The sequence below is a fragment of the Curtobacterium sp. 320 genome, assembly GCF_031455235.1.
Classification (GTDB): domain Bacteria; phylum Actinomycetota; class Actinomycetes; order Actinomycetales; family Microbacteriaceae; genus Curtobacterium.
The window spans coordinates 114,368-170,291 of sequence record NZ_JAVDSI010000009.1 but is presented as its reverse complement, the minus strand read 5'-3'; the positions used below and the strand labels follow the sequence as shown (position 1 = coordinate 170,291).

At 72.1% G+C, this 55,924-nt stretch carries 55 protein-coding genes and 1 tRNA gene (1 of these 56 only partly in view); 24 read left to right on the top strand and 32 right to left on the bottom strand.

What is annotated here, in order from left to right:
• The 4 genes from J2X60_RS13520 to J2X60_RS13505 all read right to left on the bottom strand — a co-directional run.
• A protein-coding gene (locus J2X60_RS13520) for a sugar phosphate isomerase/epimerase family protein (protein WP_309888183.1) crosses the window boundary here: on the bottom strand, positions 1-301 show its 5' end (the start). It extends 620 nt beyond the left edge of the window; the window shows 301 of its 921 coding nt (coding positions 1-301); the start codon lies at positions 299-301; its stop codon lies beyond the left edge, outside the window.
• Positions 298-1,509 (bottom strand): DUF993 family protein, encoded by a 1,212-nt coding sequence (locus J2X60_RS13515; protein WP_309888182.1) that lies wholly within the window; start codon positions 1,507-1,509, stop codon positions 298-300. Before J2X60_RS13515 ends, J2X60_RS13520 begins: the two co-directional genes overlap by 4 nt.
• Positions 1,506-2,762 carry a Gfo/Idh/MocA family oxidoreductase gene (locus J2X60_RS13510; RefSeq protein WP_309888213.1) on the bottom strand — a complete coding sequence of 419 codons (1,257 nt, stop codon included), beginning with the start codon at positions 2,760-2,762 and terminating at the stop codon, positions 1,506-1,508. The genes J2X60_RS13515 and J2X60_RS13510 overlap by 4 nt, the downstream gene beginning before the upstream one ends.
• Positions 2,763-3,118: 356 nt before the next feature.
• Positions 3,119-4,159, bottom strand: coding sequence for a LacI family DNA-binding transcriptional regulator (locus tag J2X60_RS13505; protein WP_309888181.1), 1,041 nt, complete (start codon positions 4,157-4,159; stop codon positions 3,119-3,121).
• Between the two features lie 247 nt (positions 4,160-4,406).
• Between J2X60_RS13505 and J2X60_RS13500 the strand changes: the two genes are divergently transcribed.
• The 6 genes from J2X60_RS13500 (at position 4,407) to J2X60_RS13475 (ending at position 11,826) form a co-directional block, all read left to right on the top strand.
• Entirely contained in the window at positions 4,407-5,690 is a 1,284-nt protein-coding gene (locus J2X60_RS13500; RefSeq protein WP_309888180.1) for an extracellular solute-binding protein, read from the top strand.
• 77 nt (positions 5,691-5,767) lie between these two features.
• Entirely contained in the window at positions 5,768-6,742 is a 975-nt protein-coding gene (locus J2X60_RS13495) for a sugar ABC transporter permease (RefSeq protein ID WP_309888179.1), read from the top strand.
• Positions 6,739-7,659 carry a carbohydrate ABC transporter permease gene (locus J2X60_RS13490; RefSeq protein WP_309888178.1) on the top strand — a complete coding sequence of 307 codons (921 nt, stop codon included), beginning with the start codon at positions 6,739-6,741 and terminating at the stop codon, positions 7,657-7,659. Before J2X60_RS13495 ends, J2X60_RS13490 begins: the two co-directional genes overlap by 4 nt.
• Positions 7,659-9,350 carry a hypothetical protein gene (locus J2X60_RS13485; protein WP_309888176.1) on the top strand — a complete coding sequence of 564 codons (1,692 nt, stop codon included), beginning with the start codon at positions 7,659-7,661 and terminating at the stop codon, positions 9,348-9,350. Before J2X60_RS13490 ends, J2X60_RS13485 begins: the two co-directional genes overlap by 1 nt.
• The gene (locus tag J2X60_RS13480) at positions 9,347-11,344 is read left to right on the top strand and encodes a DUF6807 family protein (protein ID WP_309888174.1); all 1,998 of its coding nucleotides are present in this window, start codon (positions 9,347-9,349) and stop codon (positions 11,342-11,344) included. Before J2X60_RS13485 ends, J2X60_RS13480 begins: the two co-directional genes overlap by 4 nt.
• Positions 11,341-11,826 carry a tetratricopeptide repeat protein gene (locus J2X60_RS13475; RefSeq protein WP_309888170.1) on the top strand — a complete coding sequence of 162 codons (486 nt, stop codon included), beginning with the start codon at positions 11,341-11,343 and terminating at the stop codon, positions 11,824-11,826. The genes J2X60_RS13480 and J2X60_RS13475 overlap by 4 nt, the downstream gene beginning before the upstream one ends.
• Positions 11,827-11,839: 13 nt before the next feature.
• On the opposite strand, the gene J2X60_RS13470 is transcribed toward J2X60_RS13475, so the two are convergent.
• Both J2X60_RS13470 and J2X60_RS13465 read right to left on the bottom strand, forming a co-directional pair.
• On the bottom strand, positions 11,840-13,228 hold the full coding sequence (locus J2X60_RS13470) for a GAF domain-containing serine/threonine-protein kinase (RefSeq protein ID WP_309888164.1): 1,389 nt from the start codon (positions 13,226-13,228) through the stop codon (positions 11,840-11,842).
• A 76-nt stretch (positions 13,229-13,304) separates the two neighbouring features.
• Positions 13,305-15,185: a family 43 glycosylhydrolase gene (locus J2X60_RS13465; protein ID WP_309888161.1), complete on the bottom strand. Its 1,881-nt coding sequence runs from the start codon at positions 15,183-15,185 to the stop codon at positions 13,305-13,307.
• Positions 15,186-15,274: 89 nt separating this feature from the next.
• Between J2X60_RS13465 and J2X60_RS13460 the strand changes: the two genes are divergently transcribed.
• Positions 15,275-15,877, top strand: a complete 603-nt coding sequence (locus J2X60_RS13460; RefSeq protein ID WP_309888160.1) for a dihydrofolate reductase family protein — start codon at positions 15,275-15,277, stop codon at positions 15,875-15,877.
• Here J2X60_RS13460 and J2X60_RS13455 read toward each other — a convergent pair whose 3' ends face one another.
• The 3 genes from J2X60_RS13455 to J2X60_RS13445 form a co-directional block, all read right to left on the bottom strand.
• Positions 15,878-16,360: a hypothetical protein gene (locus J2X60_RS13455; protein ID WP_309779129.1), complete on the bottom strand. Its 483-nt coding sequence runs from the start codon at positions 16,358-16,360 to the stop codon at positions 15,878-15,880.
• A gap of 130 nt (positions 16,361-16,490) precedes the next feature.
• On the bottom strand, positions 16,491-17,321 hold the full coding sequence (locus J2X60_RS13450) for an ABC transporter permease (RefSeq protein WP_309888158.1): 831 nt from the start codon (positions 17,319-17,321) through the stop codon (positions 16,491-16,493).
• A complete protein-coding gene (locus J2X60_RS13445; protein ID WP_071303698.1) occupies positions 17,318-18,235 on the bottom strand; it encodes an ABC transporter ATP-binding protein in 918 nt (305 codons plus the stop codon). The genes J2X60_RS13450 and J2X60_RS13445 overlap by 4 nt, the downstream gene beginning before the upstream one ends.
• Positions 18,236-18,390: 155 nt before the next feature.
• Here J2X60_RS13445 and J2X60_RS13440 point away from each other — a divergent pair, with 155 nt between their 5' ends.
• The 3 genes from J2X60_RS13440 to arr are packed head-to-tail and all read left to right on the top strand — an operon-like array spanning position 18,391 to position 20,596.
• Positions 18,391-18,927: a helix-turn-helix domain-containing protein gene (locus J2X60_RS13440; RefSeq protein ID WP_309888156.1), complete on the top strand. Its 537-nt coding sequence runs from the start codon at positions 18,391-18,393 to the stop codon at positions 18,925-18,927.
• Entirely contained in the window at positions 18,924-20,147 is a 1,224-nt protein-coding gene (locus J2X60_RS13435; protein WP_309888154.1) for an MFS transporter, read from the top strand. Before J2X60_RS13440 ends, J2X60_RS13435 begins: the two co-directional genes overlap by 4 nt.
• A gap of 38 nt (positions 20,148-20,185) precedes the next feature.
• Positions 20,186-20,596, top strand: coding sequence for an NAD(+)--rifampin ADP-ribosyltransferase (gene arr, locus J2X60_RS13430; RefSeq protein WP_309779125.1), 411 nt, complete (start codon positions 20,186-20,188; stop codon positions 20,594-20,596).
• A 15-nt stretch (positions 20,597-20,611) separates the two neighbouring features.
• On the opposite strand, the gene J2X60_RS13425 is transcribed toward arr, so the two are convergent.
• Positions 20,612-21,436, bottom strand: a complete 825-nt coding sequence (locus tag J2X60_RS13425) for a helix-turn-helix domain-containing protein (protein ID WP_092383866.1) — start codon at positions 21,434-21,436, stop codon at positions 20,612-20,614.
• A 163-nt stretch (positions 21,437-21,599) separates the two neighbouring features.
• Between J2X60_RS13425 and melA the strand changes: the two genes are divergently transcribed.
• From melA to J2X60_RS13405, 4 genes are all read left to right on the top strand, one after another.
• A complete protein-coding gene (gene melA / locus J2X60_RS13420) occupies positions 21,600-23,024 on the top strand; it encodes an alpha-galactosidase (protein ID WP_309888151.1) in 1,425 nt (474 codons plus the stop codon).
• Positions 23,025-23,151: 127 nt separating this feature from the next.
• Positions 23,152-24,456, top strand: a complete 1,305-nt coding sequence (locus tag J2X60_RS13415) for a sugar ABC transporter substrate-binding protein (protein ID WP_071295460.1) — start codon at positions 23,152-23,154, stop codon at positions 24,454-24,456.
• Positions 24,440-25,399 carry a sugar ABC transporter permease gene (locus J2X60_RS13410; protein WP_309888149.1) on the top strand — a complete coding sequence of 320 codons (960 nt, stop codon included), beginning with the start codon at positions 24,440-24,442 and terminating at the stop codon, positions 25,397-25,399. The genes J2X60_RS13415 and J2X60_RS13410 overlap by 17 nt, the downstream gene beginning before the upstream one ends.
• Positions 25,399-26,277, top strand: coding sequence for a carbohydrate ABC transporter permease (locus J2X60_RS13405; RefSeq protein ID WP_309888147.1), 879 nt, complete (start codon positions 25,399-25,401; stop codon positions 26,275-26,277). Before J2X60_RS13410 ends, J2X60_RS13405 begins: the two co-directional genes overlap by 1 nt.
• 132 nt (positions 26,278-26,409) lie before the next feature.
• On the opposite strand, the gene J2X60_RS13400 is transcribed toward J2X60_RS13405, so the two are convergent.
• On the bottom strand, positions 26,410-27,042 hold the full coding sequence (locus tag J2X60_RS13400) for a helix-turn-helix domain-containing protein (RefSeq protein WP_309888145.1): 633 nt from the start codon (positions 27,040-27,042) through the stop codon (positions 26,410-26,412).
• Between the two features lie 49 nt (positions 27,043-27,091).
• On the opposite strand from J2X60_RS13400, the gene J2X60_RS13395 reads away from it, so the two are divergent.
• Positions 27,092-28,048 (top strand): zinc-binding dehydrogenase, encoded by a 957-nt coding sequence (locus J2X60_RS13395; RefSeq protein ID WP_309888143.1) that lies wholly within the window; start codon positions 27,092-27,094, stop codon positions 28,046-28,048.
• Positions 28,049-28,118: 70 nt separating this feature from the next.
• On the opposite strand, the gene J2X60_RS13390 is transcribed toward J2X60_RS13395, so the two are convergent.
• Both J2X60_RS13390 and J2X60_RS13385 read right to left on the bottom strand, forming a co-directional pair.
• Entirely contained in the window at positions 28,119-28,331 is a 213-nt protein-coding gene (locus J2X60_RS13390) for a cold-shock protein (protein ID WP_070419121.1), read from the bottom strand.
• Positions 28,332-28,345: 14 nt separating this feature from the next.
• A complete protein-coding gene (locus J2X60_RS13385) occupies positions 28,346-29,455 on the bottom strand; it encodes an acyl-CoA desaturase (RefSeq protein WP_309888140.1) in 1,110 nt (369 codons plus the stop codon).
• Between the two features lie 235 nt (positions 29,456-29,690).
• On the opposite strand from J2X60_RS13385, the gene J2X60_RS13380 reads away from it, so the two are divergent.
• The 4 genes from J2X60_RS13380 to J2X60_RS13365 all read left to right on the top strand — a co-directional run bounded on the left by J2X60_RS13380 (position 29,691) and on the right by J2X60_RS13365 (position 33,044).
• Positions 29,691-30,536 (top strand): hypothetical protein, encoded by an 846-nt coding sequence (locus J2X60_RS13380; RefSeq protein ID WP_309888133.1) that lies wholly within the window; start codon positions 29,691-29,693, stop codon positions 30,534-30,536.
• 57 nt (positions 30,537-30,593) lie between these two features.
• Entirely contained in the window at positions 30,594-31,625 is a 1,032-nt protein-coding gene (locus J2X60_RS13375; protein ID WP_309888131.1) for an LLM class flavin-dependent oxidoreductase, read from the top strand.
• A 97-nt stretch (positions 31,626-31,722) separates the two neighbouring features.
• Positions 31,723-32,319, top strand: coding sequence for a hypothetical protein (locus J2X60_RS13370; RefSeq protein WP_309888129.1), 597 nt, complete (start codon positions 31,723-31,725; stop codon positions 32,317-32,319).
• A gap of 71 nt (positions 32,320-32,390) precedes the next feature.
• The gene (locus J2X60_RS13365; protein ID WP_309888127.1) at positions 32,391-33,044 is read left to right on the top strand and encodes a hypothetical protein; all 654 of its coding nucleotides are present in this window, start codon (positions 32,391-32,393) and stop codon (positions 33,042-33,044) included.
• Here the strand turns inward: J2X60_RS13365 and J2X60_RS13360 are convergent.
• Positions 33,026-33,099: transfer RNA gene (locus tag J2X60_RS13360), tRNA-Pro, on the bottom strand. The two genes, J2X60_RS13365 and J2X60_RS13360, sit on opposite strands and share 19 nt — an antisense overlap.
• Before the next feature lie 189 nt (positions 33,100-33,288).
• Between J2X60_RS13360 and J2X60_RS13355 the strand changes: the two genes are divergently transcribed.
• Positions 33,289-34,797 carry a hypothetical protein gene (locus tag J2X60_RS13355; RefSeq protein WP_309888125.1) on the top strand — a complete coding sequence of 503 codons (1,509 nt, stop codon included), beginning with the start codon at positions 33,289-33,291 and terminating at the stop codon, positions 34,795-34,797.
• A 62-nt stretch (positions 34,798-34,859) separates the two neighbouring features.
• A complete protein-coding gene (locus J2X60_RS13350) occupies positions 34,860-36,998 on the top strand; it encodes a RecQ family ATP-dependent DNA helicase (protein WP_309888122.1) in 2,139 nt (712 codons plus the stop codon).
• Positions 36,999-37,006: 8 nt separating this feature from the next.
• Here the strand turns inward: J2X60_RS13350 and J2X60_RS13345 are convergent, their stop codons facing one another.
• The gene (locus J2X60_RS13345) at positions 37,007-37,351 is read right to left on the bottom strand and encodes a hypothetical protein (protein ID WP_309888121.1); all 345 of its coding nucleotides are present in this window, start codon (positions 37,349-37,351) and stop codon (positions 37,007-37,009) included.
• 111 nt (positions 37,352-37,462) lie between these two features.
• On the bottom strand, positions 37,463-38,332 hold the full coding sequence (locus J2X60_RS13340) for an oxidoreductase (protein WP_309888119.1): 870 nt from the start codon (positions 38,330-38,332) through the stop codon (positions 37,463-37,465).
• 102 nt (positions 38,333-38,434) lie between these two features.
• Here J2X60_RS13340 and J2X60_RS13335 point away from each other — a divergent pair, with 102 nt between their 5' ends.
• A complete protein-coding gene (locus J2X60_RS13335; protein WP_309888117.1) occupies positions 38,435-39,355 on the top strand; it encodes a helix-turn-helix transcriptional regulator in 921 nt (306 codons plus the stop codon).
• A 127-nt stretch (positions 39,356-39,482) separates the two neighbouring features.
• Here J2X60_RS13335 and J2X60_RS13330 read toward each other — a convergent pair whose 3' ends face one another.
• The 6 genes from J2X60_RS13330 to J2X60_RS13305 form a co-directional block, all read right to left on the bottom strand.
• Complete coding sequence (locus tag J2X60_RS13330; protein ID WP_309779100.1) at positions 39,483-40,022, bottom strand: hypothetical protein; 540 nt, start codon at positions 40,020-40,022, stop codon at positions 39,483-39,485.
• Between the two features lie 137 nt (positions 40,023-40,159).
• Complete coding sequence (locus J2X60_RS13325; protein WP_309888115.1) at positions 40,160-40,813, bottom strand: hypothetical protein; 654 nt, start codon at positions 40,811-40,813, stop codon at positions 40,160-40,162.
• 20 nt (positions 40,814-40,833) lie between these two features.
• Positions 40,834-42,354, bottom strand: a complete 1,521-nt coding sequence (gene der, locus J2X60_RS13320) for a ribosome biogenesis GTPase Der (RefSeq protein WP_071295441.1) — start codon at positions 42,352-42,354, stop codon at positions 40,834-40,836.
• 68 nt (positions 42,355-42,422) lie between these two features.
• Positions 42,423-43,106 (bottom strand): (d)CMP kinase, encoded by a 684-nt coding sequence (cmk, locus tag J2X60_RS13315; RefSeq protein ID WP_267484435.1) that lies wholly within the window; start codon positions 43,104-43,106, stop codon positions 42,423-42,425.
• 167 nt (positions 43,107-43,273) lie between these two features.
• Positions 43,274-44,398, bottom strand: a complete 1,125-nt coding sequence (locus tag J2X60_RS13310; RefSeq protein ID WP_309888112.1) for a prephenate dehydrogenase — start codon at positions 44,396-44,398, stop codon at positions 43,274-43,276.
• A 19-nt stretch (positions 44,399-44,417) separates the two neighbouring features.
• Positions 44,418-45,173 carry a pseudouridine synthase gene (locus J2X60_RS13305; RefSeq protein WP_309888211.1) on the bottom strand — a complete coding sequence of 252 codons (756 nt, stop codon included), beginning with the start codon at positions 45,171-45,173 and terminating at the stop codon, positions 44,418-44,420.
• 234 nt (positions 45,174-45,407) lie between these two features.
• Between J2X60_RS13305 and J2X60_RS13300 the strand changes: the two genes are divergently transcribed.
• Entirely contained in the window at positions 45,408-46,295 is an 888-nt protein-coding gene (locus tag J2X60_RS13300) for a hypothetical protein (RefSeq protein ID WP_309888110.1), read from the top strand.
• 67 nt (positions 46,296-46,362) lie between these two features.
• Here the strand turns inward: J2X60_RS13300 and scpB are convergent, their stop codons facing one another.
• The 9 genes from scpB to J2X60_RS13255 form a co-directional block, all read right to left on the bottom strand.
• The gene (gene scpB, locus J2X60_RS13295) at positions 46,363-47,052 is read right to left on the bottom strand and encodes an SMC-Scp complex subunit ScpB (protein WP_309888108.1); all 690 of its coding nucleotides are present in this window, start codon (positions 47,050-47,052) and stop codon (positions 46,363-46,365) included.
• Positions 47,042-47,890, bottom strand: a complete 849-nt coding sequence (locus J2X60_RS13290; RefSeq protein ID WP_309888106.1) for a ScpA family protein — start codon at positions 47,888-47,890, stop codon at positions 47,042-47,044. Before J2X60_RS13290 ends, scpB begins: the two co-directional genes overlap by 11 nt.
• A complete protein-coding gene (locus J2X60_RS13285; RefSeq protein WP_070416496.1) occupies positions 47,874-48,752 on the bottom strand; it encodes a ParA family protein in 879 nt (292 codons plus the stop codon). The genes J2X60_RS13290 and J2X60_RS13285 overlap by 17 nt, the downstream gene beginning before the upstream one ends.
• An 89-nt stretch (positions 48,753-48,841) precedes the next feature.
• The gene (locus J2X60_RS13280; protein ID WP_309888104.1) at positions 48,842-49,678 is read right to left on the bottom strand and encodes an SseB family protein; all 837 of its coding nucleotides are present in this window, start codon (positions 49,676-49,678) and stop codon (positions 48,842-48,844) included.
• Between the two features lie 4 nt (positions 49,679-49,682).
• Positions 49,683-50,429 (bottom strand): bifunctional 1-(5-phosphoribosyl)-5-((5-phosphoribosylamino)methylideneamino)imidazole-4-carboxamide isomerase/phosphoribosylanthranilate isomerase PriA, encoded by a 747-nt coding sequence (gene priA, locus J2X60_RS13275; RefSeq protein WP_309888101.1) that lies wholly within the window; start codon positions 50,427-50,429, stop codon positions 49,683-49,685.
• 63 nt (positions 50,430-50,492) lie between these two features.
• A complete protein-coding gene (gene hisH, locus J2X60_RS13270; RefSeq protein WP_309888099.1) occupies positions 50,493-51,134 on the bottom strand; it encodes an imidazole glycerol phosphate synthase subunit HisH in 642 nt (213 codons plus the stop codon).
• A complete protein-coding gene (gene hisB, locus J2X60_RS13265; RefSeq protein ID WP_071301667.1) occupies positions 51,131-51,733 on the bottom strand; it encodes an imidazoleglycerol-phosphate dehydratase HisB in 603 nt (200 codons plus the stop codon). The genes hisH and hisB overlap by 4 nt, the downstream gene beginning before the upstream one ends.
• Positions 51,730-52,854 carry a histidinol-phosphate transaminase gene (locus J2X60_RS13260; RefSeq protein WP_309888097.1) on the bottom strand — a complete coding sequence of 375 codons (1,125 nt, stop codon included), beginning with the start codon at positions 52,852-52,854 and terminating at the stop codon, positions 51,730-51,732. The genes hisB and J2X60_RS13260 overlap by 4 nt, the downstream gene beginning before the upstream one ends.
• Positions 52,855-52,906: 52 nt before the next feature.
• On the bottom strand, positions 52,907-53,272 hold the full coding sequence (locus J2X60_RS13255; protein WP_309888095.1) for a LysM peptidoglycan-binding domain-containing protein: 366 nt from the start codon (positions 53,270-53,272) through the stop codon (positions 52,907-52,909).
• 237 nt (positions 53,273-53,509) lie between these two features.
• On the opposite strand from J2X60_RS13255, the gene lexA reads away from it, so the two are divergent.
• Positions 53,510-54,154, top strand: a complete 645-nt coding sequence (gene lexA / locus J2X60_RS13250; RefSeq protein ID WP_070416502.1) for a transcriptional repressor LexA — start codon at positions 53,510-53,512, stop codon at positions 54,152-54,154.
• 221 nt (positions 54,155-54,375) lie between these two features.
• Here the strand turns inward: lexA and hflX are convergent, their stop codons facing one another.
• Positions 54,376-55,914, bottom strand: coding sequence for a GTPase HflX (hflX, locus tag J2X60_RS13245; protein ID WP_070419127.1), 1,539 nt, complete (start codon positions 55,912-55,914; stop codon positions 54,376-54,378).
• Positions 55,915-55,924: the final 10 nt, after the last annotated feature.

Sequence of the window (55,924 nt, the reverse complement as noted above, 5' to 3'; positions counted from 1 at the left end):
GGTTGTCGTCGAGTGCCCGCTGCCGTTCGGTGCCGGCCGGGAGGGTGAAGAAGCCGCCGCGGCAGTGCGAGGACACCCGGAGGCCGGAGTCGGCGACCATCCGCACGGCCTCGGACAGCCCGACCTCGGCGACGGGCGCCCGCCAGGTGCCGATCGCCTGGACGCCGGCGGCGCGGACGGTGTCGAGGGCGTCCCGGAGCGAGGCGTACTTGATCGTCGCCTGGTTGATCGAGAGCCGTGGATGCGGGTGTGCAGAGCCAGCGGCCGCACCGGTCCGCGAGGCCTGCACCGAAGGGCTCACGCGACCACCCCGGAGAGCGGGCGGTCGGCGGGGGTCGAGCCGCGCCTCCTGGCCGTCACGGGCACACCGGACACGGTGAGCAGGTCGTGCCACCGCGACGCCGCGAGCGACGGGTCCTCGAGCGCGCCGCAGGCGTTCGCGAGCCGGACGGTCTCGGACAGGTGCGGCAGGGAGCGGCCGGCGTGCTGACCGCCGACCATGGCGAAGGCGCCCTGGTGGCCGTTCAGCCAGGCGAGGAAGGCGATGCCGGTCTTGTAGTGCCAGGTCGGGGCGCTGAAGACGTGGCGGGACAGGGCCTCGGTGGGGCCGAGCAGCGCGCGGAAGGCGGTCTCGTCGGGGAGTGCCCGGACGGCGGCGGAGGCGATCGGCGCCACGGCGGCGAACGCGCCGAGCAGGGCGTCGGAGTGCGTCCGATCGGTCCCGGCGATGAGGTCGACGTAGTGGAAGTCGTCGCCGGTGAACATCCGGACGCCGGCGGGCAGTCGGGAGCGGAGGGCGACCTCGGCCCGGGCGTCGAGCAGGCTCATCTTGATGCCGGCGACCTTCGACCCGGCGTCGCCCATGATGTCGAGCACGGTGTCGGGGCCGTGCTGACCGCCGAAGTAGCCGGCGAGGGCGGGGTCGAACGCCTCCCCCAGCCAGTGCAGGACGACGGGGGCGCTCGCCCGCTCGATGACCCTGCGGTAGACGCGGCGGTAGACCGCAGGATCGCTGCCCGCCAGGCGCGCCAGGTGCCGGCTCGCCATGAGCACGACCCCCGCGCCGGCGTCCTCGGCGTGGTGGAGCTGGGCGACGTAGGCGTCGACGACCTGCTGCTCGGTGGCGACCTGGTCCGGGAGGTCGTCGGTGTTCACGCCGACGACGATGCGGCCGCCGACGGACTGCGCCTCGCGGGCGCTGCGGGTGATGAGCTCGCGCGTGGCGGCCGGGTCGAGCCCCATGTTCCGCTGCGCGGTGTCCATCGCGTCCGCGACGCCGAGGCCCCACGACCAGAGGTGGTGCCGGAACGCGAGGGTGGCGTCCCAGTCGAGGTCCGCCGGCGCACCCGGCGTGTTGTCGGCGGCGGTGCGCGGGACGACGTGGGCGGCGGCGTAGACGACGCGCTCGGTGAGCGGGGCGGTCGGCTTCGCGGTGGCCGCGACGGCCGGCTCGCGCAGGTCGGCCCGGCTGGTCGTGCCGTCGGGCGCGAGGAGGGTCAGGGTGGTCATGCGCGTGCTCCGACGGTCTCGGCGTCGTCGGCGCGGTCGGCGCGGTCGGCGCTCTCGGCGCGGTCGGTGCGTTCGGCGTTGTCGGCGCGGTCGGCGCTGTCGCCCTGGAGGCGCGGCTCGGCCCCGGTGGGCAGGGTCAGCTCCGGCAGGTCGATGCGTCGTCCTTCGGCGCTCGAGCGCAGACCGGCCTCCGCGAGCGCCACGCCGCGGGCACCGGACAGGAGGTCGTAGGGATGCGGGCGGCCGGCGACCAGGTCCTGCAGGAAGTCCTCCCACTGCGCGCGGAAGCCGTTGCCGAACACCTCGTTGTCGGGGACCTCGAGCCACTGCGCCCTGTAGTCGCGGTCGTCCCGCAGGTCGGGGTTCCACACCGGCTTCGGAGTCGCCGTCCGGGGCTGGATCCGGCAGCCGAACAGTCCCGCGACGGCGCTGCCGTCGGTGCCGTCGACCTGGAACTCGACGAGCTCGTCACGGTCGACCCGGACCGCCCAACTCGAGTTGATCTGCGCCGTGATGCCGCCGGCGAGGTCGAACACGCCGTAGGCCGCGTCGTCCGCGGTCGCCGCGTACCCGGTCCCCTGCTCGTCGGTTCGCTCGTCGATGTGCGTGACCGCGCGGGCGTACACCGACTCCACGCGGCCGAACAACTGCTCGAGGACGTAGTTCCAGTGCGGGAACATGTCGACGACGATGCCGCCGCCGTCCTCGCGGCGGTAGTTCCAGCTCGGCCGCTGCGCGGTCTGCCAGTCCCCCTCGAACACCCAGTAGCCGAACTCGCCGCGGACGGAGAGGATCCGGCCGAAGAACCCGGAGTCGATGAGCAGGCGGAGCTTCCGGAGGCCGGGCAGGTAGAGCTTGTCGTGCACGACGCCGTTCGGCACGCCGGCGTCGGCGGCGAGGCGGGCGAGGTCGAGTGCCTCGTCGGAGGTCTCCGCCGTGGGCTTCTCGGTGTAGACGGCCTTGCCGGCGGCGATCGCCTTCCGCAGGGCGTCGGCGCGTGCGCTCGTCACGGCGAAGTCGGCGAAGACGTCCCAGCGGGGATCGGCGAGGGCGGCGTCGAGGTCGGTCGTCCAGTGCTCGAGGCCGTGCCGGGCGGCGATCTCCTCGAGCTTCGCGGCGTTCCGGCCGACGAGGATCGGTTCGACCTGCAGCCTCGTGCCGTCCGGGAGCGGGAGCCCGCCGTCGTCGCGGATGGCCAGGATCGACCGCACGAGGTGCTGGCGGTAGCCCATGCGTCCGGTGACGCCGTTCATGATGATGCCGATGGTGCGCGTGGTCAACGCGTGCTCCCTTGCTCGCTGTGGCCCGCTCGCCACCGTGGTGGAAAGCGCTTGCCGGAACCGTACACCACGGCCCGTGCCGACCGCACGCGCGTGTTCGGGTGTGTGCGTTCGGGGCGCGCGGCGCGGGCGGGCGGCGCGGGCGCGCGGGCCCGGGGCGTGGGCGCGCCGTGCCACTTCGTGAGCAGGAATGGTCGAGTCGCGCCACGGCACCCGACCGTTTCTGCTCACGATCCGGGCGACGGGGATGGGCGCGGGCGCGGGGACGGGCGCGGGCGACGAGGGCGAGCGCGGGCCCAGGGCGCCCGGGCTCGGCGCGCCCGGGCCCGCTAGCGCGCCGTGCTCGCGCGCAGCACGACCTCGCCGTCGATGGCGCCGTCCGCCTCGAGCCCGAGGGCCCGCCGCACCGCCCGCTCCCCGATCTCCTCGAGGGGCAACCGCACCGTGCTCAGCGCCGGCACGACGTCGGCGAGCATCCGCACGTCGTCGAACCCCGCGACCCCGACGTCCACCCCCGGGACGAGCCCGCGCTCCCGGATCGCCGCGACCGCCCCCACCGCCATGAGGTCCGTGACCGCGAACACGCACCGCGCCAACGCCCCCGAGCCCGCCGCAGCCCGGTCGAGCAGCGACACCATCGCCCGGTACCCGCCGTCCCGCGTGAACTCCGACGGCACCACGGCGGCGTCGGGCACCCGGATCCCGTGGGCGGCGAGGCCCGCGACGAAGCCCTCGTAGCGCGCGTGCGCGGTGGCGAGCGACGGATCCCCGGCGAGCACCGCGAACGAGTCGTGCCCCTGTTCCACCAGGGCCCCGGCGAGCGACGCAGCACCGCTGAGGTTCCGGATCACGAGTGGTTGCACTCCCGACACGCCTGCCACGGCGCCGTCGAGGTCGGACACGAGCGCCGACACCCCCGCGCCGGCCGCGACGAGCCCGGAGACGGCCGACGCCAGCTCGGCACCACCACCGAGGCGACGGCTCACCGCGAGCACCACAGCCCGCGGCCGGAGCCCCGCGACGACGCCGAGGACGGCCGCCTCGCGAGACGGGTCCCCTCCCGTCGACGTGATCGTGACGACGAGCCCGGCGTCGTCGGCGGCGCGGATGGCCCCGGCGGCGATGGCCGCGAAGTACGGATCGGCGATGTCGCCCACGACGAGCGCGAGCGTCGTGGTGGTCCCGCGGGCGACCGCCTGGGCCTGCACGTTGGCGGTGTACCGGAGCTCCTGGGCCGCAGCGTGGACGCGGTCGACCGACTCCTGCCGGACCTTCCGCACGCTGCCGTTGAGCGCGCGCGACGCGGTCGCGAGCGAGACGCCTGCCCGCGCAGCCACGTCGGCCAGGGTGACCGAGCTCCGTTCGGGCATGTCGCGCCTCCTGTCCGTCGGCTCCGCGCTGTGTGGCGAGGGCTGTCTGTGGCGAGGATAGCGATTTCCCGCTCGCCGGGGCGGCGCCGCGGCAACGGATCGAGCCCTCACGTCACCATGTCCAAACATTCTGCAGGAAAGCGCTTGCCAGAATCATCGGGCGTCGTGTAGACCTTGTGTCCTCGGCCGAGACTCCCCGAACGCTCGCCCGCGGCACAGCCCGTGGTCCCGAACGAAAGCAGTGACGATGAAGTCATCCAAGAGAATGCTCGCGCTGGTCGGCGGCATCGCCGCGCTGGCGCTCCTGAGCGGCTGCGCCTCCGGCAGCGGTTCCGGCGACGGCGGCAAGGTCGACCAGCTGACCTTCTGGCTCTCCACGTCGACGGCACAGGAGAAGGGCTACCAGGACCTCGCGACCGACTACGAGAAGAAGACCGGCGTCACGGTCAAGATCGTGAACCTGCCGTACGACGGGCTGCAGACGAAGCTCCGCGAGTCGGCGCAGGCGAACTCGCTACCCGACGTCGTGCGAGCCGCGGGCATCGACCCGATCTGGACCGGCAAGACCGTTGACCTGGCCTCGATCGTGGACGACGACGCGAACAAGATCGACAAGGACATCATCGCGAAGGACGACGACGGCAAGGTCACCTCGATCCCGTCCGACGTCACCGCGGCGGGCCTGTTCGTGAACAAGTCGCTGTTCGACAAGGCCGGCATCGCCTACCCGACGGACCCCGCGAAGGCCTGGACCTGGGACGAGTTCCTGCAGGCCGCCGACCAGGTGAAGGCGAAGACCGGCGCGAAGTACGACCTGGTGTTCGACTCCTCGCCGTCCCGCCTGCGCGCCTACATGTTCACCAAGGGCACCGACTTCATGCAGCAGGAGAAGGACGGCTCCTTCCCGACCGACGCGAAGACCGTCTCGGCGCTGCAGGACTTCGCCGACATGAACGACGACTCCACGATGCCGAAGTCGGTGTGGACGAGCGGGCAGGACCCGAACGCCCTGTTCAAGAGCGGCCAGGTCGTCGCCTACTTCTCGGGTGTCTGGCAGTCGTCGGACTTCGCGTCGAACATCACCGACTTCGACTGGGCCAGCGCCGCGACCCCGGCCGACCCGACGCACGCCACCGAGATCAACTACGGCGGCAACATCGTCGGCTTCGAGAACTCGGACGCCCGCGGCACCGCGGCGAAGAAGTTCATCGACTACATGTACGAGCCGACGAACTACGCCAAGCTCGTGACGACGAACGGCTTCCTGCCGGTGGAGTCCGGGCTGGACATCAGCTACCCGTTCGAGTCGCAGGCCGCCAAGGACTCCTTCGCGCTCTACCAGAAGGAGATCGACGCGGCGGACCCGATCTCGAGCTCCTACGCCAAGGAGAGCGCGAAGTGGGCGGTCGAGGGCAAGGAACTCGGCACCGACCCCACCACCGCCGAGGTCGGCAAGCTCATCAACGGGCAGCAGTCGGCCAAGAAGACCCTCGAGACGATCACGAAGTACTACGAAGACCACGTCGGATGACGGACCGGGGTCGGGTGCACGCACCCGACCCCGACGTCGTCCCCCGAGCAACACCGCGACGAACGAAGAGGACCATCGTGAGCATCCCCACCGCAGCCGGCGACGTGCAGACCGCCGTGCCCACCCCGGTGCCGCCCCGCCGGCCCGGCGCCGCGAGGACCACCAAGCGCCGCCGCTCCGGCGTCAGCAAGCCCGTCCTCGCCCCGATCCTCTTCGTCAGCGTCAACGCGGTGCTGTTCGTCGTGTTCTTCGTGTGGCCCGCGGTCATCGGCCTCGGCTACTCGTTCACCGACTACAACGGTGTCGTCGCCCCGAAGTTCATCGGGCTCGAGAACTACTTCGAGCTGTTCGCCGACGACACCTTCTACGCGGCACTCCTCCGGACGTTCCTCTACGCGATCGTGGCGGTACCGCTCGGCTTCGTGCTCTCCCTGTCGATGGCGCTCATGCTCACGAGCCCCGCGGCGAAGGGCCGGAGCGTCGCCCGCATCGTCTTCTTCGTGCCGTGGCTCATCTCGCCGATCGTGACCGGCGTCATCTGGCGGTGGATGTTCGGCGAGAACTTCGGGCTCGCGAACTTCGTCATCGAGTCCTTCGGCGGCAAGGCCGTCCCGTGGCAGTCGAACGCGGACCTGTCGCTGCTCGTCGTGGTGTTCGCCACCGCGTGGGCCGGAGCCGCCTTCAACATGCTGCTGTTCGTGGCCGCGATCCGGAACGTGCCGCAGTCCTACTACGAGGCGGCGTCCCTCGACGGCGCCGGCGCCTGGCACCAGTTCCGCTACATCACGCTGCCGAGCATCGCACCGACGTCGTTCATCGTGGTCCTGCTGTCGTCGCTCGGCGCCTTCAAGGAGTTCGCGACGATCCAGGCACTCAACGGCGGCGGTCCCGGCACCGACAACAACCTGCTCGTGCAGTACATCTACACGAACGGGTTCCAGAACGCCCACATCGGCTACGCGAGCGCGGCGTCGATGGTCCTCATGCTCATCCTCATGGCCATCGCGCTCATCCAGCTGGCCGTGAACCGTCGGACGGAGGCCCGCCAATGACCGCCACCCTGCCCAGCGCCTCCGGCGCACCCGCGACCGACGTCACGTCGGGGAACGCCAAGAACAAGAACACGACCAGGACCAAGCGCCTCGACGGCCCGCCCCGCCCCAGGGCCATCGCCGCCACCGCCCTGCTCTGGGTCTTCATCATCGCGTTCGGCTTCCCCGTGCTCTGGTTCGTCCTCAGCGCGTTCAAGCCCGGCGGCGAGCTGTTCTCCTACCCGCTCACCCTGTTCCCGAAGACGTGGTCGGTCAGCGGCTTCACGGAGGCCTGGGCGAGCTACGACTTCGCCCGCTACTTCGGCAACACCGTCATCGTCGCGCTGGTCACCACCGTCCTCACCGTGCTGGCGAGCGCGGCGACGGGGTACGCGCTGGCGAAGTACGACAACAGGTGGCTCAAGGTCTTCTTCGTCTGCATCCTCGCGACGACGATGCTCCCGACCGAGGTCATCCTCGCGCCGACGTTCATCGTGATCCGCGACCTCGGCATGTACGACTCGCTCGCCGGGATCATCGTGCCGTCGGTCATCACCGCGACCGGCATCTTCATGTTCCGGCAGTTCTTCCTCACCGTGCCGGACGACCTCGTCGAGGCCGCCCGCATCGACGGCGCGAGCGAGTTCGGGATCTTCTGGCGGATCATGCTGCCGATCTCCCGCCCGATCATGCTGACGCTCGCGATCTTCTCGTTCCAGTGGCGGTGGAACGACTACATCTGGCCGCTGCTCGTCCTCAACGACCCCCACCAGTTCACGATCCAGATCGCGCTGCAGAGCATCGTCGGCGCGGAGAACGTCAACTGGACGGTCCTGCTCGGCGCCTCGGTGATCTCGATCATCCCGCTCGTCCTCATCTACCTGGTCTTCCAGAAGTACGTGAACGGCGCGGACCTCAACGCGGGCCTCAAGGACTGATGGGCTTCCTCGACCTCGCCGGCACCGCGGCCGACGCCGACGCGGCCCGGCTCCGGCAGGCCACCGACGCTCCGGAGACGCTGCAGCACCGCGAACTCATGGCGCGCGCCCTCACCCTGGTCGGGGCGTGGGTCCGGAACGAGCGGACGGGAGGCGCGGCTCACCCCACCGACGACGACCTGGCCACCGCGCACGGCTGGGTCCGGCACCTCGCCACCAGGCAGTCCCCCGGCGGCACGTTCGTCGGCGGCGACAACGTCCTCTCCCCACCCGACTCCGCGTTCACGGTCAACGACGTGTGCGACGCCCTCGAGCTCCTCGCGCCGTACCGTGCGACCGTGCCGACGGCCGCGGCGCTGGCCGACGACCTCGACGAGATCGTGCACCGCGCGACCCCGGCGTTGCTGACGGGTGGCGTGCACACACCGAACCACCGGTGGGAGATCGCGGCCGCACTCGCCCGCGTCCACCGGCTCCACCCGGACCCGGCCCTCGTCGAGCGGATCGACGAGTGGCTCGCCGAGGGACCGGACATCGACGCCGACGGCCTGTGGTCCGAGCGCAGCCCGAACTACGCCGCGGCGGTCTCGTGCCCGTCCTTCCTCGTGTTGGCGTCGGTGCTGGGTCGACCCGAGCTGCTCGACCCGGTGCGTCGTTCGCTCGACGCGACGCTCGCGCTGCTCCTGCCCGACGACACCGTCGAGACCGTGCAGTCCCGACGGCAGGACCAGTCGCAGCCGTTCGGGATCGGGCCGTTCGCGCCCCTGCTCTGGCACGTCGCGGTGCTCGACGACCGAGCCGACCTGGCCGCCGTCGCCGCCCGGGCAGCGGTCGCCGACACCTGGCAGCCCGGTGCGGTGGCCGCACGGGCAATGACCGACCCGGTGCTCGAGCGCCCGCTGCCGGCGGGCGCACCGCTCCCCCGGGGCACCTCGACGTTCCGGGCGGCACGGCTCGTCCACGTGCGCGAGGCCGACCGCGACGTCGTGCTCTTCGCCGGCTCGGACGTCCCGGCGGCCGGACACGTCCGCTCCGGGCTCGCGAACAGCCCGACGTTCCTGCGGGTCGTCGCCGGCGCCGTCGTCCTCACCGACGTCCGGCTCTCGCGGGAGTTCTTCGGCCTCGGCCCGTTCCGCCCGACGAGGCTCGAGGACCTCGGCGCCGGCCGGTTCCGGCTGACCGAACGCGTGTCGGCCGGCTACCACCAGCCGCTCGCACCGGAGCACCGGCGGGCAGACGGTGACTACGCGCTCGGCGACGAAGGGCGGTTCTCGGCGTCGATGGCGTTCGGCAGCCGGACCGCCGACGAGGTGGCGCTCACGACGACGGTCGACGTCGCACTGACGGCCGACGCGGTCACGCTCGACATCGAGACCGCCGGGGCCGACGTCCCGTGGTCGCTCCAGCTGACGTTCCGCGACGGGGGTACGTTCTCCGGTGTGAGCACCGACGCCGCCACCGCAGAACGCGTCCTCGTCACCGGGACCGCTTCGTACCGCGTCGGCACCGACACCGTGACGTTCGGGCCGGGCAACGGCTCGGGCCCCGCGCAACCGGCGTTCTACGCGCCCGGCCAGGACTACGCGTTCCTCGGCGGGACGGACCGGCCGACGGGCTCGCACGTCCACGTCACCGGACGCGCGCCGGGCCGGACCCGTGTCGTGATCGGCACCCCGTCGGTGGGGTCGTGACCACGGAGCGACCGGCGGCCGGGGATCCGAGCCGCACCGCGCCTCCCGGCATCGTCCTCGTCGGCGCGCGCGGCTACGGCCTGCACCACCGGGCGACCATCGACCGGCTCGTCGGCCTCGGGGCCTGCACGCTGACGGCCGTGGTCGACCCGACCCTCGACGCCGACGAGGACGGCGGGGTGCCCGTCGTCCTCGACGTCGCCGCAGCCCGCGCGATCGGCCCGATCGACGTCGTCGTGGTCGCCGCCCCGATCGCCGCGCACCTCCCCCTCGCCCTCGCCGCCCTCGAGAGCGGCGCCGACGTCCTCCTCGAGAAGCCGCCGGTCACGACCCGCGCGGACCTGGCGACCCTGCTCGACGCTGAAGGACGTAGCGGACGCGTGGTCCAGGTGGGGTTCCAGAGCCTCGGGTCGCACGCGCTGCCCGCACTCCGTGACGGGTCGCTCGTCGGGACCGTCCGGACCGCCGCGGCCGTCGGCACCTGGACGCGCGACCAGGCGTACTGGGACCGCTCCGCCTGGGCCGGCCGCCGCAGGGTGGACGGGGTCGACGTCCTCGACGGCGTCGTCACGAACCCGCTCGCCCACGCCGTGGCGACCGCCCTCGCGCTCGTCGGCTGCCGTCGAGCCGACGAGGTGGCGCGCGTGGAGGTCGAGCTGTACCGGGCGAACGCGATCGAGGGCGACGACACCTCGGCCGTCCGGGTCACGACGACCACCGGACGCGAGGCGACCGCGGCGCTCACCCTGTGCGGGCCGACCGAGGTCCTCCCGAGCGTGCGGGTCCGCGGCACGACCGGGAGCGCGGTCCTCGGGTACACGACCGACGAGGTCACGATCGACGGGGTGACCCACGGCCTCGGACGCACCGACCTACTCGAGAACCTGCTCGCCCACCGGTCCCGCGGCGACGCGCTGCTCGTGCCGCTCGTGTCGACCGGCGCGTTCGTCGAGGTACTCGAAGCCGTGCGGGCGACCGAACCGGTGCAGATCGACCACCCGTGGGTGACGTGGGACGGCGAGGGGCCCACGCGTCGGCCGCTCGTCACGGACGTCGAGGCGGTCGTCGACCGCGCGGCGGACCAGCGCGCGCTGTTCTCCGAGGTCGGCGCGCCCTGGGCGCACGCGGACCGCGACGAGGCGCTGGACGAGCTCGTCGTCGACGGCGTCCCGGTCGCGTCGGTCCTCGACGGCGCGGGGACGATCCCGACGTCGTCGCCCCGCCCGTACCTGCACCCGGTGCGGACCCTCGGCGGCACGGTCGTGAGCGCCCACCACCCGCCGGACCACGACTGGCACTGCGGCGTCGGGTTCGCGATCCCCGACCTCGACGGCGTGAACTGCTGGGGCGGACGGACGTACGTCCACGGCGAGGGCTACGTCTGGCGCGACGACCACGGGAGCGCCACGGTCGTGCACGCCGAGCACCACGGCCCCTCCCTGCGGCAGGAGGTCGTCTGGCGCGGTCCCGACAGCCACGTCGCCCTGCACGAGGACCGGGCCCTCGCCTGGCGGGCGGTCGACACCGGGTGGGAACTCACGTGGTCGTCGTCGTTCCGTGTGCCCGGGGACGCGGTCGTCCGGCTCGGCGGCCCGGGCAGCAACGGTCGGGTCGGGGCCGGGTACGGCGGCTTCACCTGGCGCTTCCCGCCGTGCGCCGACATCGCGGTCCGGACGGCGACGGCCAGCGGCGAGGACGCGGTGCACGGGTCGGTCGCGCCGTGGGTCGAGTGGTCGGCCGTGTTCGAGGGCGTCGGCGCCACGATCCGGTTCGAGGCCCTCGACCACGATGACCCGTGGTTCGTCCGCGCCGCCGAGTACCCCGCGATCGGCTCGGCGCTCGCCTGGCGCACCCCGACGCTCGTGCACCCGGGGGTGCCCCTCGTCCGGTCGTTCCGAGTTACGGTGTCGGACGGCCGGGTCCGACACGGCCCGGTCGAGCGCGGCCCGGTCGAGCACGGCCCGGGCCGGTCCGCCAATACGCTGGTGGGATGAGCACCGAGGACTGGGAAGCCCGAGTCGCCGCACTCTGGGCCGACGACACCATCGACGACCAGGAGCGCATCGACCGCATGCGGGTCCTCGCCGACGCCGCACCCCACCCGGCGCTGGGCGCGTTCGAGCTCGGCGGGGCGAACGACTCCGGCGGCCACGAAGCCGAGGCCGACGTCCACTACACGGCCGCGACGGCAGCCGGGCTCGACACCGTGGACCCGGCGAGGGCGGCGCGGATGATCGTCCAGCACGCCTCGACGCTCCGCAACCTCGGCCGGGTCGACGAGGCGATCACGATGCTCCGCGACGCCCCCGAGCACCCGGCGACCGGCGCAGCGCCGAAGGTGTTCCTCGCACTCGCGCTGCACAGTGCCGGTCGCCACGACGAGGCGCTCCGGGTCGCGATCGAGGCGGTGGAGCCGACGCTCCCCCGGTACCACCGGTCGGTCCGGGCCTACGCAGCAGCCCTCACCGAATCCTGACCGCGACCACCTGTCAGGGTGCCAGCGGCAGCGCGTCGCTCGTCGTGCGGAGCGACTCCTGACGGATCTCGAGCTGGGTGACGGCGAGCGCGGCGAGGTCGTGCAGGTTCGCGAGGTCCGCCCCGGTCGTCTGGCGCGGCTTCGTGTCGAGCACCGCGAGCGTGCCGATCGGGGTGCCGTCGTGCTTCACCAGCGGGACGCTGACGTAGAACCGGATGCCCAGCGGGCCGGTGACGAGCGGGCTGTGCTGCATCTCGGGGTGCGTCTGGCCGTCCGGGATCACGACGGGCACCGGCACCGGGGCGAACCCGTTGCGGAAGTTGATGTGGCGCGCCGCGTCGTCGACACCGGGGGCGATGTACGACTGCGACCAGGCACGGTCCTCGTCGAGCACCTCGACCAGGGCGATCGGGGCGTCGAACAGTCGCGCGGCCATCGCCGTCGTCCGCTGCAGCGCCTGTTCGGGCAGGCTGTCGAGCGTCGCCGGGCGGGCCCGGTCGGCGTCGCCGGTCGTCTGGGCCGCGGACGTCGTCTCGACGACGTGGTCGGCGGCGGTGGTCTCCGCGATGACGACGTCGCGGAGCATGGTCACGAGATCGGCACCGGCCGGGCGCGCTGCCGGGTCCTGCGCGGTCATCGCCCGGAGCAGGACCTTCCAGTGCTCGGGCAGCGGCTCGGGCAGCACCGGGTCGCGGGACAACCGCGCGACGGCGGACTCGACGAGCGACCCCGGGAACTCCCGACGGCGGGTGAAGCACTGCAGCAGCACGAGCCCGAGCGAGTAGACGTCGCTCGGCGGACCGACCTCGCCGCCCCGCGCCTGCTCGGGGCTGAGGTAGGCGGCGGTCCCGGTGGTCACGCCGTCGGCCGTCAGCCGCTCGACACCGGCGGCGAGCGCGATGCCGAAGTCGGTCAACCGGGCGCGTGCACGGTCGGAGTCGTTGCCGTAGTCGACGAGCAGGATGTTCGACGGCTTGATGTCGCGGTGCACGACGCCGTGGCTGTGGATGTAGTGCAGCGCCTCGGCCATGTCGTAGCCGATCTCGGCGATGTGGCGGGAGGCGAGCGGGCCGACGGAGAGCCGGTCCTCGAGGTCCTGCCCGGCGACCAGCGCCATCACGAGGTACCGCTGGCGGGTGCCGTCGTGGCCGGTGACGACGCCGGTGTCGAGCAGGCTCACGAGGTTGTGGTGCTCGAGGGACGCCAGGACGCCGAGCTCGGCCTCCTGCCGGGCGACGTCGACGGTGCCGGCGTGGAACACCTTCACGGCGACGGGCCGGTGGAGGCTCTCGTCGACCCCGCGGTACACGACGGACATGCCGCCCTGACCGATGGCGTGTTCGAGCCGGTACCGCCCGTCGAGCAGTGGGGCCGTGGACGCGGTGTCCTCGGTCGGACTCATCTGACCCTCGTTCTCGGTTCCGGCAGGCAACGATGCATCTTCGCATCCCGGCGGGGATCGTGTTCGCTCGGCGCGCTCAGCGGCCCGTCGCCACCGTGCTCACCCGCAGGTCGTCGAAGGTGCTCGTGAAGCCCGCACCGCCGAGCGAGATCAGCCCGATCCGCGGCTCGGCCCCGAGGTCCGCCGTCCACGTCCCGCCGCGCACGAAGTGCCGTCCGTCGACGCTGGTGTACGCGGTGTAGCGGTGCTCCCCTGCCACGAACCGGTGCACGATCCGCAGCGTGGTGGTGTCCCCGACCGGCCCGACGACCATGTTCCCGTAGGTCGGGGCGCCGGCCGGTTGCCCGGAGACCTGCTTGCCGAACTCCGTCTGCCGGGTGTCGAAGATCGAGTTCGAGGTCAGGCGGACGTAGTCGCTGTCGCTCCCGTACACGATGAGCCCGCCCTGCACGTAGTTCACGCCGTCGCCGGTCGCCGGGGTGTCGACCGCGACGGTGGTCTCGGCCACCCAGTCTCCCCGAGGCGCCGGTTCGGACAGGACCGAGGCGAGCGGTGTCTGCGGCGGGTGGATGTCGGCGTCCTGCGTCCGCCACCGGAAGGCGCCCCCGGCGACCGTCCACGTGGAGGCATCGGGCTCACGGGTCCAGCGGAGCGCCGGCGGCAGGGTCCTCCCGTCGAAGTCGGTGGACAGCGCACGGATCGTCCGACCGGGCACGTCGACCGGTGCGGCGGTGGCGCGGTACGTCGGCCGTTGACCGGGCTGCGCCACCGGCCCCGGTTGCACGCCGTCCGAGGGGCCGGCTCCGCCGCGGACCACGGGCCAGCCGTGCACCCAGTCGAGCGGGTCGATGAGCACGGGCCGCTTCGTGTAGGTGCCCTGGCCCGCGTAGTACGGGTCGTCCCGGTCGACGGCGTGGTAGACGATCCAGTCCTGTCCGGCGAGGTCGGTGACGACCGTGTTGTGCCCGGTGCCGACCCAGCGGTTGCCGTTCTGGGCGAGCAGGGGCGTGCCACCCACCCGGGTGCTCGTGATCCGCACACCGTCCTGGTCGGTGAACGGGCCGAGCGGGCTGCGCGACCGGGCGACGAACACGCCGTACCCGGTCAGGGCGCCGTTGCAGCAGTTCGTGGCGGACCCCATGAAGTACCACCAGCCGTCGTGCCGCATCAGGTAGGTGCCCTCGTAGCGGTTGTCGATCGCGATCTGCCGCTCGGTCGAAGGGATCGACTGCAGGCCGTCGGTGCTCAGCCGGCGGACGTTCACCCCGCCGAAGTAGCTGCCGAAGTACAGGTACGTGCTGCCGTGGTCGGTGATGACCTCGGGGTCGAACTCCCACCGCTGCCCGGTGCCGTTCGGTGCCGCCTGCGGTGCCACGACGGGTCCGCCGGAGTCCGTCCACGGTCCGGTCGGGCTCGGGCTCGTCGCGACGCCCACGGCCGACCCGCCGCCGGTCGGTGCCGTGCCGCTGGGGGTGTCCGACGCCGCGTAGTAGAGGTACCAGGTGCCCGGGCGCCCGTGCGTCCCGGCGCGGTACACGACGTCCGGCGCCCAGATGCCGTTCGCGTCGCCCACCCAGGCAGGCTTCGTGGGGAAGGCGTCGTCGACGTACGTCCAGTGCGTCAGGTCGGTGGACCGGTACGTCGGGACGCCGTGCTGCACGAGCGACCCGTCCGGGTTCTGCTCCGTCGCCGTGAGGGCGTCGGTCGTGCAGTAGAGGTACCAGTTCCGGTCGCGTCCCACCCCGCGCACGACGGTCGGGTCGGCGCAGCTCGCCGCGGTCTGGCCGTCCGGCAGTGCGAGTGTCATCGGGTTGTGGTGGGTCGGCGCGGCACCGCCCCGTGCGGACGTGGTCTCCGCGGCGACGGCGGGCGCACTGCCGGCACCGACCTGGAGGAACGTGGTCGCGAGCCCCGCGACCGTCGCGATCGCGAGGACTGCTCTGAGTGACCGGCGCACGGTGGACCTGCTCTCGTCGTCGAGGAGCGTGCGGACGAGCGCGAGCGTACGCTCACGCCCACCGGCCCGTCCGACGAAGGAGTCGCGAGATGCCCGCACGGTTCGTGTACTGGATCAACGCCTCGCTCGACGGCTTCGTCGAGACCGAGGCCGGTGAGCACAGCGGCGTCGAGGGACCGGAGTGGATCCGGATCGACGAGACCGTGCACCGCGAGTTCAACCGCCGCGCCCGGGCGATGACGCTGTCCGTCGAGGGCCGCATCGTCCACGACATGATGGACCCGTTCTGGCCCGACGCCCGCACCGACGAGTCCATGCCCGCGTACATGCGCGAGTACGGCGAGATCTGGACCGAGCAGCCGAAGGTGCTGGTCTCCCGGTCGCGGACGGCGGCGGACCACAACACGCGGATCATCGGCCGCGACGAGGACGCGATCGACGAGCTCGCCCGCATCCGCGCCGAGTCCGAGGGCGACATCGGCGTCGGCGGTCCGAGCATCGCGACGCAGCTGCTCGACGCCGGACTCCTCGACGAGCTGATGGTCTTCACGCACCCGGCCGTCCTCGGGCGTGGGCGTCCGCTGTTCGACCCGCCGCCGTCGGGTGCGCGACCGCCGTTGGTCCTCGACCTGCTCGAGCAGCAGCGGTGGGACAACGGGGTGACGCTGCACCGGTACGACCTCGGGCGCTGATCAGCCGGCGGACGGTGCCGTCCCGACGATGACCAGCCGCCACGCGCTCGACCGGTCGCTGTCGAAGCCGTTGAACGCGACGGAGTCGACGTCCGTGCTCGCGAGCCGTGTCAGACGGATCGGGTTCGGGCTGTCCCGGCAGGCCACGGGGTCGACGGTGAAGTCGCCGGATCCGCCCCGGGACTCGATGCGGACGATCCCGCGCATGTGCCCGTTGCCGAAGCACGAGAACTCGAGGTGGTCGATCGCCTTCGCGGCCGGGAACCGCAGCGTGACGCCGGTCCCGACCTCGGACGGGTCCTCGTCGCCGGGCTGGATGTCCGCGGTCAGCACGCCGAGGACGTCCGGGTCGGTCTCCGTAACCGCCTCCTGTGCGCTCCGCCAGTCGGCGAGCGCCTCCTCGTCGACCGTCGGCGTCGCCGTGCAGCCGGCCAGCAGGAGCAGGACGGCGAGCGGCGGGACGAGGAGGTGGGGGCGGTGCACGGTGCGAGCCTACGGAACTGGAGGCGCGGCGCCAGCTGGCACCGTCCCTCCAGGCACGGCCGGCGCCCCGCTGGCGCGGCGCGCCGGTACCGGCTGGCGGGGCCCACCTCCAGTCCGGGGGATGGTGGCGTCAGACGTCGCGTCGGCGTGCGACCACGAGTGCGAGTGCGCCCACCACGGCCACCTCGGCCGCGAGCACGCCGAAGCCGCCCCAGCCGTTCAGGACGATGCCCTCCTGCGGCGCGGCGTCGCCGGCCGAGTAGGTGAACAGCTGCATCCCGGCCTGGTCGGGCAGGAACTTCGTGACGTCGAGGAGCCACTGGGCCTGCAGCACGCTCGCGATGAGCGACAGCACGATCGGGACGACGAGCAGGAGCCCGAGGGTGATCGCGATCCCGCCGGCGCTCGACCGGACGAGGAGTCCGATGCCGTACGCGAGCAGGGCGAGGAGCGTGACGTACACCGAGGCGCCGAGCAGCGGCATGAACACCGACGGGTCGGCGAGGTCGGCGTGCACGCCCTTGCCCGCCTGCAGGGCGGCCGAGGCGAACACCCCGATCCAGATCGACACCGCGCTGACGACGAAGGTGGTGACTGCGAGGACCGAAGCCTTCGCGAGGATCACACCCGTCCGACGGGGGTCGGCGGTGAAGGTCGAGCGGACCTGACCGGTGCCGTACTCCCCCGTGATGATGAGCACGCCGAGCACCGCGACGACGAGTGCCGTCAGGGAGACACTGGCGCTGTTGATCGTCACGAGGGTGCCGTTCGCGGAGTCCTGGGCGACGGGCGTGCCGACGTCGAGGGCGTTGCCGATGAGCACGGCCATCGCGATCGTGACCACGACGAGGATCGCCAGGCACCAGATCGTGGAGCGGATGCTGCGGAGCTTGATCCACTCGCTGCGGACGAGCCGGCCGAATCCGAGCCCGATCGTGGGCGGCAGGGTCGTGGCGGTCATCGGGTGCCCTCCGATCGGTACTCGACGTCGTCGCGGGTGAGCGCCATGTAGGCCTCTTCCAGGCTGGCGCCCACGGGCGTGAGCTCGTGCAGCGGGACGCCGACCTGGGCGGCGATGTTCCCGACCGTGGTGGCGTCCGGGCCGACCACCATGAAGGTGCCGTCCTCGCGCGGGGTCACGGACGCGTTCGGGCCGATCGCCTGGAACAGCTGGTCGGGAGCCGGCGTCCGGACGACGACGCGGCTGCCGCCGGTGCCGCCGCCCGCGGCGACGAACTCCTGGATGGGGGCGTCGGCGAGGACCCGGCCGCGGCCGAGGACGACGACGCGGTCGGCCGTCTGCGCCATCTCGCTCATGAGGTGGCTGGACAGGAACACGGTGCGCCCGTCGGCGGCCATGCGGCGGGCGAGCTGCCGCACCCAGAGCACGCCGTCCGGGTCGAGGCCGTTGACCGGTTCGTCGAGGATGAGGGTCTTCGGGTCGCCGAGCAGTGCCGCGGCGATGCCGAGTCGCTGCCCCATGCCGAGCGAGAACCCGCCGACGCGCTTCTTCGCGACGGAGTCGAGGCCGGTCATGTCGATGACCTCGTGCACGCGGGACTTCGGGATCCCGTGGGTCGCCGCGAGCGAGAGGAGGTGGTTGTAGGCGCTGCGGCCCTGGTGGACGGCCTTGGCCTCGAGCAGCGCCCCGACCTGCCGGAGCGGGTCGCGGAAGGACGTGTACGGCTGCCCGTTCACGGTCGCCCGCCCGGCCGTGGGGCGGTCGAGCCCCATGATCATGCGCATCGTGGTGGACTTCCCGGCGCCGTTCGGCCCGAGGAAGCCGGTCACGCTGCCCGGCCGCACGACGAACGAGACGTCGTCGACGGCGGTCTTCGGACCGTACTGTTTGGTGAGGTGCTCGACTTCGATCACGGCGGCCACGCTACGGGGACCTGGGAGTCGGCCGCGTCCACCCTGAGGGGGAGATGGGGTGGACCGCTCGGGGGACGCCGTCGCGAGCTCGACTCGGCGCCCGACCCCCAAAGAGCCGTTTGACGGTCGCGCCGGGTCCGACCACGATGGCCTGCGTGTCCACCATCGAGAGCCTCCGGGCGACCGCGCACCCCGTCCGTCTGCGACTGCTGTCGCTCGTCACGGGTGCGGCGATGAGCGCTGCCGAGGCCGGGCGCGAGCTCGGCGTCTCCCAGGCCGCGGCGAGCTACCACCTGCGGGTGCTCGAACGCGCCGGGCTCGTGCGGGTCGTCGAGACTGTCCGGCTCCGGGGCGGCGATGCGAAGCGATACCGGCACGAGTCGTCGGCTCGGCGGTTCCGGCTCGACGACGGCGACGAGGGTGCCGCTCCGGAGGTCGTCCCCGCGGACGACCAGCGTGTCTACGTCGAGGCCCTGGTCCAGGAGCTCCTCCGGCGCACCGACGACCGCACGACCGGTCCGTCGACCTCGACCGACGCCGAGCTCTGGGTCGGACCGGAGACGTGGCGCCGCGTGGTGCAGCACGTCGGCGACGCGGCGGCGCTCCTGCACGCCGCTGCGCGACCGCCACGGACCCCGGGGACGCTGCCGGTCTCGATGACCGTCTCGATGTTCCCGCTGCGGCGACCGTGAGGGCTCCCTGGAACGCCGGTCCGCTCCGCCACGCCCCGTTCCGCTGGCTCGTCACCGCCCGCACGGTGAGCATCGTCGGGAACGCGGTCGCACCCATCGCCCTCGCGTTCGCGGTCCTCGACCTGACCGGCTCCCCCGTCGACCTCGGTCTCGTGGTGGCGGCGCGATCGGTGGCGAACGTCGCCGTCCTGCTCTTCGGTGGCGTGCTGGCCGATCGGCTGCCCCGTGACGTGCTGCTCGTGGTCACGTCGCTCGCGGCCGCGGCCACCCAGGCGACGATCGCCGCGCTCGTCCTGACCGGCAGCGCCACCGTCCCGCTGCTCGTCCTGTTGAGCATCCTGAACGGCGCGGTCGCCGCGGTGAGCCTGCCGACGACCGCGGCGATGGTGCCCGAGACCGTCCCGGCGACGGAACTCCGTCCCGCCAACGCGGTGATCCGGCTCGCGCTGAACGGCGGCACCATCGTCGGGGCGTCGGCGGGTGCGGCGGTCGTCGCCGTCGTCGGTGCCGGCTGGGGGCTGGCGATCGACGCGGCGGGGTTCGCGCTCGCCGCGCTGCTCTTCACGCGGATCCGGCTGCCGAGACGCGTGCGGGACGTCGACGCCGAGCCGACGTCCGTGCTCGCCGACCTCCGGGACGGCTGGGCGGAGTTCACCCGGCGCCGGTGGGTCTGGACGGTGGTGGCGCAGTTCACCGTCCTGAACGCCGCCTTCGTCGGTGCGACGACCGTGCTCGGCCCCGTGGTGGCCGACGGGTCCTTCGGTCGGGCCGCCTGGGGGCTCGTGGTGTCCGCGCAGACCGTCGGGCTCGCGCTCGGTGCGGTCGTGGCGCTGCGGTGGCGCCCCCGGCGAGCGCTCGGCATCGGCGTCGCGACGATGGCGGTGACCGCGCTGCCCGCAGCCGCGCTCGGACTCGTCCCGACGCTCCCCGTGCTCCTCGTCACGTTCCTGCTCGGCGGCACGGCCCTCGAACTGTTCTCCATCGCCTGGGACCACGCGCTGCAGACGAACGTGCCGCGGGAGCTGCTCTCGCGGGTGTACTCGTACGACATGGTCGGGTCGTTCGTCGCCGTGCCGCTCGGCGAGGCGCTCGTCGGACCCCTCGCGGGGGTGGTCGGCACCCCGGCGACCCTCGTCGGGTGCGCGGTCGTCATCGTGTTGGCCACCGCCGTCGCCGCGTCGACCCGGAGCGTCCGGCGCGTCGAGGTCACCGCTACCTGACGTGCCGCCGCAGCCTGCGGCGGGGCTACCCTGACGCCGTGAGCGACGCACTGGACGACGGGCCGTTCTTCCACGGGACCAAGGCGGACCTGCACGTCGGCGACCTGCTGACCGCCGGGTTCCGCTCGAACTACCGGCCCGAGGTCGTGATGAACCACGTGTACTTCACCGCGCTCCGGGACGGCGCCGGGCTCGCGGCCGAGCTCGCGGCGGGCGACGGACTCCCCCGCGTGTACGAGGTCGAGCCGACCGGCGCGTTCGAGGACGACCCGAACGTGACGGACAAGAAGTTCCCGGGCAACCCGACGCGCTCATACCGCAGCACGGCGCCGCTCCGGATCACCGGCGAGGTGACGGACTGGCCGCGGTTGACGCCGGAGGCGCTGCAGGCGTGGCGCGATCGGTTGGCGGCGCTGCGCGCGGACGAGCGGGGCGAGATCATCAACTGACCCGCATGCCCGGGGTCAGCGCGACCGCGCCCGGTACTCCCCCGGCGGGCCGCCGCACGCCCGGGCGAAGTGCGCGTAGAAGCTCGACTGCGACCCGAACCCCGCTGCGTGCGCGATCTCCGACGTCGTCATCGAGGTCGTCGCGAGCAACCGCTGCGCCTCGGCCACCCGGCACCGGGTGAGGTACTCGAGGATGGTCGTCCCGACGTCCTGCCGGAACACCGACATCGCGTAGTGCGGGTGCAGGTGCGCCGCCGCGGCCACGTCGGCCACCTCGATCGGCTCACGGAACCGGTCGACCACGAACCGCACCATGTCGATCACCCGGTGCATGGCGTCCGCGGTGCCGTGCCCGCCGCCCGGGCGGAGGTCGACGGCGTCCCGGTGGTGCCGCAGCAGCCGTCGGACGAGCGCCTGGGCCTCGAGGTTCGCGATGGTCTCAGCGCCCTCGTCCGCGAAGTCCCGCTGCCACGAGCCGAGCATCGACTCGACGTCACGACCGGCGGCCTCGGTCGGCACGACGACCGGCCGGTTGAGCAGCATCGCGCCGAGGTCGTGGTCGGGCAGCCCCCACGCGAGCACCTCGCCGAGCGGGATGTGCACCCATCGGAACTCCCCGGTCCCCGTCCCGTCGCCGACGAGCTGGTGCGGGGTCCAGCCCCAGAAGAGCGCGATCTCGCCGGCGTGCACGCTGACCGGGGCACCGCCGAAGCGGTAGTCGAGGTGCCCGTCGAGCACGAGGTTGATCTCGAGGTCGTCGTGCCGGTGGGACGACGGCATGAGCGGCGCCGGGCCACGGTGGCTCCAGTACGCCGCTTCCATCGTCTCCACGTCGAGCACACCGCGAGCCTACGACAGCGACCCGCGGGCCCGACAGCGACCTCCTTGCCCGACAGCGACCCCCGGGCCCGACAGCGACCCGAGCGGGCCCATCCGAGGATCCTGGAACCCCGCCGTCCGAAGCCGGAGGCCCGCACCCGCCCCCGCTTCCTACCGTCGTTGCATGACCAAGATCACCATCATCGGCGCCGGCGGCTTCGTCTTCCCGTTCCGCCTCATCGGCGACCTCGTCTCCTTCCCCGCGCTGCAGGGCGCGACGCTGCACCTCATGGACCTCGACGCGGGCAGGGTCGCCCGCACCGCGAGCGCTGCCCGCGAGCTCGTCGCCCACCACGGCCTCGGCACCGAGGTCCTCGAGACCACCGACCGCCGCGAGGCCCTCGCCGGCGCGGACGTCGTCATCATCACGTTCCAGGTCGGCGGCGTGGAGTCGTACAAGTGGGACGTGGAGATCCCCCGGAAGTACGGCATCGACCAGGCCGTCGGCGACACCGTGGGACCCGGCGGCGTGTTCCGCTTCCTGCGCTCCGTGCGCGCCTACGAGGACATCGCCCGCGACGCGCTCGAGCTCTGCCCGGACGCCCAGTTCATCAACTACGCGAACCCGATGGCGATGGCCACGGCGTTCCTCAACGCGAAGGGCCTGCGCACGGTCGGCCTCTGCCACAGCGTGCAGGGCACCACGCGCATGCTCGCCCGGACCCTGGACGTGCCGTACGACGAGGTCGAGTACGTCAGCGCCGGCATCAACCACCAGGCCTGGATCCTCGAGTTCAAGCGGCGGAACGGCGAGGACCTGTACCCGCGCCTCCGCGAGGTGATGACCGCGAAACACCGGCGCGGCGTCGCGGCGGCCGACCTGCACGACGACGACGGCGACCACAGCGAGGCGGCTGCGGCGGCGAGCAACTACGAGGGCGGCAACGAGCAGGTCCGCACGCAGCTGATGCGGTCGTTCGGGTACTTCGAGACCGAGTCGAGCCACCACGCGAGCGAGTACGTGCCGTACTTCCGCAAGGACCCGGAGACGGTGCTCGAGTACATCCCGGAGCGCTGGGACTACTACGAGATCTGCCTCGCCCACGACGAGCAGGGCGACGTCGACCAGCAGCTCGAGAAGCTCAAGGCGGACCTGTCCCCGTCGGTCGAGTACGGCGCGAGCATCGTCAACGCGATCGTCACCGGCGTCCCCGCGGTGGTCTACGGCAACGTCCCGAACCGCACCGGCGTGATCGCCAACCTGCCGTCGGACGCCTGCGTCGAGGTCGCCTGCCTGGCCGACGGCAACGGCGTCACCCCGATCTCGTTCGGCGAACTCCCCCCGCAGCTCGCGGCGATCAACCGGACGAACACGAACGTGCAGACGCTGGCCGTCCGCGCGGCGCTGACCGGCAGCGTCGAGCACGTCCACCACGCGGTCGCGCTCGACCCCCTCACCGCGGCGCACCTCACGCTCGACCGGATCGCCGAGATGACCGACGAGCTGCTGCACGCGCACGCCGCGCTGCTCCCGGAGTCGCTGCGTCCGGCGACCGCGGCTCCGGCCGAGCAGGGTGCCGTCCAGGAGGCGCGACCCGCCCTCGTCTGACCGCCCCGTCCGCCGACGGGGCCGGGTCCACCGCGCGACCCGGCCCCGTCACGGACGCACCCGGACCCCGGGACGTGCACCGCGCCTCCTGGACCACCACGGCACCACGACCTCGAAGGAGAGGACCATGCCGACCCGACCACCCACCCAGCTGGCCCGACGCGGGTTCCTCGCGCTGGCCGGCATCTCGATGGCCGGCGCACTCGCCGCCTGCGCCGGCCAGGGCACCGCTGCCCACGGCGGCACGAAGCACATCCGCCTGTCGACCTGGAACATCCCGACCGACATCACGAGCTACCAGCAGATCGCCGACGAGTTCGTCGCGGCGCACCCCGGCACCAGCGTCGCCGTCGAGGTCACCACGGGCCAGTTCCACCAGTGGTTCATCACCCGGCTCGCCGCGGACCTCGCGCCCGACGTCATCCGGATCACCCCGCAGCAGATCGGCCGGTACGCGGCGAACGGCAGCCTCGTCGACATCTCCGGCTCGATCCCGAAGGACTACCAGCAGGACTACAGCACGCCGTTCTGGGCGATCGGTGCCCGGGACGACGGTGTGTACGGCGTCTTCCAGCACACCGACAACTTCATCACCTACTACAACCGCGAGGTCATGGACCGGATCGGGGTCACTCCGCCGGAGAGCCTCGCGGACGCGTGGACGTGGGACGAGTTCCTCGACGTCGCGAAGGAGGTCAAGCAGGTCACCGGCAAGTACGCGTTCGGGTACGGCTGGTCCGCGCCGGAGACCGCATACCGGTGGCTGCCGTTCGTCTACCAGAACGGGGGCGCGTTCCTCGGCGAGGACGGTGCCACCCCGTCGATGGACACCCCCGAGGCGATCGACGCCCTGGCGTTCGGACGCAAGTGGTACGCCGACGGCCTCGCCACCACCGGCAACCTGTCGAAGAGCGGCGGCGGGGACGTCTCCCGCAACCTGTTCCTGACGGGGCAGATCGGCATGATGCTCAACAACCCGGAGTCCATCGTGCAGCTCGACACCGACATGCGGGACAACTGGGGCACGGCGCCGATGATCCGCAACGTGGGTGAGGCGAGCGACCTCGGCGGCAACGCCCTCGCCGTCACGAAGTCGAGCAAGCACCCCGAGCTCGCGGCCGAACTCGTCGCGATGATCACCTCGCGGCCGAAGATGCAGCAGTTCTGCCACGACGGCAACTGGCTGCCCGCCCGCGAGTCCCTCGACGCGGCGGACATCGGGTACGCCGCGAACTCGGACACCATGCAGCGGTTCATCGACCAGGGGTCGACCATCCCGCTGTCGATGGTGAAGGCCGAGAGCGGGCAGTACTTCTCGTCGCTCAACGCGGTGTTCGCCGACTACCTCGACCTGTGCCTGCTCGGGCAGCTCAGCCCGAAGGAGGCCTCGAGCCAGATGATGGAGGCGATGCGCAGTGTCACTGCGAACTGAGACCGCGCCGGTCCGGACCACGGCGTCGACCGCACCGCCCACCGGTGGGCTCCCCGCCGGCGGTGCCGCACGACGACGCCAGGGCCGGTTCGTCCCCTGGGTGTTCGTCGGCCCCGCGGCGCTGCTGTTCCTCGGCTTCTCGCTCATCCCGATCGTGACCGCGATCGCCCTGAGCTTCCAGGACTCGAGCACCTCGCTCGGTGACGGCACCTGGGTCGGCGGGAAGAACTTCGTCGACATGGGCTCTGACCCGTTGATCGGGACGGCGCTGCGGAACACGCTCGTCTTCACGATCGGGACCGTCCCGACCGCGATGGCGATCGGCCTCGCCCTGGCGGTGGCGCTGAACCGACCGCTGCCCGGGCGTTCGGTGTTCCGTGCGCTCTTCTTCGTGCCGATGGTCGCCGCCGGCGTCGTGGTCGGGGTCATCATGTCGTGGATCTTCAACGGTGACTACGGCGTCGTGAACAACCTGCTCGAGGCGCTCGGTCTCGGCCGCGTGCCCTGGCTGACCGCGCCCGGCTGGGCGATGGCGTCCCTGGTGATCGTCGTCGTGTGGACCCGGATCGGGTTCTGCATGGTGATCTACCTCGGCGCGCTGCAGTCCGTGCCCGCCGAGCTCAAGGAGGCAGCCGCGATCGACGGTGCCTCGCGGTGGGTGCGGTTCCGGACGATCACGTGGCCGCTCCTGCGACCGACGACGTCGATCCTGCTCATCCTCAACGTGGTGTTCTCGCTGCAGGCGTTCGACGTCATCTACGTGATGACCGGCGGCGGCCCCGGCTTCTCCACCACGGTGCTCATCCAGTACGTGTTCCGGTCCGCGTTCATCGACGCGCGGATGGGGTACGCCGCGGCGCTCGGGCTGGTGCTCGTCGCGATCCTGCTCGTGTTCACGCTGCTCCGGCAGCGGGCCAACAAGAAGGCAGAGGAGGCCATCTGATGGCACTGTCCGTTGCGGGGTCGACCCGCGCCTCCCGTCCGACCGCCGCGCGGCGGAAGCCGCGCCCGGGCCGCTGGGTGCTCGTCGCCGGACTCACCGCGCTGGCGATCCTGATGGTCTTCCCGCTGTACTGGATGGTCGTCTCCGCGCTCACCCCTGGCGGCCAGTCGCAGAGCGGCACGTTCTCGCTCTTCCCGACCCGGCCGACCTTCGAGAACTACACGCAGGTGTTCAGCACGCAGCCGGTCTGGCGGTGGCTCGGGAACTCCGCGCTCATCACCAGTGTCGGCACCGCGCTGAGCGTCGTCGTCTCGCTGATGGCCGGGTACGCCCTGGCGAAGTTCCGGTTCGTCGGGCGGGGGCTGCTCTACTCGGCGTTCCTCGTCACGATCATGATCCCGATCCAGGTCACCCTCGTGCCGAGCTTCCTCGTCGTCGCGAAGATCGGGCTCGTCGACTCCCCCTGGGCGGTCATCCTGCCGACGGTGTTCGACGTGGTCGGGATCTTCATCGCCCGGCAGTTCATGCTCGGGGTGCCGGACGCCCTGATGGAGGCCGCGCGGCTCGACGGCGCCGGCGAGTTCCAGGCCTTCTTCCGGGTCGTGCTGCCGACCTGCGGTCCCCTCGTCGGAGTGCTCGTGATCCTCGGGTTCATGACCCGGTGGAACGACTTCCTCTGGCCGCTCGTCGTGCTGCAGGGGAACGAGAACCTCACGGTGCCGGTCGCGCTCTCGACGCTGACGAACAACCCGGCGTTCAGTTCGCCGTGGGGTGCCGTGATGGCGATCGCCACGGTGACGGTGCTGCCGCTGCTCGTGGTGTTCCTGGCGTTCCAGCGGCAGTTCGTGCAGGGCATCGCCTCGACGGGGATCAAGTAGGCCGCGGCGCGCGGGCGTACCTGGTCGGAACGGGCGTACCTGGTCGATTCTTTCGACCAGGTACGCCCGTTTCGACATGCCAGCGCACCCGTAGCGGGAACGAACGACGGGGAGGTCCGGACGGCAGCACGGTCACACCGCGGTGCGGAGCACGGCCCCCACGACGCGAGCGGGCTCGGGCAGCCGCTCGTTCGTGGCCGACGCCCGGAAGGAGTCGAGTGCGAGCGCGGCGAACCGCCGCGCGGCACCGAGTCGCTCGGCCGGGTCGTCCCCGCCCAGCCCCCGCGCCGCGAGCAGCACGAGGAGCAGGTCGTCGACGACGAAGTCCGACCGCAACCGCCCCGCGGCCTTGGCTCGCAACGCCAGGCCCGCCATCGCGTGCAGGAGCTCGGCGCGGTGCCGGGCGAGCCGGTCGGACACCTGGCCCGCCGCGACGAGCGCATCGACGAAGCCCTGGTTGCGGGCGTTCAACTCGACGGTCCGCTTGACGACGGAACGCAGGCCCAGCCAGGGGTCCGAGAGCGCTGCACCCTCGAGGACGATGCTCCGGCAGAGTTCGAGCTCGTCCTCGAACGCGGCGTCGACGAGGTCCTGCCGGGTCGGGAACCGCCGGTAGAGCGTCGCCGGCCCGACCCCCGCGTGCCGGGCGACGTCGCGCATCGTCACGTCGAGGCCGCGCGCGCCGAACAGCTCGCGAGCGGCCTGCAGCACGCGGTCACGGTTCTCGCGGGCGTCGGATCGGAGGTGAGACGTCTCGTCGGTCATCGCTCCCACTTTAGCCAAGTGGACGCGGGCGTCCGTTAGCGTCGCGAGCATGCACGCAGTCACCATCGAGTCCTTCGGTCCGCCGGACGGCCTCGTCCCCACCGAGCTCCCCGAACCGGTCGCCGCGCCCGGCCAGGTCATCGTCGACGTCGAGGCGATCGGCGTCGGCGGCGTGGACGCCGTCATCCGGCGCGGGACCATCGCGCGCGCCGGCCTCGAGCCCGGGTACGTCCCGGGCAGCGAGGTCGCCGGGCGCGTCGTCGCCGTCGGGGACGAGCGGGACGCAGACTGGCTCGGCCGCCGGGTCTGGGCGTTCACGGGCGTCGGTGGCGCGTACGCCGAACGGGTCGTCGCCGGGACCGGGGACCTCACACCGCTCGAGGACGGGTTCGACGCCGTGGACGCCGTCGCCCTGGGCTCGGCCGCCCCGGTCGCCCGGTTCGCGCTGGCGACCGCGCACCTCGCCCCGGGCGAACGGGTGCTGGTACGCGGAGCCGCCGGCAGCATCGGGATCGCCGCCGTCGAGCTCGCCGCACAGGCCGGTGCCGCGGCGGTCGCGGTGACGACGGGTTCGGCCGAGCGAGGCGACCGGCTGCGCGGGTTCGGCGCCACCCACGTGCTCGACCGGCAGGGCGCGGGCGACGGGCCGGAGTCCTACGACGTGGTCATCGACGTCGTGGGCGGCCCTGCGATGCCCGCGTTCATCGACCGCCTGGCGCCGAACGGACGACTCGTCCTCGTCGGCGCCGTGGCCGGCATGCCGCCGGCGGACTTCGGTGCGCACCTGCTCCGCGGCTTCCAGCAGTCGCGGTCGGTCGCGACCTTCAGTCTCGACTCCGTGCCGCGCGACGCCCTGGCGTCGGCGCGGACGGAGCTGTTCCGCGCGGCCGCCGCGGGGACCCTGTCCCCGGTCGTCGACGCGGTGCTGCCGCTCGCAGACGCTGCGGAAGCGCACCGCCGCATGGACGACGGCGAGGTCTTCGGACGGATCGTCCTGACGCCCTGATCCCCGTCATGGAAGGACGGGAGGCGCGGTGCCAGCTGGCACCGCGCCTCCCGTCCGTCACCTGGTGACGTCAGCCGCGGATCACGGAGATCTCGTCGGCCTGCGGACCCTTCTTGCCGGGGCCGACCACGTAGCGGACGTGGTCGGTGTCCTCGAGCGAGCGCAGGCCCGTCGACGCGACGATGCTGGAGAAGTGGGCGAACAGGTCGTCCGACCCGTCGTCCGGGGTGATGAAGCCGAACCCCTTGTTGTTGTCGAACCACTTGACGGTTCCGGTGGGCATCAGAGCCACCCCTCTCAGTGGATGCGCAGTTGCGCGACCATCGGGCAGGCGAACGGGTCACGAGCGGCGAGCCCGACCCGGTTGAGGTACCGGACGACGATGCCGTACGAGCGCAGCAGGGTGGTCTCGGTGTAGGGCACGTCGAGCGTGTCGCAGTGGTCGCGGACGAGCAGGCGGGCCTGCTTCAGCGCCGGACGCGGCATCGACGGGAACAGGTGGTGCTCCACCTGGTAGTTCAGGCCGCCCATGAGGAACGAGACCCACCAGCCACCGCGGATGTTGCGGGAGGTGCGGACCTGGCGCGAGAAGAAGTCGACCTTGGCGTCGTGCGCGATGGTCGGCATGCCCTTGTGGTTCGGGGCGAACGAGGCGCCCATCATCACGCCGAAGACGGCGAGCTGGACCCCGAGGAACGCGCAGGCCATGCCGAACGGCAGGAACCAGAACACGATGGTCAGGTAGATGCCGAAGCGGGCGACGAGCAGGCCGGCCTCGAGCCAGCGGTGCTTCACGTCGGCCTTCGTGCCGTTGCCCGTGACGATGCTCATCACGGCGTAGCGGTGCAGGTTCAGGCCCTCGAGCGTGAGGAGGGGGAAGAACAGCCAGCCCTGGAAGCGCATGAACGTCGTCATGAGCGGGCCCTTCACCGACGCGGCGTCCTCCGGCAGGAAGCGGATGCCGTCCGGCGCGATGTCCGGGTCCTTGCCGACGGTGTTCGGGTTGCCGTGGTGGCGGGTGTGCTTGTTCATCCACCACGAGTAGCTGAGGCCGACCATGAACGTGCCGAGCCAGCGGCCGGCGTGGTCGTTCCACTTCTGCGAGGCGAAGACCTGGCGGTGCGCGGCCTCGTGCGAGAGGAACGCGAACTGCGTGAAGAGGACGCCGAGGGCTCCGGCGACGATGAGCTGGAACCACGAGTCGCCGAGGAACGCGAACGCGACCCAGGCGAGGGCGAGGGAGCCGATGAGGGTTCCGAACAGGGACCAGTAGAAACCGGTGCGGCGGCGCAGGAGGCCGTCGTCCTTCACCTGCGCCAGCAGCGCGGAGTAGGTCGAGGTGCCCTTGCGGGGACCTGTTGCGGGACGGGTGCGGGTGTAACCCGGTGCGAGCGGAGTGGTGGTCATGAGGACCGACCTTCCGTTACGGATCGGTCCTTCAACCAATGCGAGTGAGTTCACGCGTTTGCGCTTGGCGCGACACTAGGGGCAGAACATGCGTGTTCGCCTGGGAGTCCGGTTTGCGTCGGTGGGAGTGCGCGGTGTCCCGGGTGCGTCGGGGGCTGAGCCAGCTCTCACGGTCCACGCCGGACAGCACTGCACCTGCGCCGTAGCGTTCGTCGCACCCGACGAGGAGGCGCCGATGCCCGTCAAGTCCACACGTTCCCGACGCGTCGCTCTGTCGATGGTCGTCCTCATGGGCCTCGCCGTCCCGTTCGGCGCACTCGCTGCCCCCGTCGCGGCGACTGCGGCCGACGACCCCGCCGGGCTCCAGATCGACGCCGTCGACACCACCCAGGTGGCGTTCCACGACACGGCGAAGTGGGCCTTCACGGTGCAGGACGTCGGGACCGCGGCCACGGCGGGGCCGGTCCGGCTCCGCTTCGCCTACGACACCGGTACCAACCCACCGGACAAGGCGTCGTTGCGCGCCTTCGACCACGTCGCCGTCTCGAGCTCCTCCGGCCGCTGCACGGTCGACACCGTCACCCGTGTGACGACCTGCACCCTGCCCGCGCTCCGCCCCGGCGCTTCCGTGACGATGACGACCACGGCGCGGCAGGTATGGGACACCCGGACCACACGCTTGACGGGCTGGGAGTTCCAGGCCGTGCGCGGCACGTCCGATCCCGAAGTGCCGTACGACAGTCGGATCAGCGGCACCACGATCGTCCCGACCCACGGCGCGTTCGACGGCGCTGCGGGCACCACGGGTGGCGTCACGGTGTCGGGCTGGGCGGTCGACGTCGAGCGCGCCGCCGACCCGATGGACGTCGCCGTGGACGTCGACGGCACCCAGGCGGCGCTGCTGACCACGACGAGGCCGCGCGCCGACGTCGACCGCGCGCTGCACGTGACCGGCGACCACGGCTTCCGAGGGGTCGTCCGGGCGGCGTCGGGGGCACACCGGGTGTGCGTCACCGCGGCCGACCCCTACTGGGGCACGAGCGGCATCGACCTCGGGTGCCGGACCGTCCGCGTCCCCTGACCCACCCGACACGACCGCCGACGCCCCTCGCACCGGTTCGTCTGCGACGATCGACGCATGCCCCTCGACGGACGTCCCCTCGAACGCCTCGGCTTCCTCACCATCGGGTCGTTCGACCCGGCACGGCCCCGACTCGGTCACGAGGAGACGCTCCGGGTCATCGAGCGCGCCGAGGCCCTGGGCTTCGACAGCGCGTGGCTGCGGCACCGACACCTGCAGCACGGCATCTCCTCCCCCGTCGCGGTGATGGCCGCAGCCTCACAGCGGACCTCCCGGATCGCGCTCGGGACGGCCGTCACGCCGATCGGCGCCGAGAACCCGTTCCGACTGGCAGAGGACCTGGCGACGGTCGACGTGCTCCTCGGCGGTCGGCTCAACCCCGGCTTCTCGTCGGGCACGCCCATGAACTACGACCTCTACCGGGAGGCGCTGTACCCGGACACCGCCGAGCAGGAGGACTTCAGCGAGGCCCGCCTCCTGCGCTTCCGCAACCTCGTCCGCGGCGACCCGGTCGTCGAGGTCGCCGAGCAGCGCGGCATCGAGGAGTTCGCCACGACCGTCCAGCCGCAGAGCCCCGGCCTCGCCGACCGGCTCTGGTACGGCACGGGGAGCACGAGGTCCGCCGTGTGGGCGGCGCAGAACGGGTTCCACCTGCTCACCTCGAGCGTGACGCGGAGCGAGATCGGCACGGACTTCGCGACGAACCAGCGCGCCCAGATCGATGCGTACCTCGAGGCGCACCCGTCCCCTGGGACCGCCCGCGTCTCGCAGGGCCTCGTCGTGATCCCCACCGACACCGCGACACCCTCGCAGGTGGCTCGGTACCGCTCGTACGTCGAGGGTCGGTCTGGCCGTGTCGGGGTGCCGATGGGGCCCGGGAAGCTGCTCTTCGCCGCCGACCTGGTCGGGACGTCGGCCGAGATCGCTGATCGGCTGCGCGCGGACGCCGGGTATCAGGTGTCCACCGAGGTCGCGTTCGCGCTGCCGTTCTCGTTCGAGGCGGAGGACTACGCGCAGATCATCACGGACATGGCCGAGCGGCTCGGGCCGGAGCTCGGGTGGGCGCCGGGGGCGGGTGGCGGTCGCTGACCCCGTCGTTCGCGGTCGACCCCTTGCTTTGGTCACATCCGGGGTCCGTCCGGCGCGGCGAACCGGTACCGTGTCGGTCCCCCGCCATTCTTTCGTCGTGGGGAACAACATCCGACCGTGGGTCCAGAACCGGGGGCTCGGTCGCCTGCTCGCGCAGGAGACGACCGTGTCCGACATCATCCAGCTCTTGAGTGACCGGGATCCGTCACCGTGGGAGGGCGTCGTCGGGTTCATCCCGGACGAGGTCACGCGCGAGGCATCGAACGCGAACCGGGCGGACCTGCTGCTCACCGCGGGCGGGCGGACAGCGGTCATCGAGGTGAAGCTCGGACACATCATGAGTGCCGAACAGCAGGGGAAGTACGAGGCGTTGCAACCCCGCCCCGACCTGTACCTCGCCGCCCTCGACGCTGACCGGCACCGAGTGGGCGCCGACGCGCCCAGCTGGACCTTCATCAGCCTCGCCGACCTGCTCGCGCGGTGGTCGGGGACCGAGGACCCGCTCGCCCGAGCGCTCGCGGTCGAGACGGCGGCGACCGTCAGCACCTGGGACCGATCGATCTCCGGCGTGTTCGCGCCGCGGGGCGCAGCCGACCGGTCGCCAGTCTCGACCAGAAGTTCCTCGCGCGCGTCGCCACGCGACGTATCGCCGAGGATCTTCGCTCGCGAGGTCGGTTGGCGGGCGGCGGGGTGACCGCCGGCGGTGGGATCCCGCTCGTCGTAGGGTGGACACCGATCCGTGGCGAAGGGAAGGACCGGACCTTCATGGCTGAAGTCCGGTGGTGGGAGACCAAGTCCGGTGGAGAACTCCGGTTCGGCGTGGACTTCGACCCGCGGCCCGGCAAGCGAGAGGACGAGGAGTTACGCCGTGCGGCGTACGACCTCGCCACGAGCATGGCCGACTCGCTCGACGCTGCGAGCCTCCGAGCGCACTTCGAGGCCGATCGCCCGGACCTGGCATCGCTCCTGAGCCGCACCCGATCCAGCCGTCCGGAGCCGCGCGGCGAGTGGGAGCCGGTGATCGTGCACGGCTTCGTCGACGTCCAGTTGGAGAACGGGAAGTGGCAACGGGACAACCGGAACCGCACGCGGCCGGCCTTCTACGGGGACGGGACGCTCCGGTTCCAGGCAATCGCGGAGATCGACTTCGCCGAGGCGTCTGCGGCCGACCTCATTGATCTGCTCGACGGCACGCTCAGCTACCTCGCTGCTCGGCAGCCGGCAGAGGCTTCGGTCGCAGCGGCCGGGCAAGGGGAGGCCGGCCCGCGGCGCGCAGCTCGGGCACGTCGCGCTCGTCCTGACGGTCGCCCGGTCCGATGGCCAGCTCCCAGATCGCGGGCCTGGCACGCCCGCCAACGCAGAAGCCCCGACGGAACCAGCGTTCCGTCGGGGCTTTCCGGTCGGGCTGACAGGATTTGAACCTGCGACCCCTTGACCCCCAGTCAAGTGCGCTACCAAGCTGCGCCACAGCCCGCGAGCCCCGAGGGACCCACGTCGCCCGCGTCCGACCGGAGCGCGGAGCAACCCGACCAGCATAGCGGACGCCAGCCCCCTCCCGCGCCACGCGGTGTCGTCCCGCGCGAGTCGCTCCAGCGCGTTGCGGCTCCACACGACACCCGTCGGATTCCCAGGGTCCCCGCCGCCCGGCTCGTAGGGTGGCCCGATGCGTTCCGGTCCCACCTCCCGTGTCCTCCTCGCACTCGCAGCAGCCGGCCTGTTGCTCGGAGCCGCCGGGTGCACGGGCTCGCAGGAAGGCCCGACCCGGGCGACCCTGGCGAAGGCGACCGGGAAGACCGTCTCGGTCGCGGCCCAGTCCGACGCCGTCGAGCGGTCCGTCCGCACGAGCCGCGCGCTGTTCGCGTCCGCTCCCGGAGCCGTCGTCGCGCCCGCCGACGACGCCGACGCCGTGCGGTCCGCGGCGAGCGCCGCCGAGGCGGCCCACGTCCCGGTCCTCCTCACCGGGAAGGACGAGGCGACGGCACGGGACGAGTCGACGGCGAAGGACGGGTCGCCGGCGGCGCACGAACTCGAGCGCCTCGGCGCCCGCTGGTACCAGGCCGAGGGCGACGTCGCGATCGACACAGACGTCCCCGAGCAGGACGCGCCGGACGGCGGGGACGCGCCGGAGCCGAGCCGCGCCTCCAGGCAGGCCACCGTCGTCGTGGCGGACGCGACCGCCGACGCCGCATCCGTGGCGACCGCGAAGGCGGCAGGTGCCCGCGTCGTGACGATGCCGGACGGTGTGACGGACCCCGCGGCCGCGCCGGACGTCGTGACCGCACTGCACGAGCGGAGCGACCACCCGACGGTGCTGGTGGGGGCGGCGTTCGCCGACCTGCCGGACCCGGAGTGGACCGTCCGCGCCGCAGAGAACGGGTGGCAGCTGCCCGACGGCGGTCAGCGGCCGTTCGATGGCCACCGGTACGTGGCGCTCTACGGCGCGCCGGGGGCGCCCGCGCTCGGCGTCCTCGGCGAGCAGGACCCGACGGCGACGGTGCAGCGCGCGAAGTCCGTCGCGGCGTCGTACAAGGGGCTCGGCGACGTGCCGATCACACCCGCGATGGAGGTCATCGCGACCGTCGCCGCCGGGGACGCCGGCGCGGACGGGGACTACTCGACCGAGCTGCCCGTGTCGACCCTCGAGCCCTACGTCGATGCCGCGCACGACGCCGGGATGCCCGTGATCCTCGACCTCCAGCCGGGGCGCGCGGACTTCCTGTCGCAGGCGAAGCGGTACGAGTCGCTGCTGTCGAAGCCGGGCGTGTGGCTGGCGCTCGACCCCGAGTGGCGGCTCGGGCACGACCAGGTCCCGCTCGAGCAGATCGGGAGTGTGAAGGCCTCCGAGGTGAACGAGGTGTCCTCGTGGCTCGCGGACCTGGTCCGCTCGAAGGGGCTCCCCCCGAAGGCGTTCGTGCTCCACCAGTTCCGGCTGTCGATGATCCAGGACCGCGCGTCGCTCGAGCAGCACCCCGAGCTCGACATGCTCGTGCACGTCGACGGGCAGGGGTCGCAGCCGGACAAGCAGGCGACGTGGAAGGCGCTGCACGTCGGGGCGCCCGAGGGCATCCATTGGGGATGGAAGAACTTCTACGACGAGGACCAGCCGATGCTGACGCCGCAGCAGACCATGGCGGACGTGGCGCCGACACCGTCGCTGATCACGTACCAGTAGCGTTTTCCACAGACTGGAGGCGCGGGTCGGGTTTCGTCGGTCGGTGCTGACAGCATGGGGTCATGTCTGTTGCCCCACCACCTGCTCCGCCGTCCCCCGCGATCGCTGCGGAGGCGCAGGAGGCGCTGCACGCCCTGACCGGGCGGCCCGACGCGGTGTTCCACCCCGGGCAGCTCGAGGCGATCTCGGCGCTGGTCGAGCACCGGCAGCGCGCCCTCGTGGTGCAGCGCACCGGGTGGGGGAAGTCCGCCGTGTACTTCCTCGCGACCCTGCTGCTCCGGCGACGCGGGGGCGGCCCGACCGTGCTCGTGTCGCCGCTGCTCGCACTCATGCGCGACCAGGTCGCCGCGGCTGCCCGGGCCGGGGTGCGTGCGGTGTCGATCAACTCGGCGAACGCGCACGAGTGGGGCGAGACGCAGGCGGCGCTCGCCCGCGACGAGGTGGACGTCCTGCTCGTCTCCCCCGAGCGGCTCAACAACCCGAGGTTCCGCGACGAACAGCTGCCGACGCTCATCGCCCGCATGGGCATGCTCGTCGTCGACGAGGCGCACTGCATCTCCGACTGGGGGCACGACTTCCGGCCGGACTACCGCCGGCTGGCCGAGCTCATCCGGTCGCTCCCCCACGGCGTGCCCGTGCTCGCCACCACCGCGACGGCGAACGAGCGCGTGGTCGAGGACGTCGCCGAGCAGCTGACCGCCGGCCCCGACGACCCCGTGTTCACCATCCGCGGGTCCCTCGCGCGGGCCTCGCTGCGGCTCGGCGTGCTGTCGCTCCCCGACGCTCGACAGCGGCTCGGCTGGTTGCTCGCGCACCTCGGCGACCTGCCGGGCAGCGGCATCATCTACACGCTCACCGTCTCGGCAGCCGAGGACATCGCCCGGCTCCTGCGCGACAACGGGTACGCGGTCCGCGCGTACACCGGGCGCACCGACACCGACGAGCGCGAGCAGCTCGAGCAGCAGCTCAAGGGCAACGAGCTGAAGGCCCTCGTCGCGACGAGTGCGCTCGGGATGGGGTTCGACAAGCCGGACCTGGGCTTCGTCGTCCACGTCGGGGCGCCGTCCTCCCCCGTGGCGTACTACCAGCAGATCGGTCGCGCCGGTCGCGCCACCGACAACGCCGACGTGCTCCTGCTGCCCGGGCGCGAAGACCAAGAGATCTGGCAGTACTTCGCGAGCGCCTCGATGCCGACCGAGTCCCGGGCGTCCGCGGTGCTGCACGCGCTGTCCCGTGGCTCCGCGATGTCGACCGTCGCCCTCGAGGGACTGGTCGACATCAAGCGCTCCACCCTCGAACTCCTGCTCAAGGTGCTCGACGTCGACGGCGCCGTCCAGCGCGTCGCCGGCGGGTGGGTCGCCACCGGGCAGCCGTGGGAGTACGACGCGCCCCGCTACGAGCGGGTCGCCGCAGCCCGCGCTGCCGAGGCCGCCTCGATGCTCGACTACGAGTCCACGTCGCAGTGCCGCATGCAGCTCCTGCAGCAGGACCTCGACGACCCGTCGGCCGAACCGTGCGGTCGCTGCGACAACTGCACCGACGCCTGGTACCCGACGTCGGTGTCGTCGTCGGACGCCTCGGGTGCCGCCGCGGCGCTCGACAAGGTCGGGGTCGAGATCGCCCCGCGCGCCCAGTGGCCGTCGGGCATGTCGTCGCTCGGCGTCCCCGTGCGCGGCAAGATCGGCGCCGACGAGCTCGTCCAGCCCGGACGCGCCGTCGCCCGGCTCACCGACCTCGGGTGGGGTGGGCCGCTCCGTGCCCTCTTCGCACCGGGGGTTCCCGATGCCCCGATCTCGCGGGAGCTCGTCGACGGGTGCGTCCGTGCGCTCAAGGACTGGCCGTGGGAGACCCGTCCGACCGGGGTCGTCGCGATGTCGTCGCGGTCACGGCCCGAACTCGTCGGGTCGCTCGCGCAGGCACTGTCCTCGATCGGGCGGTTGCAGTTCCTGGGCACCCTCGGTCGGAACGGTGGGACGCCGCGCGGCGACGGTGCGACGAACAGCGCCTACCGGTTGTCGGGGGTGTGGGACACGTTCGTGGTCGATCCTGCGCTCGGGGCCGCCCTGCAGTCGCACGAGGGGCCGGTGCTGCTCGTGGACGACCTCGTCGACAGCCGGTGGACGATGACCGTCGCGGGGCGGGAGCTGCGGCGCGCGGGGGCGTCGGCCGTGCTCCCGTTCGCGTTGGCCACGGTCGCCTGACCCCGGCGTCAGCCGTCCGGGTTGCTCAGGCCGTCGGCAACCCACTGCAGGAAGACGACGACGGCCGCGTCGACCAGGAGCGTCCCGCCGGCCACGAACAACCCGGCCGCTGCGACGACGACCGCCGCCGGACGCGGCCCGGGCACCCGGAACAGGGCCACCACCGTGGCGAGGAGCGCGGCGAGCGAGACGATCCCCGTCACCACCCACCGCGGTGGGAACCCCTCGGTGAACACGCGCGCCAGGCCGACCGCGTGTGCGACGCCGGCGATCAGTGCGGCGGCCCCTGGCGCGGCGAGCCACCAGCTGCTCGCGCCGACGGTGGTGCGGTCACCGGACGACCGTGCGGACATGTCGGACTCCCCCCGGACGCCGCGTCGGGCGCCGCCCCGGCGGTCATCGTCGCACACTGGAGGCGCGGTGCGGGCCGGCACCGCGCCTCCCAGTCCGCCCCGGCCCGCGGCTCAGGCGCCGATCGCGTCCAGCTCGGCGAGCGCGTCGGACGGCAGGGCGAAGCCTGCCGAGGCGACGTTGTCGCGCAGGTGCGCGACGGACGAGGTCCCGGGGATGAGGAGCATGTTCGGCGAGCGCTGGAGCAGCCACGACAGCGCCACGGTCAGGCGTGACACTCCGAGCCGCTCCGCGACGGCGTCGAGCGCACCGGACTGCAGCGGCGAGAAGCCGCCGAGCGGGAAGTACGGCACGTAGGCGATGCCCTGCGCTGCCGTGCTGTCGACCATCGCGTCGTCCTCGCGGCGGGCGACGTTGTAGAAGTTCTGCACGCAGACGACGGGGGCGATCGACTGCGCCTCGGCGAGTTGCTCGGCGTTCACGGTCGACAGCCCGAGGTGCTTGATGAGTCCCTGCTGCCGGAGTTCGGCGAGCGCTTCGAACTGCGGCGCGAGGCTGCCCGGCTCCGGGGCGTCGAACCCGCCGACGCGGAGGTTCACCACGTCGAGCTGCTCGAGCCCGAGGTTGCGCAGGTTGTCGTGCACCTGCTCGACGAGCTCGTGCGGCTCGCGGGCGTGCGGCCAGCCGCCGTCTGCGTCACGCCGGGCACCGACCTTCGTCACGATGTGCAGGCCGTCGGCGTAGGGCTGGAGGGCCTCGCGGATGACCTCGTTCGTGACCTGCGGGCCGTAGAAGTCGGCCGTGTCGATGTGGGTGATCCCGAGGTCGACGACGGTGCGGAGGACGCGGATCGCTTCGTCGCGGTCGGTGGGCGGCCCGAAGACGCCGGGGCCCGCGAGCTGCATGGCGCCGTACCCGACGCGGGTGAGGTCGAGGTCGTCGGCGAGGCGGAAGGAGCCGCCGGGGAGGGTGGTGTCGGTCATGTCCACCACGATGCTCCTGGTCCTCCGAGACGGACAGGACCCCCTCGCCCCTGGGACCGCGGGGACCAGGATCGGATCGCGGTCGGTCCGTAGCATCGAGGGATGAGCGACAACACCCTCGGCGAGTACCTCCGGGCGAGACGGGCACTCGTCCGCCCGGAGGACGCCGGGCTGCGGGTCACCGGTGTGCGGCGAACGCCGGGGCTGCGCCGCGAGGAAGTGGCGACGCTCGCCGGGATCAGCGCGGACTACTACCTGCGTCTCGAACAGGGCCGCGATCGGAACCCCTCGGCACAGGTGCTCGACGCGATCGCGCGGGTGCTCGGACTCGATGCCACGGCGACCGCGTACCTGCGGGGTCTCGCCAGCGCGTCCGGATCGGGTGCGGCTGCGCCCGACCGTGCCAGGGGATCCCGGGGAGGCCGCGGTGACAGGGTCCCGACCGGCACGCTGCAGTTGCTCGAGGTCGTCGGGTTGCCCGCCTTCGTCGAGAACCGCGCGTTCGACGTCCTCGCCGCGAACCCGCTCGCGTCTGCACTGGCCCCGGGGATGCGCGCGGGCGAGAACCGGCTGCGCACGATGTTCCTCAGCAGCACCGAGCGGGAGCGCTACCCGGACTGGGAGCAGCAGATGGGCGGCATGGTCGCCGCGTTCCGGTCCTCCATCGGGACCGATGTGGTCGACCCGTCGATCACGTCGCTCGTCGGGGAGCTGTCGCTCGGCAGCGAGGACTTCCGTCGGTTGTGGGCGCGACACGACGTCCGACCGCTCGCCGGGGGCACCGTGCGGATGTGGCACCCGGAGGTGGGCGAACTCGAGCTCCGGCGGGAGAAGCTCGGCATCGGCGGGACGGACGGGCAGCTGCTGGTGCTGCACCACGCCGAGCCTGGGTCGCCCTCGGCGGCGGCGCTGGCGCTGCTCGGGAGCCTGGCCGCGGGGGCTGCGGGCGGAGCGGCGGGCGGCGCGGGCGGGGCGGCGGGCCGACTCGGAACGACATCGTCGACGTCGTACGACCTCGACTGAGTCGTTCTCCCGCGCGTGCAACGGTGCGCGTCCGCAACGAGCGACATCACCGGTGTCGAACGACGTCGACGATGTCGCATCGGCTCGGCACCACCCAGCGCCAATACCGCGCGCCGCCACCGCCCCCTCAGCCCGCCGCAGGCCCCGAGCGCCGCGCCGGCTTCGGGAACGCGGCCCGCATGTGGTCGGTCGTCAGCACGTCCCCGATGCCGATCATCAGCAGCGAGAACACGATCTGCTCGATCACCATCCAGAACGGGTAGAGCCCCGGGATCGCCGCGATCACGAGCGTCACGACCGGGAAGATCCGGCTGAACAACCGCAGCCGCTGGTACGCCCAGTAGTACCCGAGCTGCGCCCGCCACGCGAACACGTAGAGCGTCAGCGTGATGAGCAAGACGACGGTCGCACGGAACCACACCGCCCAGGGGACCGTCTGCCCGGCGTTCGTCAGGAGGATCGCCACGACGATCGCCGTCAGGCCGACGACGGTCTCGGCGACGAGCAGCCACCGGATCCACCGGAAGGAGCGGACGGTCTCGGGGTGGTCGAGCATGTCCTCGCGGATGACGTAGTCCGCCTGGCGGCCGCCGGCCAGTCGATCGAGGTGCAGACGGCACCACAGGCGGTCGGCGAGGGCACCGAGCCCGGCGTTCTGCTGCGTCACCCTCCCATGGTGCCGTATCCGGCGGCGCGATCCGGCACCGCACCACCCTGCCGTGTCCCGCGGCACGAACCGGCACCGCGCCACCCTGCCGTGTCCCGCGGCGCGAACCGGCACCGCGCCTCCAGACCGGCGACGCCTCAGTCGGTCGGTAGAAGCGCAGCTCCCCCCAGGACCGCACCGGAGTCGGGGTCCAGCAGGACGAGCGAGCGCACCGGGTCCGGGATCCCGCGGGGCGCTTCGAGGTCGAAGGTGATCGTCCCGACGTCGGACGGGATCGTGCCGAGGTCGTCGTCGTCCTCGTGCCCCGTCCAGAGCCCGGGCCGCGCGCCGACGACCGTGCCCTCGGAGAGCATCACCCGGACCCCTGGCAGCTCCGTGTCGGAGGACGCCACCCGGAGGTCCGTGATCCTGACGAGCAGGTGCTCCCCGGCGCGTGCGATCCGGACGTGTCCCGAGGCGGACCGGTCGTGTCCCGAGGCGATCCCGTCGATCGGAGCGATCGGGACGAGGTCGCCGGCCACCGGCGGGACGCGCCGCCACCACGCGTCGATGGGCGATCCGTCGGCATGGTCATCCGTGGCGGGCTCGGGGACCGGGGCGCCGAGCGTGTTAGACGGGGACACGAGCGTGCCGCCCTGCAGACCCTGTTCGGCGAGCGAGGTCGTCGTCGCGACCGGCTCCGCAGCGTCGATGCCACGCTCGGTCTGGATGGCGCGCCAAGCGACCAGGACCGCGACGAGGGCGAGCAGAGCGACCGCTGCGAACAGCCATCGTCGACTCGCCCTCGTCATGTCGGATCCCCTGATCGACCTCAGCGCTTGCGGCGCTCGCGCACCCGCATGTTGACGTTGATCGGCGTACCCGAGAAGCCCCAGACCTCGCGCAGTCGACGCGTGATGAAGCGTCGGTACTGCGGGTCGAGGAAGCCCGTCGTGAACAGCACGAACGTCGGCGGCTGGCTCGACGCCTGGGTCCCGAACAGGATGCGGGGCTGCTTGCCACCGCGGACCGGGTGCGGGTGCTCCTGCACGAGCTCGGCGATGAAGGCGTTGACCTTGCCCGTCGGGATGCGGGTGTCCCACGAGTCGAGCGCGGTCTCGAGGGCCGGCACGAGCTTCTCGAGGTGGCGACCGGTGCGTGCGGAGATGTTGACGCGCGGTGCCCATGCCACGTGCGCGAGGTCCTGCTCGATCTCGCGCTCGAGGTAGCGGCGGCGGTCGTCGTCGAGCAGGTCCCACTTGTTGTAGGCCAGCACCAGCGCGCGACCGGACTCGAGGACGAGGTCGATGATGCGGAGGTCCTGCACGGAGATCGGCTCGGTGACGTCGAGGACGACCACGGCGACCTCGGCCTTCTCGAGCGCTGCCGTCGTGCGGAGCGAGGCGTAGAAGTCGGCCCCCTGCTGCAGGTGCACGCGCTTGCGGATGCCGGCGGTGTCGACGAAGCGCCAGACACGGCCGCCGAGCTCGATCTGCTCGTCCACCGGGTCGCGGGTCGTCCCCGACAGCTCGTTGACGACGACGCGCTCTTCGCCGGCGGCCTTGTTCAGGAGCGAGCTCTTGCCGACGTTCGGACGGCCGAGGATCGCGACGCGACGGGGTCCGCCGACCTCCTGCTTGGCGACGGCAGAGGTGTCGGGGAGCGTCTTGATGATGAGGTCGAGGAGGTCGGCGACGCCACGACCGTGCAGCGCCGACACCGGGTACGGCTGCCCCAGACCGAGGTTCCAGAGCTCGTAGGCGTCGAGGTCGCGCCGGTCGTCGTCCGACTTGTTCGCGACGACGATGACCGGACGGTCGGTGCCGCGGAGCATCTTCACGACGTGCTCGTCGGTGGCGGTGATGCCGACCGTGACGTCCACGACGAAGAGCACCGCGTCGGCGAGGTCGATCGCGACCTCGGCCTGGGCGGCGACGGAGGCGTTGATGCCCTTGGCGTCGGGCTCCCACCCGCCGGTGTCGACGAGGGTGAAGCGCTTGTCGTTCCACTCCGCCTTGTAGGCGACGCGGTCACGCGTGACACCGGGGGTGTCCTGCACGACGGCTTCGCGGCGACCGAGGATGCGGTTGACCAGCTGCGACTTGCCGACGTTCGGTCGCCCGACGATCGCGAGCACCGGGTAGGCCGGCAGGTAGGTGATGCCGTCCTCGCCGAGCTGCCCGGCTTCGAGCAGGGCGACGTCCTCTTCGTCGAGCTCGTAGTCCTCGAGCCCGGCGCGGAGCGCGTTCGCCCGCTGCTCGGCCTCGGCTTCGTCGAGCCCGGCGATCCGCTCGCCGAGGGCGTCGTCGTACTCGGGGAAGTCGTCGTGTTCTGGGTTGTCCAGCTGCGCCATGTGGGTGTCCTTGCCGGCGACCCTTCGGCCGCGTGTTGTCAGTGCGTGGCCGCGCGTGGCCCTGGTGGTCAGTGCCCGGTCGCGCGGGCCAGGTCGACGACCGCTTGCACGGTCTGGTCGAAGTCGAGGTCGGTGGAGTCGAGCGTCGTGACGCCGTCGGCGGCGTTCATGAAGTCGACGACCTTCGCGTCCGCCGCGTCGCGACGAGCGAGTGCGGCGGAGGTCTCGGCGGCCGACTGGGTGGTGACCTCAGCCGAGCGCCGAGCCATTCTAACGGACTCGTCGGCCGTGAGGAGGATCCGGACTTCGGCGTCGGGCGCGACGACCGTGGTGATGTCACGCCCCTCGGTGATGATGCCCCGGCCCTCGGCCTTGCGCATCACGTTCCGGAAGAGCTGCACGAGCCGCTGCCGGACCTCGGGCAGCTTCGCGATGTGGGCGACCGCGGCGGTGACCTCGGGCGTGCGGATCGCGTCGGTGACGTCGGTGCCGTTCACCTGGACGAAGTAGGCGTCCGGGTCGGTGCCGATCTCGTAGTCGAAGGTGTCCCAGCTCGCCAGGACCGCGGCGGCGTCGTCGAGGTCGACCTGCTGCTGCAGGGCGTGCCAGGCGAGCGCACGGTAGGCGGCACCGGTGTCCTGGTAGCCGAAGCCGAGCGCGCGCGCCGCGGCACGGGACACGCTCGACTTGCCGCTGCCCGCGGGACCGTCGACCGCGATCACGAACTTCGCGACGAAGGCGCCGTCCGGCAGTCCGGCCGGCAGGGGGTCGCGCGTCGAGCCGGGCTCGCCGCCACCCTGCCCGTCGAGACCGCCACCCGCACCGCCGGCGCCGCCGATCGGGCCGGGCTGGTCGCCGGGCGTGGGCAGCCCGGTGTCGGGTCCGTCGGGTCCACCGGTCACGCCGGAGTCGTCGTTGTTCAGGCCCATGCTGCTGCGATCCTCCATCCGCGACCCTCGAGTTCGTCGACGAGTCGCTGTTCCTGCTCGGGCACGACCGACACCTCGACGATGCCGATCTGCGCGCCCGGTGAGTGCTCGAGGCGCATGTCCTCGAGGTTGATGCCGATCTCCCCGATGAACGTGAGGAGCGCGGCGATCTGGCCCGGGGTGTCGTCGACGAGGACGACCACCTGGGCGAAGCGCTTGGTGGTGCCGTGCTTGCCCGGCAGCCGTTCGACGCCGCGGTTGCCCGCAGCGATGGTCTCGGCGAGGGCGCGGGGCGAACCGGGCGCGGTCGGGTCGTCGAGTGCGGCGAGCACCCGGTCGAGGTCGTCGCGGAGGTCCGCGAGCACCGGCCGGATGCGCGACGCGTTCGCACCGATGATCTGCACCCAGAGCCCCGGGTCGCTCGCGGCGATGCGGGTCACGTCACGAATGCCGCCGCCCGCGAGGCCGAGCGAGCCGTCGGGGGCGTCCCGCAGCCGTGAGGCCATCAACGTGGACACCAGCTGCGGCGCGTGCGAGACGTAGGCCACCGCGAGGTCGTGCGACTCCGGTTCCATCGGGACCACGGTCGCGCCGACGTCGAGCGCCAGGTCTTCCACCACGGCGGCACGCTGGTACGTGATGTCGTCGTGCCCGGCGATCACCCACGGCTGTCCGAGGAAGAGATCGGCGCGCGCGGCGGTCGGCCCGCTGCGTTCGCGGCCCGCCATGGGGTGCGAGCCGATGTAGCGCGAGATGTCGGCGCCGGCTGCCCGGAGCGAGGCGAGCGGCCCCGACTTCACGCTCGCCACGTCGGTCACCACGGCATCGGGGAACGCCGCGAGCTCACGCTCGACGACCGCCGCCACGACGTCCGGGGGAACCGCCACGACCACGAGTTCCGGACGGTCACCGGGAGCCGGTCGACGCCCGGCGCCGTAGTCGACGGCGAGCGCCAGGGCTGCGGGCGAGACGTCGTCGAGGACGACCTCGACACCCTTCTCACGCAGCGCCAGGCCGATGGACGCGCCGAGCAGGCCCGCGCCGACGATCCGCACGGGTCCCCGGAGCCGCCGGTCGATGGCCGGTTCGGCGAGCGGGGTGGTGGCGTCGGTCACCCCGCAAGCCTACCGATCGTCAGTCCGAGGACTCTTCGCCGTCCGAGGCCTGGGGAGAACCCTTCGCCTCACGGGCGATGCGGAGGAGCGAACCGAGCTCGACCGTCGACAGCTCCCGGGTCTTGCCGATCGGCAGGGACCCGAGGTGCAGCGGCCCGAACGACCGCCGGACCAGTTCGAGGACGGGGTGGTCGACCTCGTCGAGCATGCGGCGCACGATCCGGTTGCGACCGGAGTGCAGCGTGACCTCGACGAGCGACTCCCCGCGCGAGGACTCGAGCAGGCGGACCTTGTCGGCCGCGATCGGACCGTCCTCGAGCTCCACACCGTCGAGCAGCCGCTGCACCGTCGCGGGGTTCACGTTGCCGCGCACCTTCGCGATGTACGTCTTCGTCACCCCGAACGACGGGTGCGCCAGGACGTGCGCGAGGTCCCCGTCGTTCGTCAGCACGAGCAGCCCGGACGTCTCGGTGTCGAGCCGCCCGACGTTGAACAGGCGCTCCTCGTACCGGTCGACGTACTCGGAGAGGTCACGACGTCCACGCTCGTCCTGCAGGCTGGAGACCATGCCGGTCGGCTTGTTGAGCAGCACGTAGCGGCGCGAGCTGTCGATCTGCACCGGGACGCCGTCCACCGCGATCTGGTCGGTCTCGGGATCGACACGCCGGCCGAGCGCGTCGACGACCTCGCCGTTGACCGTCACGCGGCCCTCGACGATCAGGTTCTCCGCGACGCGGCGAGATGCCACGCCCGCAGCGGCGATCACCTTCTGCAGGCGCTCCCCCTCTGCCTGGAGGCGCGGCGCGGCCCCGGCGGTCGCCGTCCCGTCCGCCGCGTCCCAGTCCGGGATGATCGGGCGCTCGGGCGTGCCCTCGAGCGGCTGGCCCTGCTGGTCGCGGGCACCCTCGGGCTGCGGGGTGGTGCGGCGGTCGGTGCCGCGCGGGCCGGTGTTCCGGGGCCGGTCGCCGTTGCGCGCCGTGGTGGTGCCGCCGACGTAGCGTCGGCCGTTGTGCCACACCGTGCTCGGTCGGCCGTCGGGGGCGCGGCGGTCCTCGCGGGCCGGGTCGCGGCGGCGGTCGTCGTCGCGTCGGGGAGCGTCACGACGGTCGTCACGCCGATCGTCACGGCCGCGGTACCCACCGGACGCGGGGCGCTCGTCACGACCCTGGTACCCGCCGCGGTCGTCGTCACGGCGGTTGAACCCGCCGCGGTCGCTGCCGCGGCGGTCGTCCTCGCGGCCGACGAACCGACCCCGGTCTCCCCCGCGGTCGTCGCGACCCCGGTACCCGCCGCCGGACGCGGGACGCTCGTCACGGCCGCGGTACCCGCCGCGGTCGTCGTCACGGCGCGGGGCATCACGGCGGTCGTCACGACCCCGGTACCCACCACCGGACGCGGGACGCTCGTCACGCCCGCGGTAGCCTCCACGATCGTCGTCACGGCGCGGGGCATCCCGGCGGTCGTCACGACCCCGGTACCCACCACCGGACGCCGGACGGTCGTCGCGGCCGCGGTACCCGCCGCGGTCATCGTCACGGCGCGGAGCATCACGGCGGTCGTCACGACCCCGGTACCCACCACCGGACGCCGGACGCTCGTCACGGCCGCGGTACCCGCCGCCGCTCGACGGACGGTCGTCACGACCGCGGTACCCGCCGCCGCTCGACGGACGGTCGTCACGGCCGCGGTAGCCCCCACGGTCGTCGTCACGCCGGCCGGACCCCGCACGGTCGTCACGACCCCGGTACCCACCACCGGAGGACGGACGCTCGTCACGGCCCCGGTACCCACCGGAAGCAGGACGCTCGTCACGCCCGCGGTAGCCTCCGCGCTCGTCGCGACCAGCGCTCTCGGACCGGCCACCCGCACGGCCGGAGCCTGCGGTGCGGTCGCGTGACGCGCCTCCAGGACGACCCGCGCCGTCCCGGCCCGCGCCACCCCGTGGGCCGCCTCGTCGTTCTTCCTCATACGCGGCCATCGGGGATCCCTTCGTTCTGCTCGAAGCCGCCGGCACCGTCGTCCAGGAGGGGCGAGATGAGCGGCAGCTCGTCGAGCGAGTTGATGCCGAGCTGCTGCAGGAGCAGGTCGGACGTGACGTAGTTGATGGCGCCGGTCTCGGCGTCGGTGAACGACTCCTCGATGAGGCCGCGCGCGACGAGCGTGCGGACGACGCCGTCGACGTTGACGGCGCGGATCGAGGCGATCTGCGACCGGGTGATCGGCTGCTTGTACGCGACGACCGCGAGGGTCTCGAGCGCCGCCTGCGACAGGCGGGAGGGGCGTTCGGCCTCGACGAACTGCTCGACGACGTCGTCGAGGTCCTGCCGGACGTAGAAGCGCCAGCCGCCGCCGACCTCGCGGAGTTCGAACCCGCGGCGGATCGTGCCGTCGACCCCGTCGAAGTCCGCCACGAGACGCTCGATGGCCTGCCGGACCACGGGGACGGGAGCCCCCACGGCCGCGCCGAGGGACACGAGCGACTGGGGTTCGTCGGCGATCATCAGGATCGCCTCGAGCTGCCGGTCGACGGGGATCTCCGGCCGGGCGGCATGCTCGTGCGCCTCGTGGATCTCGCGCTCGATCGCGCGGGCGTCGGCCATCTCGTCGGCGCCGCCGGGTTCGGCACTGGACGTGTCGTGCACGTCATCCGTCATAGTCGGCTCCCAGGTTGGCGAGGCTCTCGTCGGACCAGTCGTCGGCGGTCCAGCGCAGCGTCAGCTCCCCGAGCGGTTCGAACTGTTCGAACGAGATGGATGCGTTCCGGTACAGCTCCAGGATCGCGAGGAAGCGAGCCACCACGATACCCGTCTCCGAGACACCGGCGACCAGTTCACGGAACGAGACGTCCTCGTCGGCACGCGTGCGGAGGATCGAGACGACGATCGCGGCCTGCTCCCGGATGCTGACGAGCGGGGCGTGCAGGTGGTCGAGTCCGACCGTCGGGAGCTCCCGGGGCGCGAACGCCAGGGTCGCCAGCGCGGCGAAGTCCTGCACCGACAGGGTCCAGACGAGCTCGGGGGTCCGGGCGCGGAACCGCTCCTCGAGCCGGACGCTCCGCACGTGGCGTCGGGACTCGGTCAGCCAGCGGGAGCCGAACCAGTCGGCGGCCTGCTTGAACGCCCGGTACTGCAGCAGTCGGGCGAACAGGAGGTCGCGGGCCTCGAGCAGGGCGACGTCCTCGGCGTCGACGAGCTCGCCCTGCGGCAGGAGTCCGGCGATCTTGAGGTCGAGCAGCGTGGCGGCGACGACGAGGAACTCGCTGGCCTCGTCGAGTTCGTCCTGGGACTCGGCCTGGCGCACGTACTCGATGAACTCGCCCGTCACAGCGCCGAGCGAGACCTCGGTGATGTCGAGCTCGTGCTTCGTGATGAGCGAGAGGAGCAGGTCGAACGGGCCGTCGAAGTTGCGGAGCCGGACTCGGAAGCCGGCCGCAGTCTGCGTGCCGGCGGGGGTCGGATGCCCGGCCGGTCCGGGGTCAGGCGACGGCGCCACGCTCGACGAGCTCCCTGGCGAGCTGCCGGTACGCGTGTGCGGCCGCGTGGTCCGGCGCGGTCTGCGTGATCGGGCGCGCCGAGACCGTGGCGTCCGGGAACTTCACGGTCCGGCCGATGACGGTGTCGAGCACGCGGTCGTCGAAGGTGTCCACGACACGCTCCATGACCTCGCGCGAGTGCAGCGTGCGCGAGTCGTACATCGTCGCGAGGATCCCGTCGAGCTGCAGCGCCGGGTTGAGGCGGTCGCGCACCTTGTCGATCGTCTCGATGAGCAGCGCCACTCCACGCAGGGCGAAGAACTCGCACTCGAGCGGGATGAGGACGCCGTGCGCCGCCGTCAGGGCGTTCACGGTCAGCAGCCCGAGCGACGGCTGGCAGTCGACGAGGATCACGTCGTAGTCGTTCGCGACCTTCCGGAGCACGCTCGCGAGGATCTGCTCGCGCGCGACCTCGTTCACGAGGTGCACCTCGGCCGCGGAGAGGTCGATGTTCGCCGGGATCACGTCGAGGTAGGGCGTGTTCGTCGGCTGGATGACCTGGTTCGGGTCCTTGATCGACCCCATCAGCAGGTCGTAGACGGTGGGGATGTCGTGGGTCCGCACGCCGAGGCCGGCCGACAGTGCGCCCTGCGGGTCGAAGTCCACCGCGAGGACCTTGCGCCCGTACTCCGCCAGCGCCGCGCCGAGGTTGATCGACGTCGTGGTCTTGCCGACGCCGCCCTTCTGGTTGCACAGCGCGATGATGCGAGCGGGACCGTGGCCGTCGAGCTCCTCGGGCACCGCGAACTGCCGGACGGGCCGTCCGGTCGGACCGTAGGTGGTCTCGCCGGTTCCGGGGGTGGTCGTCGGGTTCGTGCTCACCCCGTCATCGTACCGGCGACCGGCCGCCGGGCCGGGCCGCACCGCCGGGCCGGGCCGCACCGCCGCAGGTCGGGGCCAGGAGGCGCGACTCACGCTGGGCGCAGCGCCACCCGCATGCTGTCCACGCGTTCCGCGATGACGGCGTCCGCCGTCCAGCGCTGCTGGAGGCGCCCCACGAGCTCCTGCACCTGCGTCTGGTCGAGTCCGGGGTGGAGCGCCAGCCCCACCGTCAGTTCCGCACCGGCGAACCGTCCGAGCGGGTCCCCCGGGGCCAGCTCGACCCGCGCCACCGCACGCTCCCCCACGACGGAGTCGGCGAAGGCCCGCGCCACTTCCGGGTCCTCGAAGCAGGGCGTCCACGGCAGGTCCTGCCCGATCGCCCACACCGCGGGGCGACGGAGCACGAACTCGGTCGGCGCCGTCGGGTCGAGGACCACGAGCTGGGTCTCCTCGCTCGCCGCAGCCATGGCCACCCGCCGCGAGTCCGCCGGCACCGGTCGGGCGTCCGCGTCCCAGGATCGCATCGCCTCGACCGAGGTGAAGGCCGGCATGACGCTGCGACCGTCCGGGCCGGCGACCGTCACGATGGAGAGCTCCTGCGTCTTGTCGACGAGCTTGCCGGTCTCGGTGTGCCCGATGTCTCCGGCCTCGGCGATGAGCGGGATGAGCAGCCGGGCGGTGCGGAGCGCGTCGACGACCACCCGCTGCGACCCCCCGTCCGGCAGCGCCGTGATCGCGGCGACGACGGCCGGGTCGGCCAGACCGTCGTCGTCGTCGAACGTCGTGTCGTGCTGGTCGAACGTGCGCCCGGCCCAGGCGAAGCCCGCGGAGTCCGCCGCCCCACCGGGGGTGTGCGCGTCGTCCGGGTGCCCGTCGCCCGCGGGCCCGTCGGGTCCGGTGCCGCGACCGTTCGAGATGCCCGCCACGCGCCTACTCCGAGGCGATGTCGAGCGCGGCCGGGAGCGTGAACGCCCCCGAGTAGAGCGCCTTGCCGATGATCGCGCCCTCGAGCCCGTGCGGCACGAGCTCGCGCAGTGCACGGAGGTCGTCGAGCGTCGAGATCCCGCCGGAGGCCACGACGGGCTGGTCGGTGCGGTCGCAGACCTCGCGGAGGAGGTCGACGTTGGGGCCCTGCAGGGTGCCGTCCTTCGTCACGTCGGTCACGACGTACCGGGCGCAGCCGGCTTCCTCGAGGCGGTCGAGGACCTCCCACAGGTCGCCGGCGTCCTCCGTCCAACCCCGGCTGGCGAGCGTCGTGCCGCGCACGTCGAGCCCGACGGCGATCTGCTCGCCGTACGTCCGGATCACGCGGGCCGCCCACTCCGGGTCCTCGAGCGCGGCGGTGCCGAGGTTCACGCGTGCGGCACCGGTCGCGAGGGCTGCCTCGAGCGAGGCGTCGTCGCGGATGCCGCCCGAGAGCTCGACGGCGACGCCCTCGACCTCGCGGATGGCGTGCGCGATGACCTTCCGGTTGTCGCCGCGGCCGAACGCTGCGTCGAGGTCGACGAGGTGGATCCACTCGGCACCCTGGTCACGCCACGTCCGGGCTGCCGACACCGGGTCGCCGTAGGAGGTCTCGCTGCCGGCCTCGCCCTGGGTGAGGCGCACCGCCTGGCCGTCGACGACGTCCACGGCGGGCAGCAGGACGAGGGGCGGGGTGGTGGAGAGCTCGGTCATGGTCCTGTCTTCGTTGCGGGGGTCGTCGGGCGCGTCGTCGTTCGCGACGTGTCGCCGCGGGTCTCAGAGCGACTGCACCCAGTTGCGGAGCAGTCGGATGCCCGGCTCGCCGGACTTCTCGGGGTGGAACTGGGTGGCGGTGAGCGGACCGTTCTCGACCGCGGCGACGAACCGCTGCCCGTGCTCGGCCCAGGTCAGGCGCGGCGCGCGGAACGGCCCGTACGCCTCGAGCGGGAAGTCGGTCACGCCGTACGAGTGCACGAAGTAGAAGCGCTCGTCGTGCAGGCCCTCGAACAACACCGAGTCCGCAGGAGCGTCGACCGTGTTCCACCCCATGTGGGGCAGGACGTCGGCCTGGATCTGCTCGACCGTGCCCGGCCACTGCCCGAGCCCCTCGACGTCGGCACCGCGCTCGATGCCGCGCGAGAAGAGCACCTGCATGCCGACGCAGATCCCGAGGACCGGACGGCCGCCGGCGAGACGGTGGTCGACGATCTCGCCGCCCCGGACGCCCTCGAGCTGCTCGACCACGGCTCCGAAGGCCCCGACGCCGGGGACCAGCAGTCCGTCGGCCCGGAGCGCCACCTGCTTGTCCGACGTCAGGGTGACGTCGGCGCCGGCGCGTTCGAGGGCCTTGGCGGCGGAGTGGACGTTGCCCGACCCGTAGTCGAGGACGACGACGTTCGGCTTCGCCCCGGCGGTCACAGCGTGCCCTTGGTGGACGGGATGCCGTCCACGCGGGGGTCGAGTTCGACCGCCGTGCGCATCGCCCGGGCGAACGCCTTGAACTCGGCTTCGGCGATGTGGTGCGGGTCGCGGCCCTCGAGCACGCGGACGTGCACCGTGATGCCGGCGTTGAAGGTGATCGCCTCGAACACGTGGCGGACCATCGAGCCGGTGAAGTGGCCGCCGATCCGGTGGAACTCGAAGCCCGCGGGCTCGCCGGAGTGCACGAGGAACGGTCGGCCGGAGACGTCGACCACGGCCTGGGCGAGCGCTTCGTCGAGCGGCACGAGGGCGTCCCCGTACCGACCGATGCCGGCACGGTCACCGAGGGCCTGCTTGAGCGCCTGGCCGAGCACGATGCCGGTGTCCTCGACGGTGTGGTGGACGTCGATGTGGGTGTCGCCGGTCGACCGAACGCGGAGGTCGATGAGCGAGTGCTTGCTGAACGCCGTCAGCATGTGGTCGAAGAACGGCACGCTCGTCGAGATGTCGGACGTGCCGGTGCCGTCGAGGTCGAGTTCGAGCTCGATGCTCGACTCGCTCGTGCTCCGGCTGATCGTGGCGGTGCGCGCGGTCATGCTGCAACCCTAACCGGCGGCTGATCGGCGGCGACGCGGCGCATGGCGTCGAGGAACACGGTGGTCTCCTCTTCCGTGCCGGCGCTCACCCGCAGGTGGTTCGGGATGCCGAGGTCGCGCACGATCACGTCCTGCTCGAGCAGCGCTTCGAACGCGGCGTGCGGGTCGGCGACGCCGCCGAACAGGACGAAGTTCGACCACGTCTCGTACGTGCGGTAGCCCATCGCCCGGAGTTCGGTCACCATGCGGTCGCGCTGCTGCGTGATGTCGTCGACCATCGCGAGCATCGCGGGGGCGTGCCGGAGCGCCGCCACCGCTGCCGCCTGGGTCAGTGCGGAGAGGTGGTACGGCAGCCGGACGAGTCGGATCGCGTCGATGACGGCCGGGTGGGCGGCCATGTAGCCCACGCGGGCACCGGCGAACGCGAACGCCTTGCTCATCGTGCGGGACACGATGAGACGCTCCCGCCCGGGCAGCAGGGTGACGGCGCTCGGGGCGTCGGCAGGCATGAACTCGGCGTAGGCCTCGTCGACCATCACGATGCCGTCGGTCGCGGCGTAGGCGGCCTCGATGGTCTCGATCGGGAGCGGCGTACCCGTGGGGTTGTTCGGCCCGCAGAGGAACACGATGTCCGGCTGGTGCTCACGGATGCCGGCCACTACCGTCTCGGGCGCGATGCGGAACTCGTCGTCGCGCTGCGCCGGGATCCAGGTCGTGCCGGTGCCCGACGCGAGGATCGAGTGCATCGAGTAGGTCGGGGGGAACCCGAGCACAGTGCGAGCCGGCCCACCGAAGGCCTGGAGCAGCTGCTGCAGCACCTCGTTCGAGCCGTTGGCCGCCCAGATCTGCTCCGGCCCGAGTGCTTGCCCCGGCGCCAGGTCGCGCTGGAGGTAGTCCGCGAGGGACTGCCGCAGCTCGGTGAACTCACGGTCGGGGTAGCGGTTCACGGTCGTCAACGCCTGGCGGATCGACGACACGATGTCCTCGGCGACGTCGGCTGGCACCGGATGCGTGTTCTCGTTGACGTTGAGCTGCACGCGCACGTGCTTCTGCGGGGCGCCGTACGGGCTCTGCCCGCGCAGGTCGTCTCGGATCGGGAGGTCTTCGAGCGTGAATGCCACCGATCCATCGTAGGCCGCTCGAACGGTATGGTGACCGGCCGTCCGGACGGTGCTAGTGCCCGGCTGTGTACTGCGCCGGGATCGAGATCTCCTGCCCGGCCTGCAGTCCGGAGCCGTCGAGCGCGTTCAGGCTGACGACGTCCTGCACGAAGTCGCGCGGGTCGGCGTTCGGGGCGGTCTCTTCCGCCAGCTGCCAGAGCGTCTCGCCCGGCTGGATGGTCACGGTCTCGAAGTGGGCGTGCGACTCGGTGTTGCCGGCCGATGCCTGTCCGCCGTTCAGCACGGCGAGTGCCACACCGATCAGCAGCGGGATCGCGGCGAGCGTCGTCAGGACGACCCGGCCGCGACGCGTGAGGCGCAGGCGCGTACGCACGGCGGGCGCGGTGCGCTGGATGTCAGCGATGGCGATGGTGCTCATGTCGTTCTTGCCTTCCCGTTCGGGTGAACCGAAGTCCTGTACCGAACATAGTTTCGAATGACGAGCCGCACAAGTCCTGCGCGGAGATTTCTGGGGGGTTTTCTGCCGACACGCTCGAACAGGTGTTTGTCCGGCGATGACCGGTCGGATACTGTTTCGATCGACTGGGACAAGTCAAGCGGGCACCACCGACATTCCCGCGGGCACGGTCCCGGCACCGACGAAGGGCGAGACGACGTGGCGGACGAACTGCGGGGCCAGAAGCCGCTGACGGCGAAGCAGCAGGCGATCCTCGACGCGATCCGTGCGTCGATCGCCAGCCGGGGCTACCCGCCGAGCATGCGCGAGATCGGTGACGCCGCGGGCTTGTCCTCGCTGTCGAGCGTCTCGCACCAGCTCGGCCAGCTCGAGCTCGGCGGGTGGATCCGCCGCGACCCGAACCGCCCCCGCGCGCTCGAGGTGCTCGTCGACGAGCCGACCCCCGACGTCGAGGGCCCGGACGTCGACGCGACGACGCTCGTCCCGCTCGTCGGTCGGATCGCCGCCGGTGTGCCGATCACGGCCGAGCAGCACGTCGACGAGATCGTGCCGCTCCCCCGGCAGCTCGTCGGCACGGGAGACCTCTTCATGCTCAAGGTCGTGGGCGAGTCGATGATCGACGCCGCGATCTGCGACGGCGACTGGGTGGTCGTCCGGTCGCAGCAGACGGCCGAGAACGGTGACATCGTCGCCGCCATGCTCGACGAGGAAGCGACCGTGAAGGTCTTCCGCCAGCGGGACGGCCACACGTGGCTGCTCCCCCGCAACACCGCGTTCGAGCCGATCCTCGGCGACGCGGCCACCGTGCTCGGCAAGGTCGTGGCGGTCCTCCGCTCGATCTGAGCCGCCGCACCTCCTGACGACGAACGCCCCCTCGCACCGTGCGAGGGGGCGTTCGTACTGTGCGAGGTTCCGACCACCGTGACGGTCTCGCGGGCCCGCACCGTGCCCGGGACCTCGCACGGTGTGGAAGGCGACGGGCGAGGCGGGCGTTCGCCGCGCCTCCTGGACCGCACGCCGCGCGCCGACGCGACCGCACGCCGCGCGTCAGCGCAGGGCGCGCCTCAGGACGCGACGGGCGCGACCACGAACGGGTCGAGTTCCGCGACCTGCCGCTGGAAGACGCGCACCCGCAGGCGTGTGCCGTCCTCGACGTAGTCGACGGTCTCGACCGCACCCGCGTCGTGCAGCGACGACACCAGGTCACCGCGGTCGTACGGGACCACCACGGTGAGCTCGACGTCGGGTTCGGGGAGGCGGGCCTCGATCACGTCGAGGAGGTCCTGGATGCCCTCGCCCGTGCGCGCCGAGACGAACACCGCGTCCGGCACGAGGCCGACCAGGACGAGCCGCTGCGACTCGTCGATGAGGTCGGCCTTGTTGAAGGCGACGATCTCCGGGATCTCGCGGGCACCGACGTCGCCGATGACCTCGCGCACGGTCGCCAGCTGGGCGGCCGGGTCGGGGTGCGAGCCGTCGACCACGTGCACGATGACGTCGGCCTCGCCGACTTCTTCGAGGGTGGAGCGGAATGCCTCGACGAGCTGGTGCGGCAGGTTGCGCACGAAGCCGACGGTGTCGACGAAGGTGAACTCGCGGCCCTTCGCGCTCTCGGTCCGGCGGACCGTGGCGTCCAGCGTCGCGAAGAGCTGGTTCTGGACGAGCACGCCGGCGCTCGTCAGTCGGTTCAGCAGCGAGGACTTGCCCGCGTTGGTGTAGCCGGCGATCGCGACGCTCGGGACGTCGTTGCGGTGTCGGTCGGCCCGCTTCGCCTCGCGCGCGGGGCGGAACCCGGCGATCTGGCGACGGAGCTTGGACATCCGGGTGTGGATGCGGCGACGGTCGAGCTCGATCTTCGTCTCACCGGGACCACGCGAACCCATGCCCGCACCGCCGGAGACCTGGCCACCGGCCTGGCGGGACATCGACTCACCCCAACCACGGAGTCGCGGCAGGAGGTACTCGAGCTGGGCGAGTTCGACCTGCGCCTTGCCCTCGCGGCTCTTGGCGTGCTGGCTGAAGATGTCGAGGATCACGGCCGTCCGGTCGATCACCTTGACCTTCACCACGTCCTCGAGCGCGCGGCGCTGGGACGGGGCGAGTTCGGTGTCGGCGATGACCGTGTCGGCACCGGTGGCCTTGACGACCATCGCGAGCTCTTCCGCCTTGCCCTTGCCGAGGTACGTGGAGGGGTCGGGGTTCGGCCGGCGCTGCAGGAGCCCGTCGAGCACCACGGCACCCGCGGTCTCGGCGAGGGCGGCGAGCTCACGCAGGGAGTTCTCGGCGTCCGAGGCGTCGCCGTGCGGGTACACCCCGATCAGGACGACCTGCTCGAGCCGGAGCTGCCGGTACTCGACCTCGGTGACGTCCTCGAGCTCGGTGGAGAGGCCGCCGACGCGGCGGAGGGCAGCCCGGTCTTCGCGGTCGTACTGGTCGCCGTCGCCCGTCCAGGCGTGGTCGTCGACCGATCGGGTCTGGATCGCCTGCGCGGGGGCGAAGATCGAGGAGCTCGCGCGGGAGTCGGCGTTGCGCAGGACCCGCTCGACGACACCAGCAGCGCTGTCGTCGGTGGTCTCTGCGTCTCGGTTCGTGGTGTCCGTCATCTTCTCCACA

Excerpts from the sequence above, each read along its gene's own strand:
- J2X60_RS13515 (WP_309888182.1), bottom strand. The coding sequence starts at position 1,509 with ATGACCACCCTGACCCTCCTCGCGCCCGACGGCACGACCAGCCGGGCC.
- J2X60_RS13510 (WP_309888213.1), bottom strand. The coding sequence starts at position 2,762 with ATGAACGGCGTCACCGGACGCATGGGCTACCGCCAGCACCTCGTGCGG.
- J2X60_RS13505 (WP_309888181.1), bottom strand. The coding sequence starts at position 4,159 with ATGCCCGAACGGAGCTCGGTCACCCTGGCCGACGTGGCTGCGCGGGCA.
- J2X60_RS13500 (WP_309888180.1), top strand. The coding sequence starts at position 4,407 with ATGAAGTCATCCAAGAGAATGCTCGCGCTGGTCGGCGGCATCGCCGCG.
- J2X60_RS13490 (WP_309888178.1), top strand. The coding sequence starts at position 6,739 with ATGACCGCCACCCTGCCCAGCGCCTCCGGCGCACCCGCGACCGACGTC.
- J2X60_RS13485 (WP_309888176.1), top strand. The coding sequence starts at position 7,659 with ATGGGCTTCCTCGACCTCGCCGGCACCGCGGCCGACGCCGACGCGGCC.
- J2X60_RS13475 (WP_309888170.1), top strand. The coding sequence starts at position 11,341 with ATGAGCACCGAGGACTGGGAAGCCCGAGTCGCCGCACTCTGGGCCGAC.
- J2X60_RS13470 (WP_309888164.1), bottom strand. The coding sequence starts at position 13,228 with ATGAGTCCGACCGAGGACACCGCGTCCACGGCCCCACTGCTCGACGGG.
- J2X60_RS13460 (WP_309888160.1), top strand. The coding sequence starts at position 15,275 with ATGCCCGCACGGTTCGTGTACTGGATCAACGCCTCGCTCGACGGCTTC.
- J2X60_RS13450 (WP_309888158.1), bottom strand. The coding sequence starts at position 17,321 with ATGACCGCCACGACCCTGCCGCCCACGATCGGGCTCGGATTCGGCCGG.
- melA (WP_309888151.1), top strand. The coding sequence starts at position 21,600 with ATGACCAAGATCACCATCATCGGCGCCGGCGGCTTCGTCTTCCCGTTC.
- J2X60_RS13415 (WP_071295460.1), top strand. The coding sequence starts at position 23,152 with ATGCCGACCCGACCACCCACCCAGCTGGCCCGACGCGGGTTCCTCGCG.
- J2X60_RS13405 (WP_309888147.1), top strand. The coding sequence starts at position 25,399 with ATGGCACTGTCCGTTGCGGGGTCGACCCGCGCCTCCCGTCCGACCGCC.
- J2X60_RS13400 (WP_309888145.1), bottom strand. The coding sequence starts at position 27,042 with ATGACCGACGAGACGTCTCACCTCCGATCCGACGCCCGCGAGAACCGT.
- J2X60_RS13395 (WP_309888143.1), top strand. The coding sequence starts at position 27,092 with ATGCACGCAGTCACCATCGAGTCCTTCGGTCCGCCGGACGGCCTCGTC.
- J2X60_RS13390 (WP_070419121.1), bottom strand. The coding sequence starts at position 28,331 with ATGCCCACCGGAACCGTCAAGTGGTTCGACAACAACAAGGGGTTCGGC.
- J2X60_RS13385 (WP_309888140.1), bottom strand. The coding sequence starts at position 29,455 with ATGACCACCACTCCGCTCGCACCGGGTTACACCCGCACCCGTCCCGCA.
- J2X60_RS13380 (WP_309888133.1), top strand. The coding sequence starts at position 29,691 with ATGCCCGTCAAGTCCACACGTTCCCGACGCGTCGCTCTGTCGATGGTC.
- J2X60_RS13375 (WP_309888131.1), top strand. The coding sequence starts at position 30,594 with ATGCCCCTCGACGGACGTCCCCTCGAACGCCTCGGCTTCCTCACCATC.
- J2X60_RS13365 (WP_309888127.1), top strand. The coding sequence starts at position 32,391 with ATGGCTGAAGTCCGGTGGTGGGAGACCAAGTCCGGTGGAGAACTCCGG.
- J2X60_RS13355 (WP_309888125.1), top strand. The coding sequence starts at position 33,289 with ATGCGTTCCGGTCCCACCTCCCGTGTCCTCCTCGCACTCGCAGCAGCC.
- J2X60_RS13350 (WP_309888122.1), top strand. The coding sequence starts at position 34,860 with ATGTCTGTTGCCCCACCACCTGCTCCGCCGTCCCCCGCGATCGCTGCG.
- J2X60_RS13345 (WP_309888121.1), bottom strand. The coding sequence starts at position 37,351 with ATGTCCGCACGGTCGTCCGGTGACCGCACCACCGTCGGCGCGAGCAGC.
- J2X60_RS13340 (WP_309888119.1), bottom strand. The coding sequence starts at position 38,332 with ATGACCGACACCACCCTCCCCGGCGGCTCCTTCCGCCTCGCCGACGAC.
- J2X60_RS13335 (WP_309888117.1), top strand. The coding sequence starts at position 38,435 with ATGAGCGACAACACCCTCGGCGAGTACCTCCGGGCGAGACGGGCACTC.
- J2X60_RS13325 (WP_309888115.1), bottom strand. The coding sequence starts at position 40,813 with ATGACGAGGGCGAGTCGACGATGGCTGTTCGCAGCGGTCGCTCTGCTC.
- der (WP_071295441.1), bottom strand. The coding sequence starts at position 42,354 with ATGGCGCAGCTGGACAACCCAGAACACGACGACTTCCCCGAGTACGAC.
- scpB (WP_309888108.1), bottom strand. The coding sequence starts at position 47,052 with ATGACGGATGACGTGCACGACACGTCCAGTGCCGAACCCGGCGGCGCC.
- priA (WP_309888101.1), bottom strand. The coding sequence starts at position 50,429 with ATGACCGAGCTCTCCACCACCCCGCCCCTCGTCCTGCTGCCCGCCGTG.
- hisB (WP_071301667.1), bottom strand. The coding sequence starts at position 51,733 with ATGACCGCGCGCACCGCCACGATCAGCCGGAGCACGAGCGAGTCGAGC.
- J2X60_RS13255 (WP_309888095.1), bottom strand. The coding sequence starts at position 53,272 with ATGAGCACCATCGCCATCGCTGACATCCAGCGCACCGCGCCCGCCGTG.
- hflX (WP_070419127.1), bottom strand. The coding sequence starts at position 55,914 with ATGACGGACACCACGAACCGAGACGCAGAGACCACCGACGACAGCGCT.